Below are 40,793 nucleotides of genomic sequence, written 5' to 3' on the forward strand. Positions count from 1 at the left end.
CATTTAAAATTGAAGGAAGAATGAAAACCGTCTTTTATGTTGCAACAGTTATTAGAAGCTACAGACAAGCGATTGATGCATATTATAATGGAGTTTATAATGAAGAAATTGCTAAAAAATATATGGATGAAATAAAAAAAGCAAGCCATAGACATTTTACAAAAGGATTTTTCTATAATAAAGCAGATTCTTCTTCTCAAATTTATGAAAATTCTTCGTACATTAGAAATTATGATTTTATCGCTGTGGTTTTAGATTATGACAAAGAAAATAAAATTGCAAAATTAGAAGAAAGAAATAGATTTGTTTTGGGAGATGAAGTTGAAATTTTTGGAGATAGTCCAGACTTTATAAAATTTAAAATTGAAAATATGAAAGATTCCAAAGGAAATGATATAGAAGTAGCCAACAGGGCAAAGCAAATAGTTTATATAAAAATTGACCATGAGCTTAAAAAAGGAGATATGGTAAGACGCAAAATTGATGAATAACTTTAAATTTTAAATGATTTTTTAAATCATATAAAATTTATATAAGCACCTTCTGATTATGATTAACAAAACTAATCAGGAGGATTTTTTATTTCAAAGAGAAAATTATTAAATTTTAATTATTTATTAAAATTGGTATAATCAAGATAGTCATTTGAATTAACTAATTTGGAGGATAAATTGTTAAGTGATAAAGGTTTTGATTTGTGGGCTGATGATTATGATAAAAGCGTTGAAATATCTGATAATGGTGGTTCATATCCTTTTGCAGGATATAAAAATATACTTAATGAAATATATAATAGGATATTAAATGAATCTTATAGAAATATTTTAGACATTGGATTTGGTACAGGAACTCTAATATCCAAGTTATACGATCATGGATGTAAAATATATGGACAAGATTTTTCTAAAAGAATGATAGAAATAGCACAAAATAAAATGCCTAATGCGAAGCTTTTTTATGGAGATATTTCTAAGGGCTTGGTTAATCCCTTGTTAGAACATAAATATAATGCAATAATTGCTACATATTCACTTCATCATCTAACTGATGAGAAAAAAGTTATATTTTTGAAAAATTTACTAGAACAATTAGAAGATGGGGGTTGTGTATATATTGGAGATATAGCTTTTCTATCTCGTTCTTTACATGATAAATGTATGAAAGAATCTTATAATCAGTGGGATAATGATGAGATTTATTTTGTTGTGGATGAATTTAGGTCTTATTTTCCTAAATTGAAATTTGAAAAATTTTCTGAATGCTCAGGATTAATTACATTGAAAAAATAGGATATTTTCTAGATAAATTAAATGGTAATAATAAAATTTTAGATAAAATACAAAAAAAGGCTGTAATTATTTTACAGCCTTTAAATTTACTTATCTTTTGATGGATTTTCAGAAAAATCTGATCTTGTTCTTCTTGCTTCTGCTCCAACGTTTGAGTTGGTGTCAGCTTCATCAGTTATACTTCTTAAATTTTCTTGATCTGCAGTATGTTTTTTATCTAGAGATTCACTACCATCAGCTTTATTTTCATCTCTTAATTTTTTATCGAGTTCTTTGTCTCCTCTGTATTGGTTGTCATTGCTTATTCTGTTTTCGTCAGTCATTTTAATCTCCTTTTAAATTTTAAAATTAGAATCTTACTATTACTATACCCAATTGAATAAATTTAACCATTTTATTTTTTTGATATTTCTTTTATAATTTCTACAATTGTATCAGATGCTTTTTTCATATCTTCAATAGGTATCAATTCATAAATGCCATGGAAATTATAACCACCTGTAAATAAATTTGGACATGGAAGATTCATAAATGATAATTTTGAACCATCAGTTCCGCCTCTAATAGGTTGTGTTATTACTTTTATTCCTAAATTTTCCATAGCTTTTTTCGCATAATCAATTATCTCTTTATGATTTTTTAAAACATCACCCATATTATAGTAAGTGTCGCTCATTTCTATTTTTATAATATTGCCATATTTTGAATTTAAGAAATTTACACAATCATTTAGGAATTTTTTCATTTTTTCGAATTTTTCCTTATCAAAATCTCTGATTATATAAACTAAATTTGTATCTTCAATACTTCCATCAATTGAAATCATATGATAGAAGCCCTCATAGCCTTCTGTATGCTCTGGTCTTTGAACTTGACCTAATAAATCATCTAACTCTTTTGCAACGCTTATAGAGTTAATCATTGTGTTTTTAGCAGTACCTGGATGGACGGATTTTCCTTTTATTGAAATTTTTGCTTCTGCTGCATTAAATGATTCATATTCTAATTCTCCAAGTCGTCCTCCATCTAAGGTATAGGCAAAATCTGCATCAAAATAATCAACATCAAAGCTATCGCATCCTGTGCCGATTTCTTCATCTGGTGTAAAAGCAATTTTTATATCTCCATGCTCTATTTGTGGATTATTTATAAGAAATTCTATGGCATCCAGTATTGCAGCAATTCCTGCCTTGTCGTCAGCTCCTAATAACATTTCTCCATTTGTTGTAATTAAAGTTTTTCCTTTTAAATCTTTTAAAAATGGAAAATCTTTTTCTTTTATAAATATATTTTCTTTTAGTTTTATATCCCCACCTTCATATTTAATAATTTGTGGATTTTTTATTCCTCCTGGCATTTCTGGAGAAGTATCCATGTGAGCAATGAATCCTACTTTTGGTAAGTTTTTATCTGTATTTGCTTTTAGACATGAAAAAACAAATCCCTCATCATTTATATAGGCATCAAGACCTAAATCATTCAATTCTTCTTTTAAAATTTTACCTAATTCTAATTGACCTTTGCTTGTTGGTTTTATCAAATTTGCTTTTGATTCGTCACTTCTTGTATCTATTGCAATATATTTTAAAAATCTGTTTTTTATTTTTTCCATTTTATCCTCCTATAAATTAATTATACACCCTTAGAATATTTAATTATACTGGTATTTTTAATTCAAATTTCTTTTGATATATGATAAAATATAAAAGACGATTAGATAGGAGAAATTATGACTAAAAAAATTTTAAAAATAAAAACTAATAATATATTACCAGAATATAAAACTTTTTATTCAGCTGGTATGGACATATATTCTTCAAATGAAGAAGAAATTATAATAAAGCCAGGAGAAGTAGGCAAAGTTCCTACTGATTTAAAAATAGAAATTCCCGAAGGCTTTTTTGTTGCTATTTATCCTAGGTCATCTACAGGTGTTAAAAGACAATTAATGCTTGCTAATTCTACAGGAATTATAGATAGTGATTATAGGGGAGAGATAAAATTATTTTTTTATAATTTTGGGAAGAATGAACAAGTTATCAAAAAAAATGAAAGATTGGCTCAAATGGTAGTTCAACCTTATGAAAAAGTTGAAATTCAAAAAGTAGATGACTTATGTGAAAGTGAAAGAGGAGAAGGTGGATTCGGTTCAACCGGAAAATAATGAGAAATAATAAAAATAACAATATTTCAAAACTTTATAATAAAAATAAATACAATCTTGTTTTACTTGTAATAGTCTTATTGATTTCAATCTTTTTATTTTCAAAACTAGCAAGTTATATTTCTAATAAGTCATTATCAAATTATGATAATGAAATTGTTGTAATTAAAAATAATGATAGCGAAATAGATTCTTTGTCTTTGAAAGATATAAGAAAAATGGGAAAAAACGAAATGAAATTTACCACTCCTAAGGGAGAGGAATTTAAACTTGTGGGTGTATCGATTGAAAAAATCCTAAACAAAGAAGGTATTAATCCTAATTTGAATAATACAGTTGAGTTTTCGGATGGGTATGGACACACTACAAATATGAGTATGGAAACTGCTCTTGAAGTAAATAGAGTTTTATTAGTTTATAAAATCAATAATAAGGCTAATATGGACTATGATAAAAAATTGGGCATATTTTTTATAGTTGACAAGCAAGAAAAAGATTCAAGTAAATGGATAAAAAATATTCAATCAATAAATATTAAATAACTCATGATTTATCATGGGTTATTTCTTTTATATGAATTTTCCTATATGTTATAATAATCAAAGGATGTGATTATATGAATTCAGATTTTAAATATGATAAATTAACCCCTATGTTAAGGCACTATGTGGATGTCAAAAAAAACTTTGAGGATTCTCTATTACTTTATAGAGTTGGAGATTTCTACGAGGCTTTTTTTGATGATGCTATAATTATTAGCAAAAATCTCCAATTAGCTTTGACTGGAAAAGAATGTGGTCATGACAAAAGAGCACCTATGTGTGGAGTTCCTCATCATGTTATTGATACATATATAAATAAATTAGTTCAAAATGGATTTAAAATAGCCTTGTGTGATCAAGTAGAAGATCCAAAAATGGCAAAAGGCCTTGTAAAAAGAGCTATAACAAGAGTTATAAGTCCAGGTACAATAATAGATTTGGAATCTCTTGATAAAAAAGAAAATAATTTTTTACTTTCAATATATGAAAATAAATACGGAATTGGTGCTTGTTTTTCAGACATTTCTACTGGAAAATTAATTGCTTTTGAAATAAGAAATAATCAAAGCATTAGCGCAAATAAATTAATAGATGAGATAGAAAAAATTTCTCCATCAGAAATAATCATAAATTCAAATTTTTCTAATAAAAAAGTTCTAAAATATCTAAGCTTAAATAAAGAAATCCTTATAAATAAAATTGACGATAGCAAGGACTATGAAAGTTTAAGTGAAAATGTATATAAAAATTTGGGAGTAGAAAATTTCAAAAAAATAGAAAATATGAGAATTTCTTTAATAGCTATTTCAAATTTATTGGATTATATTTATAGTTATCACAAGGAAAAATTAGCTCATATAAATGATATTGAAATTTTAGATATTGCATCTTATATGCAATTAGATGCAAATACACGAAGAAATCTTGAACTACATTCAAATATTGACAAAAAAGGTAAGGAAAATTCTTTATTTAAATTAATTGACAAAGCTGATACTGTTATGGGTTCAAGGCTTTTAAATATGTGGCTTGAAAGACCACTAATCGAAAAAGAAAAAATTGAAAAACGTCTAGATTTAGTTGAATTTTTCTTTTTAAACCCTGATTTATCAAATAAAGTTTCATATTTTTTGGATGATATATTTGATTTAGAAAGAATTATTGGAAAAATTTCTTACCAAAGAGCTAATGCAAGAGATTTTATTTCTTTGAAAACATCAATAAGAAATATTCCTGAATTTAAAAAATTTTTGGCAGGACTTGATAATAAAGATATTATTTCTTTTTCAAAAAATCTTCCAGATGTTTCCAATATTTATGATATTTTAGATAAATCTATAGTTGAAGATCCGCCTGTTTTAATTACTGAAGGGGAAATTATCAAAGAAGGTTTCAATGATGATTTGGATAAGTTAAAAAAAGATTCTTTGTCAGCAGAAAATGATTTGATTGCTTATGAAAATGAACAAAAAGAAAAGACAGGCATAAATAAATTAAAAATAAATTACAATAAAAACAACGGGTATTCAATAGAGATAACTAAATCAAATTTAGACTTAGTTCCTGATACTTATATAAGAAAACAAACTTTAATTAATCGAGAAAGATATACTACAGAAAGACTTGAGGAGCTTTCAAATTTGATTTTGGGATCTAGCGATAGGATAAATAATCTTGAGTATGAAATTTTTTGTCAAATAAGAGAATTTATATTGGATAATACTAAAAAACTCCAATACTTATCAAAATTAATTTCAATTATTGATTCTATAAATGCATTGTCAAAACTTGCTAGGGAAAATAACTATTGTAAACCTAAAATTACTACAGATAATATTATAAAAATTAAAAACGGCAGACATCCTGTTATTGAAAAAAAACTTAAAGAAAATGAGTTTATTTCAAATGATACAGACATCGGAGAAAGTAATAATCTAATTCAAATAATTACAGGGCCTAATATGGCAGGAAAATCTACTTATATGCGACAAATGGCTATAATTATAATTCTTGCTCAAATGGGTTCTTTTGTTCCTTGCGAAAAGGCAAGTATTTGTATTTGTGATAAGGTATTTACAAGAATTGGAGCTAGCGATAATATTTCAAAAGGCGAGTCAACCTTTATGCTTGAAATGAATGAAGTAAGTAATATATTAAAAAATTCAACCGACAAGTCCTTCATTATTTTAGATGAAGTAGGGAGGGGGACAAGCTCTGATGATGGTTTATCAATAGCTATGAGCTTGGTTGATTATTTAAGCAAAAAGAAGAAGGCTAAAACAGTTTTTGCTACGCATTTTCATGAATTGACAGTTCTTGAAAATAAATTGGATAATGTCATCAATTTAAAAATAGATATATTAGAAGAAAATGATAGCTTAGTTTTTTTGAGAAAAATTTCTAGAGGAAAATCTGATAGGTCTTACGGAATTGAAGTTGCTAGAATGTCAGGATTACCATTAGATTTAATAGAAAATGCTAAAATATTTATGAATAAGCTTGATGAAAGTGATGATATATTCAAGGACAATAACAAAATAATAAAATCTTCTATTGATGATTTGAATAAAATTAAAATAGATGAATTGAAAAATAAAGTAAATTTGATAAATATAAATGAATTGACTCCATTAGAAGCAATAAATATTCTAAACAAGCTTATTGATAATATAAAGGAGATATGATGAAAATCATAGAACTTGATAAAAAAACAATAGAAAAAATAGCAGCAGGAGAAGTTATAGAATCTCCTGTTTCTATAGTAAAAGAATTAGTAGAAAACTCAATAGATGCAAATGCCAAAAATATAGTTGTAGAAATAAAAAATGGCGGAAAATCTTATATAAGAGTTACAGATGATGGCATAGGAATTGATGAGGATGATTTTAAAAGAGCCTTTAAAAGACATGCAACTTCAAAAATTAAAGACTTCTCAGACTTATATGATTTATTTACTCTTGGTTTTAGGGGTGAAGCCTTATCATCAATTGTTGCTTGTGCAAATATAAAAGCAATTTCAAAAACAAAAAATCAAAATCTAGGCAAAGAATTGATTTTTGAAAATGGAAATATAAAGTCATACAATTCTATAGCTACAAATATGGGGACAAGCATAGAAGTTTATGATTTATTTTCAAATCTTCCTGTAAGACGTAAATTTTTATCATCTGATATAAATGAATCAAATAAAATAGCTAAAATTATGCAAGCATTAGCTCTTGGATATAATGATGTTTCATTTAAATTTATAAAAGATAATAGGTTGATTTTTCATACATTAAAAGACCAAGATATGGATAATAAAATTATTGAATTGTTGGATGAGAATCTAAAAGACAATCTTATCAAGATAGAAATTCAAAATTCTCTTTATAAAATTAAAGGATTTATTTCAAAAGTTAATTATTATAGGGGAAATAGGTCTTTTCAATATATTTTTGTAAACAATAGGCTTATTGAAAATGAGAATATAAGCAAGGCTATAGAAAATGAATATAGAACACTTATTCCAAATCAAAGATTTCCAGCTTTTTTTATCTTTATAGAAACAAATTCTAACAATGTTGATGTAAATATTCATCCTAACAAAAAAGAAATTAAATTCACATATCAAAATGAGTTAATTGATTTATTGGAAGATGAAGTATCTAAAATCTTATATGAAAATATTAATATTAGGGAAGTTAAAGTTTTAGAAAAAAATAAAGAAGAATTGAATTTTTATGATGATTATAGCGAGATTTTAAATTCATACAATAGGGTAAAAGAGGAAGAAAATTCCTATAATTTTGAAAAAAATCCAGATACAAAAGACCAAGCAAAAAAGGAAGAAGATTTCTTTAGAGGTGTAGAATTAAATTTTATTGAAAAAAATGAAAAAATCGAAGATATAGACTACAATAAGAAAAGCCTTGGAACAGTAAAAAAATTAGAAATTGATAAGCTTACTTATAAGTGTTCAATTTTTAATAGGTATGCTTTATTTTCTTATAATGATAAAATTTTAATTCTTGATTATAGACGAGCTGATCAAAGAATTAAATTTGATAAATATATAGAAAATTTTAATAATGGAGAAATTTCCTCTCAACAATTGATTGAATCAAAAACTATTAAAGTAAATCTTCAAGAATATAATAAATATCTTGGAAAAAAAGAAATTTTCAAAAAAATGGGTTTTGATATTGAGGAATTTTCTTATGACAAATTGATAATTAGAGCTGTTCCTTTAATATTTGAAGAACCTGAAAGTAATAATTTTTTCTATGATTTATTAGATATTGATGAGAAAAATGAAAACTTATTTTTAAATAAAATTTCAAAGCTAATAAACAAAAATGTCTTCAGAAAAGGAGATATTATTAATAAATCAGAAGCTATGGCTACAATAGATAAGTTAAATAAGTGTGATAATCCATATAAAACTTACGATGGGAAATCGACTATTATTATGATTGAAGAAGATGAATTGGAGAAATATTTTGATAGATAAAGTTTTGATTGTAACTGGACCTACAGCTTGTGGGAAAAGTGATTTTGCTATAAAACTTGCCAAAAAATTTGATGGAGAAATTATTTCTGCTGATAGCCAACAAATTTATAAAGATATGGATATAGGAACAAACAAAATAAAAGAAAGCGAAATGGATGAAATAAAACATTATGGGCTTGATATAAAATATCCTAATGAAGAATATTCTGTTCAAGAATTTAAGGATATGGCAAGAAATCTAATAAGTGAAATCAATTCGAAAAATAAAATTCCTATTGTGGCTGGTGGTACAGGTTTTTATATTGATTCAATTTTATTTGATATGAATTATGGAACAAATAAAAAAGATGAAAATTTAAGGGATAAGCTTACAAAAGATTTTCAAATGTATGGAAATGAATATATGTATGAAAAATTTTGTGAAATTGATCCAATAGAGGCAAAAAAATATCACCCAAATGAAACTCAAAGAATTATAAGAGCCTTTGAAACTTACAAATTAACTGGAAAAAAACCAAGTGAATTAAGAAAAGGTCTAAAAAATTTAAATAAAAATATAAAGCCTATATTGTTTTTTATAAACTACAAGGATAGGTCAAAACTTTATGAAAAAATCAATCTTAGAGTTGACCAAATGATTAATGACGGCTTAGAAAATGAATTTGATAAGGTAGTTAAAAATTATAAATTAAGTTCATTTTCTAAGTCATTACAAGCTATAGGTTATAAAGAATTTTTTCCTTATAAAGAAAATGAAATTTCTTATGATGAACTAAGAAGTGAAATCAAAAAAAATACAAGACGATATGCCAAAAGGCAAATTACGTGGATGAAAAAATATTTAAAATATGATTTTTCTCATTTAATTTATAGGGATGATAATATGGATGAAAAAAACTTAGAAAATATGGAAAAAATTGTAAAGGAGACTTATGATTTACAATAAATTATATGGAATTGATACAAGGATTGAAAAGTATATTGAAAAAATAGATCTAGATTTAGAAGATAAGTTTAAAAAATTAGATAAAATAAGTGAATACAATCAAATAAAGGTCTTAAAAGCTTTTAGCGATAATAGTCTTTCTGCTATTCATTTTAATTCCGCAACTGGGTATGGATATGCGGATATTGGTAGAGAAGTAGTTGAAAATATTTTTTCTTCAATTTTTAAATCTGAAGATTCTCTTGTAAGACCAAATATAGTATCTGGCACCCATGCTATTTCTTTGGTTTTATTTTCTCTTTTAAATTATGGAGATAAGATTTTATCAATAAATGGAGATCCTTATGATACTTTACAACAGGTTATTGGAATTGAAGGAAATAAAAAAGGAAATTTGCTTTCGAAAGGAATTAAATACGATAAATTAGAATTAAAAAATGAACAAGAAATCCAATATGAAAAAATTAAAGAGAAATTAGATGATAAAACAAAGCTTGTAATGATTCAACGATCAACAGGATATACAAATAGGAGAGCTTTTAGTATTAGTGAAATAGAAAAAGCAATTATTGAAATTCGAAAAATAAATAAAGACGTAATTATTTTTGTAGATAATTGTTATGGGGAATTCACAGAAATCAAAGAACCTATAGAAATAGGTGCAGATATAATTGCTGGCTCTTTAATTAAAAATCTTGGTGGTGGAATTGCAATAACTGGCGGATATATTTCTGGCAAAAAAGATTTGATTGAATACTGTGCAAATACCCTTACAGCACCTGGAATTGGAAAAGATGAAGGATTGAGCTTTGGAACAAATCGAAATGTCTTGCAAGGTTTATATTTTTCAAGCAAAACCACAATTGAGTCTATAAAAGTTGCTCTGCTTTTTGCAAAAGTTTTTGATGATTTAGGGTATGAAATAATACCAAAATTAGATGATCCAAGAAGTGATATAGTCCAAGCTATAAAATTAAATTCTAGTGAGAAATTAGAATTGTTTGCAAAAGCAATCCAAGAATCTTGTAGCGTAGATTCCAATTTAACACCGATAGCTGATCAAATGCCTGGATATGAAGACCCTGTTATAATGTCATCAGGAGGCTTTGTAGAAGGAGCTACTTCTGAATTATCTTGCGATGGGCCTTTGAGAAAGCCATATACAGTTTATTTGCAAGGCGGATTAAATAAATACCACGGAAAACTTGCCTTGATGAAAGTGTTAGAAAAATTTATAGATAATAAAATTCTAGATATAAATTTACTAAAATAAGAAATGAAACTAAAAAATACTCAACCAATAAAAATTAGTTATTGATTGAGTATTTTTTATAAATTCTAGCTTTAAAAATTAATATTAATAGATAAGAATTTTTTTTATATTTTTAAATTTGATAAAGGATTTTTGTTTACTGCCTTTTTCAAATCTTCATCATCCAAGTGGGTGTAAATTTGAGTAGTAGATACACTTTCGTGTCCTAATACATCTTTTAAGGCTCTTATATCCACGTTTCCATACTTATACATCAAAGTTGCTGCTGTATGTCTTAGTTTGTGAGTAGAATAGATTTTTGTATCAAAACCTGCTTTTTCTAAATATTTTTCAACAGTTGATTGAACAGCCCTGTTTGATATTCTTTGTTTTCTAGTAGATATAAACAAAGCGTCAATTTTTTTGTCTTTTAAATATTTTTTCCTAATCTTTATATAATTTTCAATTAAATCTATGCAATTTTTAGTTAGGTATATAGTTCTTTCTTTATTACCTTTACCAATAATTGAAAAATGATCATCTTTAATATCTTTTAGATCCACACTAACAAGTTCGGAAAGACGCATGCCTGTTGTTAAAAAAGTGAAAACTATAGCCATATCTCTATTTTTTAGAAATTCATTTTTTTCTTGACTAACAATTTCAAGTAAGTGTTCTGTTTCGCTCAAAGTGAGGTAGACGGGTTGTCTTTTTTGAATTTTTGGATTTCTTAATTTTTCTGTTATATTATTATCAATAATTTCGATTTCTTGATGTAAATATTTATAAAAAGAACGTAAAGCAGAAATTTTTCTTGACCTAGTAGAAGCGTTATCGTTTAATTCGTTATCCAAATAAGATATATAAGAATACATATCCTGAATATTAATATCATTAATAAAAGTTTGATTGAAAATTTTATTAGAATCAATATTTGATTTTTTTAAATCATAATCAAATTTTTCCATATCATCAAAATAAACCTTTCTTAATATTTGAAAAGAAATAAAATTAATAAGGTCATAATGATATTCATTAATAGTTTTTTCAGATAAGGCTCTAATAGATTTTAAATAAGAAAGATAATCTTTTAAAATTAAAGGGGACTTAATTTTAGTCATAAAAAACTCCTAAACATTTTTTCTAAGCTCATTATAGCAGAAAAAAATAAAAATATCAATTATTGCACAAAATTATTATTTTGTGCAATAATTTCAAAATCAAAAAGCTCCTCCACTAATAACATTTTTAATTAAAATATTTTAGTAAAAAAACTTTTCGGAGATAAAAATATAAATAAAAACAGCGGATTTATAGTTGGCCCATAAAGCATTATAACAAATTTTATAATTATATTAAATTTCTAAAAAATCAGACGTCGTATTTTGCGTTTTAAGCGATTTTATATTTTTGCTAATACAATTATACTCATAAATAAATAATAAAAATCGAATTTTTACATTTTGATTATTGATTTAATTTAAATCGGATTAAACATTTCATTATAGTATAATTTGAAAAATTATATAAATAAAAAAATTGGATAAAGAAAAATTCTTTATCCAAAATTTAAATTTTTATTTTCTTTTCTTAGATGCTATTAGAGCAAAACTTGCTGCAGAAAGTGTGGTTAAAATAGAACTTAGTGAACCTATTCCAGTTTTTACATTTTCTGAACTACTGTTGCTGTAAGTAGTATTTGTTGTTGCACTTACATTATTATCTGTAGTTTGTGATTTCTTTCTATTATTTATTGGGCTAGATTTTTTAGTTTCATTATTTTCTACATTATTATTTGCCTGAATATTTTCAACTGGTTTTTTTACTGCGTTAGCTGTTGAAGCTACAATAATATTTTTGCTATCGCTTGAAAGTTTTTTAGATTTAGTAGATGATGCAAGAATATTTTGTGGATTTGTAGTTGATTTAGTATCGGCAACTTTAACACTTGGTTTTTGTGTAGCTTTAGCAACTCTTTGACTTTGTTTGCTATTTGCGTTTGCTTTTTTATTAGATGTATTAGATACTAAAGTATTAGAGTTTTTCTTTGAGTTATTTGATTTTGCAGTAACAGAATTATTAGCTCTTGTTGTATTTGAATTTAAATATTGATTAGCTAATGCAGATAAATTATTTCTAGTAATTACATTCAAAACAGCATCAACATAATTACTAGCTGTTGCATATCCAGCTTTTTTAATTAATCTTAGTTGTTCTTTATAATCTTTAGCTTTAGTAACACCAAAACTGCTATAATATCTACCACTTAATAAACTTAGATATTGTCTAATACTTTGTTCGTAAGTATCAAATTTTCTAAATTCATCTTTGATTCTTATATTTTTACCATTAATCTCTTCGTTAGTTTGGTAAACGTGACCTTTACCTTTTCCTTTTTCAGAATTAGGAACTTTTACTCCAAATAAATTCTTACTATATTTGGCAAGTGTAGATTCTCCCCATCCTGATTCAAGGATAGCTTGTCCCATCATTACTTCTGGAAAAATATTATATTCTTTAGCAAGATTTGAATGGCTTGCAAGCATGGCAAGAAATTCTTTTCTATTATTGTAATTATTTATATATTTTTCATTATTAGAAGATTTATTTTGGGAAGAAACAGCTTTAGGAGCAGCTTTTAATGCAGGACTTTTTACAGCAACCTTTTTAATTACAGGTGCTACTTGTAAAGCTTCATTAGAATTTTTTTCTTCTTTTTGTTCAATAACAGGCTTTTCTTCTTTTATTAATTCTTTTTCAGAAGTTTCTATTTTATTATCATCAGCCTTATTTTCTTCAGTTTTTTCCTTAATAAGCTCTTCATCCTTTTTATCATTTATAGGGTTTTCAGGTAAATTTTCTTTAACATTATCAATATTTTCTTCTTGAAGATTGTCTTTTTCATCTACTATAAACTTATCTTCATCAGTTTCTTCAGTTTCTTTTTTTACATCTTCAACATTTTCAACTTTTTCATTTTCATTTTGAGAATTTTCTATATTATTTTCTGAAACTTCAGGATTTTTAACTTCATTAAGATTTTCCTCTAAAGTTTCTTTTTCTGATTCTACAGTATTTGTTTGCTCATCTTCTATATTATCTACAAGAGTTTGGATAGTTGAATTTTCCTCAGATTTATCTTCATTTTTATTATTTAAAACTTCTTCAATGTTTTTATCGGTATTTTCAACTTCTTCATTTTTTTCTGATTCTTGTATAGATTCATTTTCCTTGATTTTGTCTTTTTCTTCTAAGTCAAGTTTTTTATCAACTATAACCTTTTCAACATTAGTGGATTCAAGATCTTTAGCAGAAGAATTAGAAAACAATCCACCACTAGCAAGTAATAAAACTAATGCTCCACTTGTAATTTTTGTTATATTCTTGTTACTATTTTGTTTCATTTAAAACTCCTTGTATTGTTATTACTATAATAATATATTGTTTTGTAATAATTGTCAATATTTAGTTTAAAATTCAATATATTTGTAATAATTTTAGAAAAAGTTTTGGATTTAGTATATATATTAAAAAACAAATAAAAAGAGAGGATTTTTCCTCTCTTTTTATTTTATTTAGCATATTCTATTGCTTTTGATTCTCTAATTACATTAACTTTTATTTGACCAGGATATTCTAATTCATTTTCGATTTTTTGTGCAATCTCTCTAGCAATTACAACCATTTGATCGTCTGATATTTTTTCAGGTTTTATCATTACCCTAAGTTCTCTTCCTGCTTGAACAGCGAAAGTTTTTTCTATACCATCAAATGAATTAGCAATTTCTTCTAAGTTTTCTAGTCTTTTAATATAATTTTCTAAGCTTTCTCTCCTTGCTCCAGGTCTTGCTGCTGAAATTGTATCTGATGCTTGTACTAGGATTGCAGCTATGCAATTAGCTTCTACATCTCCGTGATGGGATTCAATACAATTAATTACATTTTTGTTTTCGCCATATTTTTTTGCAGCTTCGACTCCTATTGATATATGAGTTCCTTCTACTTCATGATCTATAGCTTTTCCTAAATCATGTAATAGTCCTCCTCTTTTAGCATCCTTGTCGTCGAGTCCTAGTTCTTGAGCTAACATTCCAGCAATTTTTGCAACTTCTATGGAATGTTTTAAAACATTTTGTCCATAAGAAGTTCTAAATTTAAGTTTTCCTACAAGTCTTACAAGTTGAGGATGAAGATTGTGTATTCCCACTTCTTCAATTGCTTTTTGTCCGTCTTCAATTATTCTTTGTTCAACTTCATCTTCTGCTTTCATTAGCATTTCTTCGATTCTTGAAGGATTTATTCTTCCATCAAGTATTAATCTTTCTAATGCTACTTTAGCTATTTCTCTTCTGATTGGTTCGAATGCAGATATTACTACAGCTTCTGGTGTGTCATCAATTATCATATCTGTTCCTGATAATTGTTCAAAAGCTCTGATATTTCTACCTTCTCTTCCAATTATGCGACCTTTCATTTCATCGTTTGGCAATGATACTACTGTAACTGTGCTTTCTGCTACTTCATCAGCCGCATATCTTTGAATTGTTGTTGCTAGAATTTCTGAAGCTAATTTTTTACTTTCATTTTTTGTTTTTTCTTCAAACTCTTTAATGATTTTAGCTTGTTCATGAACAACATCATTCTTTAAGCTTTGAAGTAAAATATCTTTGGCCTCACTTGTTGTAAGCCCAGCAATATCTTGTAACTTCAACTCTTGTTCTTCGATAAGTTTCTCAATTCTGTCTTCTTTTTGTTTTAACTTTTTTTGGTCACTAGAGATTTCATCAGATTTCTTATCTAATAATAAGGATCTTTTGTCTAGACTCTCTTCCTTTTTTAAAAGATGACCTTCTTTTGTAGCAAGTTCATTATTTTTTTTGTTAATTTCTTGCTCGCTTTCTTTTTTGCGTTTAGAAATCTCATCTTTAGCACTTATTAGCGCATCCTTCTTTAGAGATTCGGCATCTCTATTTGCTTCATCAATAATTCTTGCAGATAATTCTTCTGCAGAAGAAATTTTTGATTCACCTATTTTTTTTCTACAAAGATAGCCTATAAAAAAAGCTAATATTATGAAGGCGACAGATAGAATAATTTGATTAAAATTCATTTTATCACCTCCTGTAATTAGGATTTTCATCCTATAAATAATTATATCATAAATCTATATTTATACGAAAAAGTTTTTCTAAATTTATTTTTCTTTCATTTGCTTTAGATACATTTTTTTGTATTCTCCATTATTTTGGATTAATTGTTCGTGATTACCGCTTTCTAAAATTTTGCCATGTGATAGGACAATAATTTTATCTACATTTTTTATTGTTGATAATCTATGAGCAACTATAAAAGTTGTTCTGTCTTTTTTTAATTCATTTATACCTTCTTGAATTATTTTTTCGGTTTCCGTATCTATATTTGATGTAGCTTCATCTAAAATTAAGATTTTAGGATCTCTTATATAAGCTCTTGCAAAAGATATGAGTTGTTTTTCTCCTTGACTTAAATTAGATCCATTTTCTAAAACTTTGCTGTCAATACCTCGTTTTAATAATTTTTGTCCACCAACCTTTTTTAGTGATTCTATAACTTCTTTATCTGTAAAATCTTCTCCCAAGCTAATATTATCTTTTATGCTAGCCTTAAATAAAAAAGCATCTTGCAAAACAACTGCCATATCTTTTCTCAATAAATCTCTATTTACTTTATTAATATTGGTATTTCCTATATATATTTTTCCTTTTCTTGGGGAATAAAAATTTAAAAGTAGATTTATCAAAGTTGATTTTCCTGAACCTGTTTGCCCAACAAAAGCTATGGAAGTTCCATTTTTAACTTTAAATGAAATTCCTTTTATTACATCTTCATTATCATAAGAAAAATAAATATCATCAAAATTAATGTCATTTTCTAAATTTATTTTTTTATTTTCTAATTTATCCATAGATTTCATTTCTAAAAGTTCAAAAATGTGATTTGCTGAGCTTAGAGCATCCTCGACATCTCCAAATCTCATAATTATTGTATTGATATTGTTGAAAATTTTGGTTGTATAGTCTATTGCCATATATAAAGAACCTATTGTTACAAAATATATATTAGTAATTGAGCCAAGACCAAAATAAATAAGCACGATTATTATAGCTAAAAATTGAATAATATCCATAGCTCTATAACCTGAATAAGATCTTAATTTGGATAATTTAATATTCAAATCATATATTTTTCTATTTATTTTATCAAATTTTTTGAAAATATAATTTTCTCTATTAAAAACTTGAATGATTTCCATATTTTGAATATATTCATTAATTTTTGCATTGACATCTGCTGTATAGATTTTTATATCTTTTGTATATGCATAAGTTTTATTTAAATAAGTTTTAAATATCAAATACACAATGGGCATGAGTATCAAAAGCATTAAAGCTGCTATTGTATCAGTAAATAAAAGTGTTATATATAGACCAATAATTAATATTAAGGAATTTATAATATCAGAAAACAATAGTTGAAACATTGTTTTCAATTTATTTGTATCATTGGTTATTCTTGATGCGATTTTTCCTGATGGAAGATTATCAAAATAGGAAATTGGAAAAGTTGATACCTTATCATAGACATCTTTTTGTACTTTTGATGCAATTTTATTAGCTGCAATTTGAAAATTAACTCTAGACCTGTTTAATAAAATTCCTGACAATACAAAAACGATAAAATATATAAATAATAGTATTGCAATTTTTTTGTAGCTTTGTGGTGTAAGCTTAGATTTTAATACATCATTTATTATAAAAGCAATAATCATAGGTCCGATTATTTCAAGTATAGTTCGCAAAAAAGAAAAAATAAATCCAATAAGCAAAGACTTTTTTTCATCTAATGCGTAAGTTTTTAATTTATTATAATTTTTCTTTTCATTTGCCTTAATCATACATATCACCTAAAATTTGATTTTCATATTGTTTTTTATACCATTTGTCATTTTTCATTAGCTCATAATGGTTTCCTTTTTCAACAATTTTTCCATCTTCTAAAACAATAATTTCATCACAATTTTGCACTTGGCTTATCCTATGAGCTACTATAATTGTTGTTTTATTACTCCTATATTTATTTAAATTCGTAATAATATTTTTTTCGGTATTAGCATCAACAGCGCTCATAGCATCATCTAGAATTAAAATTTCTGGATTTTTTAATACAGCCCTAGCAATAGACAATCTTTGTTTTTGTCCACCTGATAATGAAACTCCTTTTTCGCCAGTAATAGTTTCAAGACCTTCAGGAAAATCAGCTATATCTTTTTTAAAATCTGCTATTTCTATTGCCAAATTCAACTCTTTATCACTTGCATCTTCTTTTGCAAATAATATATTATTTCTTAATGTATCTGAAAAAATCATATTTTCTTGTGGAACATACCCAAGATTTTCCTTAAAACTTTTAAAAGAAATATCTGATGAAATATCATCATTAAAATATATATCAGATTTATCAACCTTATATAAGTCTAAAATTTGTTTAATCAGGGTAGTTTTGCCTGATGAAGTTTTTCCTAAAATTCCCAAAGATTTAGAATTTTTTATAGATAAGTTTATTTCGTTTAATATATTTTCTTTTGAACTTGGATATTTAAAATTATGATTATCAAATTTTATATCCAATGGTAAATTGACGCTTTTTTTATTATCTGTATTTTTTATTTCCTCTTTATAATTTAAAGTTTCATCTATCCTATCCATAGCAGCGCTTGCTTGCTCTTTTAAATTTATAAAATCTCCTAGCGCATACATTGGCCAAACTAGCATATTTAAATAATAGGTAAAAGAAACAATTTGACCTATAGAAATTTTTCCTAAACTCATTAAATATGAGCCAAATCCTATTGCTATAATAAAAGTAAGTGAAGTTATAATTCTTTCTACAGGAGCTAAAAGTGCTTGATATTTTGCAAGAATTATATTGTTTGTAGCTAATTCATCAGCATTTTTATAAAATATTTTCCTCCTATTTTCAACTATATTGAAAACCCTAATAAGCCTTATACCTTCTGCATCTTCCAAAACACTATCATTTAACCTATCAAAGGATTGATTTACTTTTTTTGACTTATCGTAAATCTTATCCCCTATTTTAAAATAGATAATAGCAATAAAAGGTAGTGGTAAAATAGAAAGCAAAGTAAGTCTTAAATCGATAGTAAAAATCATAACCAAAATTATACTAAAAGGAAGAATTGTAGCATCTATTAGTGCTAAAGTTCCATAACCTGCCATTATTGATATTTGGGAAATATCATTGGTAGATTTTCCCATAAGAGATCCTGTAGAATTTTTTTCGAAAAATTCTTGAGATTGGTTTAAAAATTTTCTCATTAACTTATTTCTTGCTAAATATTCTATGCTTCCACTAGCCTTAAAAACATTATAAGACCAACCCATAGCCAAAAAATATTTTAAAATAACCACAAATATAGTAAAGGATATAATTTTAATAAAATTATTTAAATCAATTGAATTGTTGTATATTAAATCAATTAATTTTCCAATAATATATGGCAAAAATAGTGAAACAATATCACTTAATAATAAAAATATAACTCCAATGATATAATATTTCTTATAATACTTGATAAACCATTTAAATTTTTTGTACATACTACCTCTTAAAATTAAAGAGCTGTTAATTTTAAAATATTTGTTAATAATTTAAAATTAAATAACAGCCCTTGTCTTATTTATTATGTTTATGTTTTATAATTTTAGCTGGAGCTCCTACTGCAGTACAATCATCTGGCACATCATCTAAAACTACAGAATTTGCACCAATTTTACAAAAATTACCTATGGTGATATCTCCTAATAAAATTGCACCTGCTCCAATTAAAACATTATTACCAACAGTTGGATGTCTTTTTACTCTTGCATTTTTTAAACCACCTAGGGTAACACCATGATACATTAACACATCATCGCCAACTTCAGCAGTTTCTCCTATTACAACACCAATTCCATGATCTATATAGCATCTTCTTCCAATCTTAGCACCAGGATGGATTTCAATGCCAGTTTCTCTTCTAGCTTCTTGACTAATCTCATTTGCCTTAGAAAATTCTCCTTGTAAATATAATTTGTGTGCCTCAAAATGAGCTAATAAAGCCTTAATTCCTGGAGAAAATCTCAAAGCATCTTCTTCCTTAGTTAAGGCAGGATCTTTTTCTAAAGCCGCTCTAACTAATTCATCTTTATATTCTTCAAAAGTCATATTATTCTATATTATATAATTCTGTTGATAAATATCTTTCGCCTGTATCTGGCAAAACAGTAACAACCTTTTTACCCTCGCCTAGCTTATCAGCAATTTCTATTGCACCACATACATTAGCTCCTGAAGAAATTCCAACAGCTAAGGCTTCTTTTTTAGCTAAGTATCTAGACATTTTTATAGCATCATCGCCTTTAACATCAACAATTCCATCTATTAAATCAAAATCTAAATTTTTAGGAATAAAGTTTCCACCGATTCCTTGGATTTTGTGACCTGATGCCTTACCACCTGATAATAAAGGACTTTCTGCCGGCTCAATCGCAAAAATCTTTACATTTTCATTATTTTCTTTTAGTCTTTTGCCAACTCCTGTTACAGTTCCACCAGTTCCAACTCCTGCAATAAAAGCATCTGGAGATATTTCATTTAAAATTTCAACACCAGTTGTTTCGTAATGAGCTTTTATATTAGCGGGGTTTGAGAATTGGTCTGGCATAAAATATCCGTCTTTTTTTGATAATTCTATAGCCTTATCAACTGATCCTTGAAGACCATTTTCTGTTGTCCTTATTACTTCAGCTCCATAGGCTTGAGCAAGTTTCGATCTTTCTATACTCATTGAGCTTGGCATAGTTAATATACATTTATATCCTTTTGCAGCAGCAATGGCAGCAAGAGCTAGGCCAGTATTTCCACTTGTTGGCTCTAAAATTGTATCGCCTTTTTTTAGTTTTCCATTTTTTTCTGCTTCTTCTATCATATACAAAGCTATTCTATCTTTAATAGAGCCTGCTATATTATTTTTTTCAACTTTTACATAAATATCTGCTCTGCCTTCTTTTTTTAAGGAATTTAATTTTAATAATGGAGTATTTCCAATTATTTCTTTTGCGTTATTATAAATTTTCATTAATTCTCCTTTCAAATTTTTTTATAAAAATTTAAAATTTAAAAATCATTTAATTTTTTCAATTGTTAATATTATATAGTAAAAAAATAATCTTTCAAACGACTAAGAAAAAAAATCATAGTAAATTACTATGGATTCTTTGTAAAAAAAGAAAGCCAAACGGCTTTCTTTATAATTTAATTATTAAGCATTCATTTGGCTTTGAACTTCTTTAGCGAAATCTTCTTCTTTTTTCTCTAAACCTTCTCCAACTTCAAATCTAGCAAATCTTCTGATTTTGATGTTTTCTCCTACATTATTTGCAGTATCTCTTAGATATTGTTCTATTGTAAGATCTGGATTTTTGATATATTGTTGATCCATTAAGCATACATCTTTGAAATATTTTTTAAGTCTACCTTCAACTTTTTTGTGAGCAATCATCTCTTTTTTGTCTTCAGGCATATTTGGATTAGCTTCATTCATAGCTTGTTTAATTAATATTTCTTTTTGTTCTGCTACATCTTTTTCATCAGCGTCTTCTTCTGAAATGTATAGTGGATTTAAAGCAGCTATATGCATAGCTATATTTTTTGCAAATTCTTTAACTGTGTCTGTATTTGCTGAAAAATCTGTTTCAGTATTGATTTCAACGATTACACCAATTTTATCGTTGTGAATGTATGAACCAATAATTCCTTCAGCAGCAATTCTATCAGCTTTTTTATCTAAAGTAGCTTGTCCTTTTTCTTTTAATAGTTTTATAGCATCATCTATATTACCATCAGTTTCAGTTAAAGCTTTTTTACAATCCATCATTCCTGCGCCAGTTTTTTCTCTTAATTCTTTTACTAATTTTGCACTTACTGCCATGATATCCTCCTAATTATTCCTCAATAGATTCTTCTTCATCGTTTTCTTCTAAATCTTCTGATTCTGTTTCTTCTTCATCACTTTCTTCAAAGTCTTCTTCGCTTACTGCGAATTCACTACCTTGATTTCCTTCTATTACAGCATCAGCCATTAAAGAAGTAATAAGTTTTACAGCTCTTATAGCATCGTCATTTCCAGGAATAGCAATATCTACTACATCTGGATCACAGTTTGTATCTACAATTGAAATAACTGGAATACCTAAGATTCTAGCTTCGTGAACTGCTATTTGTTCATTTGATGGATCTACAACAAATAATACATCTGGTAAATCTTCCATATCTTTGATTCCACCAAGATTTTTTTCTAATTTATCCATTTCTTTGTTGTATTGTAGAACTTCTTTTTTTGGTAAAAGATCAAATGTTCCATCTTCTTCCATTGTTTCATATTTTTTAAGTTTATTTACACTATTTCTAATTGTGTTAAAGTTTGTCAACATACCACCTAACCACCTGTTAGATACATAGTATTGACCACATCTTTTAGCTTCTTGTTCAATTGAATCTTGAGCTTGTTTTTTTGTTCCTACAAATAAAACTGTTCCACCTTCACTAGCAATATCTCTAATTGTTTCGTAAGCTTTTTCAATTTGATTTGCAGTTTTTGCTAAATCTATAATATAGATTCCATTTCTTTCTGTGAAGATGAATTTTTTCATTTTTGGGTTCCATCTTCTTGTTTGGTGACCAAAATGTACACCAGCCTCTAATAATTTTTTCATTGATACTATTGACATATATCTTACCTCCGTTTATTTTCTTCCATCTTTTTCTACTAGATTTTAAACTAACTAAATTAGCAACGCAAACCTATCCAAAGATGTGCATAGTACTTATGTAATATACCATAAATTATAATATATTACAAGTTTATTCGAACATTGCTTCAACAAATGATTTAGAATCAAATTTTTCTAAATTATTTATTCCTTCTCCTACACCAATATACTTAACAGGAACTTCAAGTTCAACTTGTAATGGGAAAATCACACCACCTTTTGCAGTTCCATCTAGTTTTGTTAAAATCAATCCTGTAATATCGCAAACATTTTTAAATTCTCTAAGTTGACTTATTGCATTTTGCCCTGTAGTTGCATCTAAAACTAATAAATTTTCTCTATTTGCATTATTGGCATGAGTTGAAATTGTTCTGTTTATTTTTTCTAATTCATTCATTAGATTTTTTTTGTTATGAAGTCTTCCTGCTGTATCACAAATCAAGACATCAGACTTATTTGCTTTTGCTGCTTGGATTGCATCAAAAATTACTGCTGATGGATCTGAGCCTTCTTTGTGAGCAATCATTTGTGTATTTGATTGTTTTGCCCATGAATCGAGTTGCTCAATTGCTGCCGCCCTAAATGTATCGGCAGCTGCTAAAGTTACTTTATATCCATCTTTTTTCAAGTTATTGGCAAGTTTTCCTATAGTAGTTGTTTTACCAACTCCATTAACCCCTATAACTAAAATTACTGTTAACTTATCTTTTGAAATATTTAATTTATTTTCAAGATTTTTTTCATCTAATTTTTTTTCCATAATTTCTTTTAGCAAAGGAAAAATTTCATCAGCATTTTTAACTGATTTTTCTTTAATTTCATCTTTTAATTGGTCAACTATTTCAATAGTTGATTTCATACCAATATCTGCTGATATTAAAATTTCTTCTAATTCATCGTATAAGTCATCATCAATTTTTACATTTGCAGTAAATAAATTTTTAAGTTTTGAGGAAAATTGCTCTCTTGTTTTTGATAAACCTTTTGATAATTTAGTAAAAAATCCTAATTCTTCATCGGTATCATCATTTTGTAATTGTTTAAAATTTTCATTTTGAAAATTTTCTTCTATAGTTTCTTCAAAACCACTTTCTTGTATTTTTTCATTTTCTTCGCTTATTTCTAAGTTATTTTCATCTGATAGATTTTTTTTGATATTTTCTTCTTCATCAGTCTTTTTTTTCTTAAAAAAATCAAACATTTTTTCTCCTTAATTTATATCACTTGGATTTAATGCAATCAGTATGCTTGTGTCTTTGCTTTTACTTATAAAGTAATTTTTAAGTCTTGTAAGAAAATCAGATATTTTTTCTAATTTTTCCTCATTCGTTTTAATAATTATATTATATCTATATTTATTATTTATACGAGAAATTTTGCATGGATTTGGTCCTATTATTTTAACATCCAAATCTTTTTCATATTCTAAATCAAGATAATATTTTATTTTTTTTGATATGTCTATGCATTTTATTCTCGACTTGTTTAATACTTTAATAGTAATCAAATTTACAAATGGTGGATAATCGAAAGCTTTTCTTGCTTCTATCTCATATTTATAAAATCTTTCGTAATCATTTTTACTTGCTGCATTTATTACAAAATTATCTGGCCTATAGGTTTGTATTATCACTTCGCCTTTTTTATCTGCCCTTCCTGCTCTTCCTGAAACTTGGGTTAATAGCTCAAAACTTGTTTCGTACGCTGTGTAATCATTAATATTTAAAGATAAATCAGCACTAATAATTCCAACTAAGGTTACATTTTCAAAATCAAGACCTTTTGCTATCATTTGTGTCCCGATAAGAATATCAACTTTATTTTCTTTCATATTCTTATACATTTTTTCATAAGTTTTTTTATTTTTTGCTGTCATTGAATCCATTCTTATAATATTTGCTTTTGGAAATAATGCTTTAATTTCTTCTTCCAATTTTTCAGTTCCAGCACCAAATTCTTTTATTTTATTGGAGCCACAGGAAGGACAAATATGAGGTTGGTTTTTTGTTCTTCCACAATAATGACATACTAATTTGGATACATTTTTGTGGTAGGTCATAGAAACATCACATGCTTCACACTTTATTACGTATCCACACTGCCTGCAAAAAGTAAAAGAATTATGTCCTATTTTATTCAAAAATAAAATTGTTTGCTCTTTATTTTTTAGTTTTTCTTTAATTTTTTCATATAGTAAAGAGCTTATCATTGAATAATTTGAACTTTTCAATTCTTCTCTCATATCAACAATATTTACTTTTGGAAGTTTTCCATTTACTCTATTTTTTAATTCAAGTAATTTATAGTCTCCATCTAGAGCTTTAGTCATAGTTTTAATAGATGGAGTAGCTGATGCAAATATTAAAGTTGCCTTGTTGTATTTTTTTCTAAATAAGGCCAACTCATCAGTATGAAATTTTGGATCTTGGGAAGATATATAACTTTTATCGTGTTCTTCATCAATTATAATTAGACCAAGATTTTTAAATGGAGCAAAAATTGCACTCCTTGCACCTACAACAATTTTAACTTCTCCATTTTTAATCATTCTCCACTGTTGAAATCTTTCTTTTTGACTTAGCCTTGAGTGCATTATAGCAATTTTTTGTTTAAATCTTCCTTGAAATCTCTCTATAGTTTGGGGAGTTAATGATATTTCTGGAACAAGAATTATTGAATCTTTTCCTTTTTTTAGATTTTCTTCTACAATTTGTAAAAAAACTTCAGTTTTTCCACTGCCAGTAACCCCTTTTAATAAATAAGAATCATTAGGATTTTTTATAATTTTATTAAAGGCTTGACCTTGCTCGTTATTTAATGAAAATTTGCCATAATTTTTTATTTCTTTAACCAAAGATTCATTTACTTCTATTTTTTCAATTTTTACAATATTTTTTTTAACAAGAGAATCTAAAGAACTTTTACTTGAGTTTGTCTTACTTAATACATCTTTATAATCTGAATTTTTATTATTTTTGAGATAATTAATAATTTCTATTTGTTTTTTGGCATTTTTTGGAATTTTGATTTTCTTATAATTTTCAGATAGACTAAGTAAGTATTTATAATTAATATTTTGATTTGAATTAATGTCAAAATAAGAATCTATTAGTTTATCTTTTTTATATTTTCTTAAAGTATCTATATCTAACCCATAATTATTAATTAAATCTTCCAAAGATTTTTTTTCTTTTAAAATTTTATATAGCTTATCCTTTTTATCTAAATTTTTTGTTTTATAAAAATATTCTTTGATTTCTTTAATATTTCCAGGTGGTAAGACTTGTTTTATACAAGCTCTTAAAGGAGAAAGATACCTTTTTTTCATAAAAAAAGCTAAATTAATTAATTCATCATCTACGAGATTTTTTGAATCAATAATATCTACAATATCTTTTATTTCAAAGTTTTCATTCAAATTTTCCACTATATCGTAAACAAAGGCAATAGTATTCTTATTGCCTTTGCCAAATGGGACAATAACCCTCATCCCTTTTTTTATTTTATTTTTAAATTTATCAGGTATGTGATAAGTAAAAGATTTATCCAAAAATCTACTTTTACTATCAAGTATTACATAACAAAACAAATTATCACCTAAACCAAAAGATCCAAAATTTTATTAGCTAATTCTTTTTTTGTCATTATATCAAGTTTTTCAACCTTATCCTTTGAAAGAATTGATGCAATATTTGTATCTACATCAAAACCTGCACCCTTCTTTTTCAAATCATTGGCTATAATATAATCTGCCTTTTTTGATTCTAATTTTATTTTTGCATTTTTTATAAGGTCATCTGTTTCTGCAGCAAAACCAATCAAAACTTGTTTATCTTTTTTATTTCCAAAATATTTTAATATATCAACATTTTCAATCAATTCTAGATTTAAATTATCGCCATTTTTTTTGATTTTTTTATCGCTTACTTCTCTAACTTTATAATCTGTAGGAGCAGCTGACATAATTAAGGCATCGCAATCATCAAATTCTTTATCAATTACTTCTTTTAATTCTAAATTAGTTCTAATATTTATTTTATCAATTCCATTTGTCTTAATAGGATTTACAGGACCAGATACTAATTTAACATCAGCACCTCTTTTGAAAGCTTCTATGGCTATATTATATCCCATTTTGCCACTGGATTTATTTGTTATAAATCTTACATAATCAATTGGCTCTACAGTTGGTCCAGCAGAAACAATAATTTTTTTCCCCTTTAAATCTTTTTTTGTAAAATAATAATCAAGGTATCTTACAATATTTTCAGGTTCTTCCATTCTTCCATCTCCTCTTGTATCGCAAGCAAGAAGTCCTGAATTTGGATTAATTATATGTACTCCTATTTCTTTAATTGTTTTAAGATTATTTTGAGTTGCCTTATTATTTAACATATTTGTATTCATAGTAGGAGCTACAATTATGTCTTTATCACAAGCTAAAAGTGAGGCTGTAAGCATATTATCTGCAATGCCATAAGTCATTTTAGCAAGCGTATTTGCACTTAATGGTGCAACCAAAAAAACATCTGCCCATTTTGGAAGCTCAATGTGATGAACCTTCTCATGACTTCCTTCAAACATATCAGAATAGACAAGACATTTTCCCATAGTTTCAAAAGACAAAGGACTAACAAATTCACAAGCAGCCTTTGTCATAATAATTTTTAAGTTAGCTCCTTCTTTTTTTAATCTTGAGCAAAGATCTAAAACTTTATAAGCGGCTATTCCCCCACTAACACCTAGGAGAATATTTTTACCCTTAATCATTTTTTTCTACTTTTCCTTCCATTATTTCATGTAAAGCTTGAGTTACAGGTTTATCTTCTACTTCTTTAGTCAATAAATCTGAACCATTTACAATTCTTCTTGCTCTTTTTGCAGCCATCATGCAAATTTCGTACCTACTTGAACTTATTTCTGATAATTCTTTAAAAGATGGATTATTCATATTTACTCCTTTTCAAAATCTATTTCTTCTCTAAAAACTTTATGTTTTTCTGCATTAATAATTTCATTTACTAAATTTATAGCAGAATTCAAATGATCATTTACAACCAAGTAATCATAATCTTTTATATAAGATAATTCTTTTCTTGCATTATGCATTCTTAGATTGATGTCACTTTCTGTTTCAGTTCCCCTATTAACAATTCTATTTTTTAGTTCGCTAAGGCTAGGAGGCGCCAGAAAAATATAAACTCCATTATCAATATTTTTCTTAACATTTAATGCTCCTTGAACATCTATTTCTAAAATTACTATCTTACCTTCATTGATTTTTTCTTCGACAAAGTCTTTAGGTGTACCGTAATAATTATCGTGAACTTTAGCATATTCCAAAAATTTATCTTCTTCAATCATTTTTTCAAATTCTTCATGACTCTTAAAAAAATAGCTTACTCCTTCTATTTCCCCAGGTCTTTGTTTCCTAGTAGTCACAGAAACTGAATAAACTAAGTTTTTTTGCGTATTCATAAGGTCATGCAATACCGTTCCTTTACCTACACCTGAAGGTCCAGATATTACTAATAAAAATCCTTTTTTCATCGTGCCTCCTTATTACTACTATTTTACATTATGCAAAAATTTAGTTCAAGTATATTATTCTGATATAATATAAATATAAAAATTAAAGAGGTGATTTAATGAGTTACGATGGTTTAGTAACAAAAGCCATAACTTTTGAGATAAAAAAATTATTGCTTGGAGGAAAAATCCAAAAAATTAGCCAACCTTCCAAAAATGATATTGTTTTAAATATATATTCTGTTGGAAAAAGCTACAAGTTATTATTAAGTGCAAATAATAATGAGGCCAGAGTTCATATTACAGAAAAAAAATATGAAAATCCTATAAGCCCTCCTAATTTTTGCATGGTTTTAAGAAAATATTTAAATCAAAGTAAAATTGTTGATATTGAACAATATAAAATGGATAGGGTTATTATTTTTCATATATCTTCAGTTGATGAAATGGGTTTTGATATTTCAAATAAATTAATAGTAGAAATAATGGGAAAATATTCCAATATAATACTAACAGATGAAAATTATAAAATAATAGATTCCATTAAAAGAGTAAATTTTAAAATGTCATCAGTTAGAGAAATCTTGCCAGGTCTAGAATATAAATTTATAGAAAGCAATAAAATTAACATTTTAGAATCAGATTTTTCGCTTGATATTTTAAAATTAGATAAAAACATAGCAGATAATCAAAATCCAGAAAAACTTTTATATGAAAATTATTTAGGATTTTCCCCTACAATTGCCAAAGAGCTAATATACAAATCAAATATTGATCCTAGAATAAATTGGGGACTTGTAAGTGAAGATGAAAAACAATTGCTTAATGATAATTTATATGAACTTAGAAATTCATTAATTAATAATACGTACAGTCCAGTTTTATATAAGAATAGTAGAAATTATAAGGAATTTTATTCCTTTGATTTATCTAGTCTTGGATTTGAAAAAATATTATGCAAATCTATGAGTAATGCTATTGAAAATTTTTATGAATCAAACAAATCCAATGATAGACTTAGACAAATTAAAAATAATCTATTAAGAAAAATAAATACTCAAATAAAATTAGTTAATAAAAAAATAGAAATTTTAAATAAAAATCTAAGCAAAGAAAAAAATATGGACTCTATAAGAATGAAAGGCGATTTACTAGCTGCAAATGTAAATAAATTAAACAAAGGCGATAAAGAAATAATTTTAAAAGATTTTTATAATAACAATAAAGATATAAAAATAAGCCTAGACTCTAGAAAAAATCCATGGGAGAATGTTGATAGTTACTATAAAAGATACAAAAAAATTAAAAATTCCATAGATTTTGCAAAAGATGATCTTCCAAATCAAAAAGACCTATTAGCCTATTTAAATCAAGTATGTGATTTTGTTGAAAGAAGTGAAAGCATAAGTGATTTAGATGAGATAAAAGAAGAATTAATTGAAAATAAAATAATTAAAAATACAAGTAGGAATAAGAAAAAAACTAAAGCCAAATCAAAACCTATGCAGTTTAAAACTGTAGATAATAGCAATATATATGTTGGAAAAAATTCAAGACAAAATGACTATATAACTTTAAAACTTGCAAATAAAAATGATTATTTTTTCCACGTAAGAAATGCCCCAGGAAGTCACGTTATTTTAAAAACTAATTTATTAAATGAAAATGATATAAAAATAGCCTCCTACCTTGCTGCATCAAACTCATCACAAGCCAAATCAAATAAAGTTGATGTTGACTACACAGAAAAAAAGAATGTGAATAAGGCAAAGGGAGCTAAACTTGGTATGGTTTATTATGAAAATTTCAAAACGGTAACCGTAAATATGGATGAAAATCCAAAAAACTTATATGAAAAAATAAAATAAATTAAAAAGCCCAGAAAAAAATCTGGGCTTTTAACATATAAAATTGAATTATTATTTATTGTTAACTGCTTCTTTAAGAGTTTTACCAGCTTTAAATACTGGAGCTTTTGAAGCTGGAATTTTGATAACTTCATCAGGTTTTCTAGGATTTCTTCCTTCTCTAGCTTTTCTGTCTCTAGTTTCAAAAGTACCAAATCCTACAAGTTGAACTTTTTCTTCTTTTTTAAGAGATTCTGTTACAGTTTCGATGAAAGCATTTAATGCTCTTTCAGCTTCTACTTTTTTAAGTCCACTTTTTTCTGAGATATTAACTAATAATTCTGATTTATTCATATATCCTCCTTATAAATCAATCTTAATCTATTCTGCTTAACTCTAAGTAAGATTATACATATATATTTTATTTATTTCAAGCGTTTTTCAAATAAAAAGCTTGATATTTGAATTTTTTATAAGATTTTTCAAATAATTATTATATTCGTTTCTTAAATATAATTCTTTTGCATCAAGTAAAAGACTTTTTTTGTTATTATTTATTGAATTAACCATTAAAATTATGTATGAATCTTTGTATTTGAATACATTACTTATTTCGTTTGCCTTGGTTAGTGATGATTCTTTAAGCAAATTATCATCATTATAAACAAATTCAGACCTATAAATATCATAATTTCTGACTTTATTTTTAAGATGATTTTTAAAATCATCAGAATTTTTAATATTAGACCTTATTTTTATAGCTTCTTTTTTATCATCAAAAATCAAGCAATCATACTTATATTTTTTATGGAGATTTTCATTATCTTCATAATATTTTAAAATTTTAGAATCTTTAACCTTATTATTGTTTAAAAAATAATCATAGTGTTTTTTTCTAATTGAATCTTGATATGAAATTTCTTCAAATTCATCTTCTGTAACACCAAATGACTTTACATTTTCAATTAGTGAATCCTTTGATGAAATTTCTTGGCTTATTTTATCGATTATTTCTTGAGAATCATTTTTTGTTACTTTGATTCCGTTTTTTTTCAAATCATCAAGCATAGCTTGATCCATAATTAAAGAATCTAAAAGTTCAGATTCTAATTTTTTATAATTAGAATCTCCCTTTTTAGATTTAGAATCTAAGAATTTATCTCCATATTTTTTTAAATAAAATTTTTGATAATAACTTAATTCTTTTTCAAATAATTCTTTGCTTATTCCTTCATCGTTAACAACAGCTACATACTTGTTCTTATCAAATTTTTTTGAACAAGAACTTAGTAAAATTAAAGAAATACTAATTATTGCTATTGGAATTTTCTTTATTATTTTCATCTTTTTTATTATCAGATGTTTTTGATTCTTTTTTTGTTTCCTTCTTTTGAGGACCATCTTCTGTTACTACTTTTGCTTTGTTAAATAGGTCTGTTAGGTAATCAGAATATTTTTTATCATTTAAAGTTTTAGAAATTTCATCTTTTAATGCTTCTGGAGAATCTTTTTTATCTGTAACTTTTATTATATGGTATCCATAAGAAGTTTTAACAGGATCAGAAACTTCATCTTTTTTCATAGAAAAAGCTTTATCTGCAAATTCTTTAACCATTTTATCTTTAGTAAAGTATCCTAAATCTCCACCTTTTTCTGCATTAGCTGTATCTTTTGAATATTCTTTTGCAAGTTTTGCAAAATCTTCTCCATTATCTAGTTTTTCTTTTACTTGTTTTGCTGTTGCTTCATCAGCTACTAAAATATGGCTTGCTTTAACTTGAGCTAGAGTATCTTTATTTTCTTCATAATATTTTTTAATTTGTTTTTCATCTACTGGATTTTTTTCTTCAAACCAAGCTCTGTGTTTTTGATAAATTTCATCTTTTTTAATTGTTTCTTTAAATTTATCACTACTCATATTATAATCTTCAAGCATTTTATCAAATTTTTCTTGTCCACCAAATTGTTGAACATATTGTAAAAATTTGTCATCAAGAGCTTTATCATCAACTTTTACATTATTTTTTTTCATATCATCTGCTATAAGTTTATCTTGAACTAGCATTTGAACAATTGAAGGTTTTAATTGTTGTCTGCTTGCAAGCATTGCAGAATAAAAACTCATTTCATCTTTATAAGAATCTTTTGTGATTTTTTCGCCACCAACTAATGCTACTGCATCATCTGGTAATTTTTCTCCTTTTGCACTTTCTGAAGTTTGAGTTTCATTTGATCCGTTGTCTTTTTTGTCTTTTGCTCCATCATTAGCACAAGCACTTAATGCAAAACTTGTTGCTAAAACTAAGGCTATAAGTCTTTTGTTCATTTTTTCTCCTTAACATTTTTAATAACTTTTAATAATTCGTAACAGTCTAACAGTTTTGTATTTTTATTTGGTAATTTAAAAGCTGGATTTTGTGAAAGGTCAAATGAAAGTTCTCCGTGATAATTTTCATTAATTTGAGATAATTGCTCAAAAGTAAATTTATTTCTATCGTCATAAGATATTATTATTTCATTTTTCACTTCTCTAATTTCATCAAAACCTAATTTATCAGCAAGGGATTTTACCAATGATACGTACATTATATTGTCAACCATTAATGGAATATCTCCATATCTATCAATCAAATCTTCAACAAGAAAACTATAGTCTTCCAAAGTTTCAATTCTTGATATTCTAGTGTACATTTCTATTTTTTGTCCTTGATCTTCTATATAAGATTCTGGAATATAAGCATCCACTTTCAAGTCAATATATACGTCATTTAAATCGCTAGATTTAAATTCTTTTCCGCTTGCTTTATTAACAGCTTGTTGCAAGAATTTAACATATAAGTCATATCCAATAGCTTCTACTTGCCCACTTTGGCTTTCACCTAAAATATTTCCTGCGCCCCTAAGTTCTAAATCTCTCATAGCAATTTTATAACCACTACCAAAGTCAGAAAAATCTTTAATTGATTTTAATCTTTTTTCACCTATTTCAGTTAAAACTTTTCCTTTGGCATAAGTAAAATAAGCATAAGAAGACCTAGATGATCGACCTATTCGTCCTTTCAATTGATAAAGTTGACTAAGTCCCATCATGTCAGAATCATAAACTATAATTGTGTTTACATTTTGTATATCCATACCAGTTTCAATGATTGTTGTGGCAAGAAGTATATCAATATCCCCATTCACAAAATCTTCCATTATTTTTTCAAGATTTTTTGCAGACATTTGCCCATGAGCGATAGCAATATTTGCATCTGGTATTAATTCAACAAGTTCATTGTAAATTTTTTCGATATTATAAACTCTATTATAGACAAAATATACTTGCCCATCCCTATCAAGCTCTTTTTCGATAGCTCTTTTTATAATTGATGAATCATATTCTAATACGTAAGTATTTACAGGAAGTCTTCTTTCTGGAGGTTCATCCAAAGTTGACATATCCCTTATCCCAGTCAATGATAATTGTAAGGTTCTTGGAATTGGCGTAGCAGACAAAGTTAAAACATCAATATTTTCTTTTAATTTTTTTAGTTTGTCTTTATGTCTTACACCAAATCTTTGCTCTTCATCTATAATTAACAAGCCAAGATTTTTAAATTTTATATCATTTGATAGTAACCTATGAGTTCCTACAATAATATCAATTTTACCTGATTTTAAATTTTTTATATTTTTATCTTGTTCTTTTTTACTTACAAATCTAGATAATAAAGCACACTCGACAGGATAATCTTTAAACCTTTCTTTCATTGTAGAATAATGTTGACTTGCAAGAATTGTAGTTGGTACTAAAAAACAAACTTGATAGCCGTCCATTATTGCTTTAAATGCAGCTCTTAAAGCTACTTCAGTTTTTCCATAACCAACATCTCCACAAAGAAGTCTATCCATTGGTTTGATATTTTCCATATCATCTTTAATTTCATTAATAGATCTTACTTGGCTATCCGTTTCTTCATAAATAAAAGAATCTTCAAATTCTTTTTGCCAAGTTGTATCTTCACTAAAAGCATGTCCCTTGGCTTTTGATCTTTTTGCGTAAAGTTCTACCAAATCATCTGCTATTTCATCAACTGCTTTTTTTGCTCTTTGCTTAGCTTTTTTCCATTGATTACTTCCAAGTGATGAAATTTTTGGCTTATCTCCCTTATTACCAATATATTTACTAACTAAATCCATTTGGTCAACAGGAACAAATACCTTATCATTTCCCTTGTATTCAATTACAAAATAATCTTTTTTTGTATTATTTACTTCAATTTTAGATATGCCTTTATATATACCAATACCATTATTTTCATGAACTACATAATCGCCAATTTCTATATCGGAATAATTTATTATATCTTTAGCACTTACTGGTTTCTTTCTTGTTTTTTTATTTTTTAATTTATCTTTACCAAAAATATCCCTATGAGAATATAAATTTATTTTATTATCAGTGAAAATATAACCTCTTGATAAAGAATTTTCAGTTAAGATTATATTGGTATTACTTAAATCAGAATCTAGACCAATAGAAAAATTGTCAATATTATTTTCATTAAAAATTTCTTTTATACTTTCTAGAGATTTTTTATCAGATGCAAAAATAATAGCTTTTTCATTATTTTTAATTAAAGAATTAATATTAAAAATGAAGTTTTCAATATTTTTATTAAAATTTTCTTGCTCAATAGATTTTAATTCAATAATTTTTTTGGCTTTGATTATATTATTGTTTTTTAATAAACTTGAAGAATTTATTATAGGATATGATTTGATATTAGTAAAAATTTTATTTATATCTATTTTAATATTTTTAAATGATGGAAATATTTCCCCATTTTCTAACTGATTTGTAAAATCCAGATCCGATTTTTCCATATCTTGTGAAAAATTGTCAATTGACCTATTTAAATCTTGAAAAAGAAATATTGAATCTTTATCTAAATAAGCAAAAAATTCATCAAAATTTTCATTTCTATAGGGAGTAATTAAATCCTCATTTGCAATATATAAACTATCATTGAGATAAGAAATTATTTGATTATATTTATCTTTTAATTTTCTAGAATTACCTGAATCTGATATGTTTTTTATATCTTTTTTTATTAATTCAATTATTTTCTGATAATCATTTTTATCATAAATTAACTCTTTTGTTGGTCTAATTATTATTTCATCAATATTTTCAAGAGATCTTTGAGTGTCTTTATCAAAAAATCTTATTGAATCTATTTCTGTATCAAATAATTCTATTCTTATAGGATTATCATATTCTATAGGCCAAAAATCTATTATTGAGCCTCTAATAGAAAATTCTCCTTTTGACTCAACTAATTTTGTAAAATCATAATTTAATTCTATAAATGATTTTTTTACATCTCTTAAATCTAATTCACTATCAATATCAATTTTAAATGACTTATCTTTAAAAATTTTTCTTGGAGTTAATTTATTTCTTAAGGCATCTAAAGTAGTAGTAATTATAAATTTATCCTCATTAATAAGCCTTGTTAAAACTTCAATTCGATTTATTTCATTATTATTTTCTAAATTTTTAATATTATAGTAGTTGATTTCAGTTGATGGAAAATACATACAAGAATCATCTTGCAAAGAATTAATATCATCACGCATTAGCTTTGCTTTTTTTTCATTCTCGCAAATAATAATTAATGTTTTCCCAGTATAAGTAAATAGAGTTTGAAAAATATGAGCTTTGCTCTCATCAGTTAGTCCATGTAAAAATATTGGAGATAATTTTTTATAATTTTCAATTATTTCCTTAACTTGACTAATATTATAAATTTCATTAATAAGGCTATTCATTATCTTCAACTAGCCTTTTTGAATTAAACATACTCATGGTTTTTTCTATACCTTCTTCTAAAATCATCTCGATAGCATCACTTGCAAGCTTTACTTCATCTTCAATGATTTTAACTTCTTGTTTTGAAAATCCACTTAATACAAAATTAGCCAAATCCATATATGAAGGCTTCTTTCCAACTGCAACTTTTATTCTTGGAAAATCATCAAATTCTAGATTGTAAATAATTGACTTCATTCCATTATGAGTTCCAGCTGAACCTTTTTTTCTTATTCTAATACTTCCAAAATCAATATCTATATCATCATAAATAACTATGAGTTTATCATGGTCAAAATCAAAATATTTATATATTTCTCTAATAGCTTCTCCTGAATTATTCATATAAGTTTGAGGCTTTACAAGCATAACTTTATGGCCAGAAATTACTCCCTGGCCAATTAAAGATTTAAATTTAATTTTTCTTACATCAATACTATATTTTCTAGCTAAATAATCAATAGCTATAAAGCCAGCGTTATGTCTTGTGTTCTCATACTGTATACCAGGATTACCCAAGCCTACAATATAATACATTTTTATTTACCGTCCTCAAAAAGACCACTTATTGATTCGTAAGTGTTAATTCTATTTATAGCTTCAGCTAATAAAGGAGCTATTGAGATTTGTTTGATTTTTTGAATTTTCTTTTCTTCAGGTAATTTTATTGTATCTGTAATAACTACTTCTTTTACGCAAGAATTTTCTAAATTTTCACAAGCATTTCCACTTAAAACACCGTGAGTTGCTGCAATTGAAACTTCTTTTGCGCCATGTTCTTTTAGATAATTTGCTGCATTGCAAATAGTTCCAGCTGTATCAATAATATCATCAACTAAAATACAATGTTTACCTTCAAAATCTCCAATTACATTCATAACTTCTGAAACATTTGGTCTTGGGCGTCTTTTTTCAATTATTGCTATTGTTAATTTCAAATAATCTGCAAAGCTTCTAGCTCTAGTTACTCCTCCTAAATCAGGACTTACTACTACATATTCATCTGGATTATCAAATGCTTTTTCTTTAAAATATGATGACAATAATCTAATAGCAGTAAAGTGATCAAGAGGTATATCAAAATATCCTTGAATTTGACCAGCATGAAGATCCATTGTTATAACCCTATCAGCTCCAGAAACAGTCATAAGATTTGCTACAAGTTTAGCACTAATTGGTTCTCTTCCTCTAGTTTTTCTATCTTGTCTTGCATAGCCATAATATGGAACTACTAAATTTACATAACCTGCAGATGCTCTTTTGCATGCATCTGTCATTATTAATAATTCCATTAGATTGTCGTTTGTTGGATAAGAAGTAGGTTGAATGATATATACATCCTTGCCTCTTACAGCTTCGTTAATTTTTACATTAATTTCACTATCTGCAAATTTTTTAACTTCAACTTCTCCTAATTTAATGCCCAATGATTTTGCAACAGCTTCTGCTAAATCAGGATTAGAGTTTCCTGCCAATACAACTAAATCGCCTCTTTTGATATGTGATGAACTTGAACATTCACTCATTTTTAATTTTGCTCCTTTAACTTTTCCAAATCTCTTTTTTTCTTTTTTTCAACGTAACCAGATATATTTTTTTGTTCAGCTCTTTCTATTGAAAGCTCTCCTTGGTCAACATCTTTTGTTATTGTTGAGCCTGCAGCAATATACCCCTCTTTTTTCACATGAACAGGTGCTACAATATTAGAATTTGATCCTATAAATGCTCCATCTTCAATAATTGACCTATGTTTAAATTTACCATCATAATTTACAAAAATTACACCACAACCAATATTTATATCTTTACCTAAATCACAATCTCCGATATAAGCAAGGTGTCCTGCTTTTGTATTATCATCAACATCAGAATTTTTAACTTCCACAAAATTTCCAATATGGACATTTTTTCCAAGTTTAGCCATAGGTCTTAAATGTGAAAACGGACCAATATCTGTTCCTTGATCAACAAAAGATTTTTCTATTACAGAATTGTCAATTTTAACCTTATCTTTTATTATTGAATCTTCAATTCTAGATGAGCCTTCAATAATACAATCTTCGCCAATTTCTGTATTTCCTAAAATTTTACATGGACCAGATATTACAGTATCTTTTCCAATTTTTACGCCCATTTCAATATTTACTATACTAGGATTATCAATAATTACACCATTTAACATGTGATAATCATTAATTCTTTGTCTTAAAAGTTTTGTAGCATTTGCTAGCTCTTTTTTATTATTTATTCCATAAAATTGGTCTGGATTGTCAGCCATATAAGCCTCTACTTTTTTTCCTTCATTATTTAAAATTTCGATACAATCTGTTAAATAATATTCGTTAGATTTGTTATCAGTGTTAATCTTTTTTAAAGAATTTTTTAAATCAATTCCTTTTAAAGCATAGATTCCAACGTTGATTTCATTTACTTCTTGTTCTTTTTCGCTTGCATCTTTTTCTTCTACAATTTTTTGGAATTTATTATTTTCTCGTATTATTCTTCCATATCCTTTTGGATTGTCAACTTTTGTTGACATAACAGTTAGACTATTGTTATTTTCTTTATGAAAATCAATAAAATCTTCAAGAGATTTTTTTGTAATTAGTGGAATATCTCCATTTAAAATAAGGCAATCATCATCGTCATTTATTAAATCAATAGCCATACTTACAGCATAAGCTGTTCCGTAAGGGAATTCTTTTCCAATTTTTTGTTCTTTTATTTCAATATTTGGAAATTTTTCTTTTAATAAATCCTTATTTTTTCCACCAATTATTATAGTGTTTGAATTTTCAAATGAGCAAGCATCAACTATATAAGTTATAAGCTCTCTATTTAAAATTTTAGTCATAACTTTTGAGGTATTAGATTTCATTCTAGTACCTTCTCCAGCAGCAAGTATTATATTTTTTAACATCTAATCTCCTTATTCTGGTGCAATTTCCAAAGCAAGTGTCATCATTTGTGTATAAGCACTTTGTCTATTTTCTGCACTATCAGATTCGTTAGATACTAAGGAATCACTAATTGTAAAAACTCCTAAGGCTCTTTTTCCATATTTTCTTGCTACAGTAAAAAGACCATAAGATTCCATCTCTACGCATAAAACTCCATATTTTTGTAAATTTTCAAAAACTTTTGCATCCATTTCACTATAAAATTGGTCTGATGAATGAACTTGACCACAGTGAGTTGTGTATCCTAATTCTTGACTTTTTTTGTATGCTTCAAGTAATAAATCAAAATCAGGTGTTGGAGAATAATGAATATTTCCAAATAAATTATCGTTAATTGATGATTCGCTACAAGCACTTGTTGCAAGAACTATATCGTGTAATTTTATATTTTCTTGCATACTTCCAGCACTTCCAATTCTAATTATTGTATCGACATCATAAAAATTAAATAATTCATTAAAATAAATCATTGATGAAGGAATTCCCATTCCACTTCCCATTACTGAAACTCTTTTTCCTTTATAATAACCAGTATATCCGTACATTCCTCTTGTATTTGTAAATTCTTTTGCATCTTCAAGAAAATTTTCTGCTATATATTTAGCTCTTAAAGGATCTCCTGGCATCAAAACTGTATTTGCTATTTCATCTTTACTTTTTGCTGAAATATGCGGTGTTGGTATTGTCATAATTACTCCTTATTTTTATATTTCTAGTAATATAATATCACTTTTTAAAATATTTTTAAAATAAAAAGGGCTGTTGCAAAATTATAAATAAATAATTCTGCAACAGTCCCCTACAAATTAATTATATTTTTCTATATATTTTTTAGCTATCTCTTCTTTAGTAAATCCTAATTCTTTTTGTACATCTTTAAAATTACCTGATATTCCAAATCTATCAATAGAAATATTTATTCCCTTATCTCCTGTAAATTCACTCCATCCAAATGAACTTGCCATTTCAATTGAAACTCTATTTTTAACATTTGCTGGAAGAATTTTTTCCTTATAAGCTTGGTCTTGTTTTCTAAATAATTCCATTGATGGCATTGATACAACTCTCACATCAATCTTAGATTTTTTCAATTCATCTCTTGTTTGTAAAGCTAATTCTACTTCACTACCTGTGGCAATTAAAATTCCATCTGGAACTTCTTTATCAGAATCTTTAATTATATAAGCTCCATTTGAAATATCATCAATATTTTGTGTAGCTTCAAGATTACTTACATTTTGACGTGTTAGAGCTATAACTACTGGGCAATTTTTACTTTCAAGGGCAATTTTCCAAGAAAGTCTAACTTCATTTGCATCTGCTGGTCTTAGCATTATTACATTTGGTATTGTTCTAATCATGGCTAATTGTTCTATTGGTTGATGGGTTGGTCCATCTTCTCCAACAGCAACAGAATCATGAGTGAAAACATAAGTTACAGGAATTTGTGAAAGAGCTGAAATTCTTAAACCTGCTTTTAAATAATCTGAAAATACAAAAAATGTAGAAACGTGATGGAAAGTTCCGCCGTGTGCTACAATGGCATTTGCTATTACACTCATAGCAAATTCTCTAACTCCATACCAAACATTTTTTCCCTCAGGATTTGTGTCTGAAAATCTTTCAGCATTTTTTATATTTGTTTTGTTAGATGAAAATAAATCTGCGCTTCCACCCCAGAAATTTTTTGTAACTTTTGCTAAATCTTGGATTATTTCTCCACTAGATGCTCTTGTTGCAAGACTCTCATCAGATGGAGAATATTTTTTTACTTCTTCCATCCAATTTTCTGGTAATTTTCTTTCAAATCCATTAATGTATTCTTTATAATCTACAGGATATTTTTCCTTATATTCTTCTAAAAGTTTATTCCACTTTTCGTATGATTTTTTACCATTTTCTATAATATTTTCTTTGAATGTATCATAAATATCTTCTGAAATTTCAAAATCTTCATATTCCCAATTGTAGAATTTTTTTGCTTCTATAAAATCGTCATTTCCAATTGGTGCACCATGAACTTTATTTGTTCCTTGATTTTT

At 26.6% G+C, this 40,793-nt stretch carries 34 protein-coding genes (1 of these 34 only partly in view); 9 read left to right on the top strand and 25 right to left on the bottom strand.

The window, feature by feature from the left end:
• Together HMPREF2782_RS01785 and HMPREF2782_RS01790 are read left to right on the top strand one after the other, a co-directional pair.
• Window positions 1–491, top strand: the final stretch of a protein-coding gene (locus HMPREF2782_RS01785) for a peptidase U32 family protein (protein ID WP_070640461.1). It extends 739 nt beyond the left edge of the window; 491 of the gene's 1,230 nt are visible here — the last part of the coding sequence; its start codon lies off the left edge, out of view; it ends in the stop codon at window positions 489–491.
• 180 nt (window positions 492–671) lie between these two features.
• Complete coding sequence (locus HMPREF2782_RS01790) at window positions 672–1,289, top strand: class I SAM-dependent DNA methyltransferase (RefSeq protein ID WP_070640463.1); 618 nt, start codon at window positions 672–674, stop codon at window positions 1,287–1,289.
• A gap of 86 nt (window positions 1,290–1,375) precedes the next feature.
• Here HMPREF2782_RS01790 and HMPREF2782_RS01795 read toward each other — a convergent pair whose 3' ends face one another.
• Window positions 1,376–1,612 (bottom strand): elastin-binding protein EbpS, encoded by a 237-nt coding sequence (locus tag HMPREF2782_RS01795; RefSeq protein ID WP_070605524.1) that lies wholly within the window; start codon window positions 1,610–1,612, stop codon window positions 1,376–1,378.
• Window positions 1,613–1,683: 71 nt separating this feature from the next.
• Window positions 1,684–2,901, bottom strand: coding sequence for a peptidase T (pepT, locus tag HMPREF2782_RS01800; protein ID WP_070640466.1), 1,218 nt, complete (start codon window positions 2,899–2,901; stop codon window positions 1,684–1,686).
• A 117-nt stretch (window positions 2,902–3,018) separates the two neighbouring features.
• Here pepT and dut point away from each other — a divergent pair, with 117 nt between their 5' ends.
• The 6 genes from dut (at window position 3,019) to HMPREF2782_RS01830 (ending at window position 10,706) form a co-directional block, all read left to right on the top strand.
• Window positions 3,019–3,453, top strand: coding sequence for a dUTP diphosphatase (gene dut / locus HMPREF2782_RS01805; RefSeq protein ID WP_019117671.1), 435 nt, complete (start codon window positions 3,019–3,021; stop codon window positions 3,451–3,453).
• Window positions 3,453–3,995 (top strand): oxidoreductase, encoded by a 543-nt coding sequence (locus HMPREF2782_RS01810; protein ID WP_070640468.1) that lies wholly within the window; start codon window positions 3,453–3,455, stop codon window positions 3,993–3,995. Before dut ends, HMPREF2782_RS01810 begins: the two co-directional genes overlap by 1 nt.
• A gap of 74 nt (window positions 3,996–4,069) precedes the next feature.
• Window positions 4,070–6,679, top strand: a complete 2,610-nt coding sequence (gene mutS / locus HMPREF2782_RS01815) for a DNA mismatch repair protein MutS (protein WP_070640469.1) — start codon at window positions 4,070–4,072, stop codon at window positions 6,677–6,679.
• Entirely contained in the window at window positions 6,676–8,487 is a 1,812-nt protein-coding gene (gene mutL, locus HMPREF2782_RS01820) for a DNA mismatch repair endonuclease MutL (RefSeq protein WP_070640472.1), read from the top strand. The genes mutS and mutL overlap by 4 nt, the downstream gene beginning before the upstream one ends.
• Complete coding sequence (gene miaA / locus HMPREF2782_RS01825; protein ID WP_186821643.1) at window positions 8,477–9,433, top strand: tRNA (adenosine(37)-N6)-dimethylallyltransferase MiaA; 957 nt, start codon at window positions 8,477–8,479, stop codon at window positions 9,431–9,433. Before mutL ends, miaA begins: the two co-directional genes overlap by 11 nt.
• On the top strand, window positions 9,420–10,706 hold the full coding sequence (locus HMPREF2782_RS01830; RefSeq protein ID WP_070640476.1) for a methionine gamma-lyase family protein: 1,287 nt from the start codon (window positions 9,420–9,422) through the stop codon (window positions 10,704–10,706). Before miaA ends, HMPREF2782_RS01830 begins: the two co-directional genes overlap by 14 nt.
• Before the next feature lie 104 nt (window positions 10,707–10,810).
• Here the strand turns inward: HMPREF2782_RS01830 and HMPREF2782_RS01835 are convergent, their stop codons facing one another.
• From HMPREF2782_RS01835 to gmk, 14 genes are all read right to left on the bottom strand, one after another.
• Window positions 10,811–11,806, bottom strand: coding sequence for a tyrosine recombinase XerC (locus HMPREF2782_RS01835; RefSeq protein WP_070640478.1), 996 nt, complete (start codon window positions 11,804–11,806; stop codon window positions 10,811–10,813).
• Window positions 11,807–12,262: 456 nt separating this feature from the next.
• A complete protein-coding gene (locus HMPREF2782_RS01840) occupies window positions 12,263–14,089 on the bottom strand; it encodes a glycoside hydrolase family 73 protein (protein ID WP_070640480.1) in 1,827 nt (608 codons plus the stop codon).
• Between the two features lie 167 nt (window positions 14,090–14,256).
• The gene (gene rny, locus HMPREF2782_RS01845) at window positions 14,257–15,795 is read right to left on the bottom strand and encodes a ribonuclease Y (protein WP_070640486.1); all 1,539 of its coding nucleotides are present in this window, start codon (window positions 15,793–15,795) and stop codon (window positions 14,257–14,259) included.
• Between the two features lie 84 nt (window positions 15,796–15,879).
• On the bottom strand, window positions 15,880–17,619 hold the full coding sequence (locus HMPREF2782_RS01850; RefSeq protein ID WP_070640488.1) for an ABC transporter ATP-binding protein: 1,740 nt from the start codon (window positions 17,617–17,619) through the stop codon (window positions 15,880–15,882).
• Entirely contained in the window at window positions 17,612–19,345 is a 1,734-nt protein-coding gene (locus HMPREF2782_RS01855; RefSeq protein WP_070640490.1) for an ABC transporter ATP-binding protein, read from the bottom strand. The genes HMPREF2782_RS01850 and HMPREF2782_RS01855 overlap by 8 nt, the downstream gene beginning before the upstream one ends.
• A gap of 76 nt (window positions 19,346–19,421) precedes the next feature.
• On the bottom strand, window positions 19,422–19,952 hold the full coding sequence (epsC, locus tag HMPREF2782_RS01860; RefSeq protein ID WP_070640492.1) for a serine O-acetyltransferase EpsC: 531 nt from the start codon (window positions 19,950–19,952) through the stop codon (window positions 19,422–19,424).
• Between the two features lies 1 nt (window position 19,953).
• Entirely contained in the window at window positions 19,954–20,865 is a 912-nt protein-coding gene (cysK, locus tag HMPREF2782_RS01865; protein WP_070640494.1) for a cysteine synthase A, read from the bottom strand.
• 183 nt (window positions 20,866–21,048) lie between these two features.
• Entirely contained in the window at window positions 21,049–21,720 is a 672-nt protein-coding gene (gene tsf / locus HMPREF2782_RS01870) for a translation elongation factor Ts (RefSeq protein WP_180362997.1), read from the bottom strand.
• A 10-nt stretch (window positions 21,721–21,730) separates the two neighbouring features.
• Window positions 21,731–22,516 carry a 30S ribosomal protein S2 gene (gene rpsB / locus HMPREF2782_RS01875; protein WP_070640496.1) on the bottom strand — a complete coding sequence of 262 codons (786 nt, stop codon included), beginning with the start codon at window positions 22,514–22,516 and terminating at the stop codon, window positions 21,731–21,733.
• Between the two features lie 133 nt (window positions 22,517–22,649).
• Window positions 22,650–23,759, bottom strand: a complete 1,110-nt coding sequence (gene ftsY, locus HMPREF2782_RS01880; protein ID WP_070640498.1) for a signal recognition particle-docking protein FtsY — start codon at window positions 23,757–23,759, stop codon at window positions 22,650–22,652.
• Window positions 23,760–23,768: 9 nt separating this feature from the next.
• Window positions 23,769–26,147 (bottom strand): primosomal protein N', encoded by a 2,379-nt coding sequence (gene priA, locus HMPREF2782_RS01885; protein WP_070640500.1) that lies wholly within the window; start codon window positions 26,145–26,147, stop codon window positions 23,769–23,771.
• Window positions 26,148–26,155: 8 nt separating this feature from the next.
• Window positions 26,156–27,328 (bottom strand): bifunctional phosphopantothenoylcysteine decarboxylase/phosphopantothenate--cysteine ligase CoaBC, encoded by a 1,173-nt coding sequence (gene coaBC / locus HMPREF2782_RS01890; protein ID WP_070640502.1) that lies wholly within the window; start codon window positions 27,326–27,328, stop codon window positions 26,156–26,158.
• Entirely contained in the window at window positions 27,321–27,509 is a 189-nt protein-coding gene (rpoZ, locus tag HMPREF2782_RS01895; protein ID WP_004838826.1) for a DNA-directed RNA polymerase subunit omega, read from the bottom strand. The genes coaBC and rpoZ overlap by 8 nt, the downstream gene beginning before the upstream one ends.
• Before the next feature lie 2 nt (window positions 27,510–27,511).
• Window positions 27,512–28,108 carry a guanylate kinase gene (gene gmk / locus HMPREF2782_RS01900; protein ID WP_004838827.1) on the bottom strand — a complete coding sequence of 199 codons (597 nt, stop codon included), beginning with the start codon at window positions 28,106–28,108 and terminating at the stop codon, window positions 27,512–27,514.
• Window positions 28,109–28,206: 98 nt separating this feature from the next.
• Between gmk and HMPREF2782_RS01905 the strand changes: the two genes are divergently transcribed.
• On the top strand, window positions 28,207–29,955 hold the full coding sequence (locus HMPREF2782_RS01905; protein WP_070640504.1) for an Rqc2 family fibronectin-binding protein: 1,749 nt from the start codon (window positions 28,207–28,209) through the stop codon (window positions 29,953–29,955).
• A gap of 51 nt (window positions 29,956–30,006) precedes the next feature.
• Here HMPREF2782_RS01905 and HMPREF2782_RS01910 read toward each other — a convergent pair whose 3' ends face one another.
• The 9 genes from HMPREF2782_RS01910 to HMPREF2782_RS01950 all read right to left on the bottom strand — a co-directional run.
• Window positions 30,007–30,288: an HU family DNA-binding protein gene (locus HMPREF2782_RS01910; protein ID WP_004838829.1), complete on the bottom strand. Its 282-nt coding sequence runs from the start codon at window positions 30,286–30,288 to the stop codon at window positions 30,007–30,009.
• Between the two features lie 87 nt (window positions 30,289–30,375).
• A complete protein-coding gene (locus HMPREF2782_RS01915) occupies window positions 30,376–31,278 on the bottom strand; it encodes a SurA N-terminal domain-containing protein (protein WP_070640506.1) in 903 nt (300 codons plus the stop codon).
• Window positions 31,241–32,260, bottom strand: a complete 1,020-nt coding sequence (locus HMPREF2782_RS01920; RefSeq protein ID WP_070606719.1) for a foldase protein PrsA — start codon at window positions 32,258–32,260, stop codon at window positions 31,241–31,243. The genes HMPREF2782_RS01915 and HMPREF2782_RS01920 overlap by 38 nt, the downstream gene beginning before the upstream one ends.
• Entirely contained in the window at window positions 32,257–35,751 is a 3,495-nt protein-coding gene (gene mfd, locus HMPREF2782_RS01925) for a transcription-repair coupling factor (protein ID WP_070640509.1), read from the bottom strand. Before mfd ends, HMPREF2782_RS01920 begins: the two co-directional genes overlap by 4 nt.
• Entirely contained in the window at window positions 35,744–36,328 is a 585-nt protein-coding gene (gene pth / locus HMPREF2782_RS01930) for an aminoacyl-tRNA hydrolase (protein ID WP_070640511.1), read from the bottom strand. Before pth ends, mfd begins: the two co-directional genes overlap by 8 nt.
• A 2-nt stretch (window positions 36,329–36,330) precedes the next feature.
• On the bottom strand, window positions 36,331–37,317 hold the full coding sequence (locus HMPREF2782_RS01935; protein WP_026074028.1) for a ribose-phosphate diphosphokinase: 987 nt from the start codon (window positions 37,315–37,317) through the stop codon (window positions 36,331–36,333).
• Window positions 37,318–37,319: 2 nt separating this feature from the next.
• A complete protein-coding gene (gene glmU, locus HMPREF2782_RS01940) occupies window positions 37,320–38,711 on the bottom strand; it encodes a bifunctional UDP-N-acetylglucosamine diphosphorylase/glucosamine-1-phosphate N-acetyltransferase GlmU (RefSeq protein WP_070640513.1) in 1,392 nt (463 codons plus the stop codon).
• A gap of 9 nt (window positions 38,712–38,720) precedes the next feature.
• Window positions 38,721–39,440 carry a purine-nucleoside phosphorylase gene (gene deoD / locus HMPREF2782_RS01945; protein ID WP_070640515.1) on the bottom strand — a complete coding sequence of 240 codons (720 nt, stop codon included), beginning with the start codon at window positions 39,438–39,440 and terminating at the stop codon, window positions 38,721–38,723.
• A gap of 117 nt (window positions 39,441–39,557) precedes the next feature.
• On the bottom strand, window positions 39,558–40,793 hold a 1,236-nt coding region (locus HMPREF2782_RS01950), incomplete at its 5' end, for a transketolase-like TK C-terminal-containing protein (RefSeq protein WP_315940664.1).

Source organism: Anaerococcus sp. HMSC068A02, assembly GCF_001811125.1.
GTDB classification, from domain to species: domain Bacteria; phylum Bacillota; class Clostridia; order Tissierellales; family Peptoniphilaceae; genus Anaerococcus; species Anaerococcus vaginalis_C.

What these genes read in the sequence shown, in the direction of transcription:
- deoD (WP_070640515.1), bottom strand. Translation starts at nt 39,440, where the DNA reads ATGACAATACCAACACCGCATATTTCAGCAAAAAGTAAAGATGAAATA.
- epsC (WP_070640492.1), bottom strand. Translation starts at nt 19,952, where the DNA reads ATGACTTTTGAAGAATATAAAGATGAATTAGTTAGAGCGGCTTTAGAA.
- mutL (WP_070640472.1), top strand. Translation starts at nt 6,676, where the DNA reads ATGATGAAAATCATAGAACTTGATAAAAAAACAATAGAAAAAATAGCA.
- HMPREF2782_RS01910 (WP_004838829.1), bottom strand. Translation starts at nt 30,288, where the DNA reads ATGAATAAATCAGAATTATTAGTTAATATCTCAGAAAAAAGTGGACTT.
- rny (WP_070640486.1), bottom strand. Translation starts at nt 15,795, where the DNA reads ATGAATTTTAATCAAATTATTCTATCTGTCGCCTTCATAATATTAGCT.
- HMPREF2782_RS01810 (WP_070640468.1), top strand. Translation starts at nt 3,453, where the DNA reads ATGAGAAATAATAAAAATAACAATATTTCAAAACTTTATAATAAAAAT.
- dut (WP_019117671.1), top strand. Translation starts at nt 3,019, where the DNA reads ATGACTAAAAAAATTTTAAAAATAAAAACTAATAATATATTACCAGAA.
- HMPREF2782_RS01830 (WP_070640476.1), top strand. Translation starts at nt 9,420, where the DNA reads ATGATTTACAATAAATTATATGGAATTGATACAAGGATTGAAAAGTAT.
- HMPREF2782_RS01850 (WP_070640488.1), bottom strand. Translation starts at nt 17,619, where the DNA reads ATGATTAAGGCAAATGAAAAGAAAAATTATAATAAATTAAAAACTTAC.
- HMPREF2782_RS01835 (WP_070640478.1), bottom strand. Translation starts at nt 11,806, where the DNA reads ATGACTAAAATTAAGTCCCCTTTAATTTTAAAAGATTATCTTTCTTAT.
- mfd (WP_070640509.1), bottom strand. Translation starts at nt 35,751, where the DNA reads ATGAATAGCCTTATTAATGAAATTTATAATATTAGTCAAGTTAAGGAA.
- ftsY (WP_070640498.1), bottom strand. Translation starts at nt 23,759, where the DNA reads ATGTTTGATTTTTTTAAGAAAAAAAAGACTGATGAAGAAGAAAATATC.
- pth (WP_070640511.1), bottom strand. Translation starts at nt 36,328, where the DNA reads ATGTATTATATTGTAGGCTTGGGTAATCCTGGTATACAGTATGAGAAC.
- HMPREF2782_RS01915 (WP_070640506.1), bottom strand. Translation starts at nt 31,278, where the DNA reads ATGAAAATAATAAAGAAAATTCCAATAGCAATAATTAGTATTTCTTTA.
- HMPREF2782_RS01840 (WP_070640480.1), bottom strand. Translation starts at nt 14,089, where the DNA reads ATGAAACAAAATAGTAACAAGAATATAACAAAAATTACAAGTGGAGCA.
- gmk (WP_004838827.1), bottom strand. Translation starts at nt 28,108, where the DNA reads ATGAAAAAAGGATTTTTATTAGTAATATCTGGACCTTCAGGTGTAGGT.
- HMPREF2782_RS01905 (WP_070640504.1), top strand. Translation starts at nt 28,207, where the DNA reads ATGAGTTACGATGGTTTAGTAACAAAAGCCATAACTTTTGAGATAAAA.
- rpoZ (WP_004838826.1), bottom strand. Translation starts at nt 27,509, where the DNA reads ATGAATAATCCATCTTTTAAAGAATTATCAGAAATAAGTTCAAGTAGG.
- mutS (WP_070640469.1), top strand. Translation starts at nt 4,070, where the DNA reads ATGAATTCAGATTTTAAATATGATAAATTAACCCCTATGTTAAGGCAC.
- HMPREF2782_RS01795 (WP_070605524.1), bottom strand. Translation starts at nt 1,612, where the DNA reads ATGACTGACGAAAACAGAATAAGCAATGACAACCAATACAGAGGAGAC.
- HMPREF2782_RS01935 (WP_026074028.1), bottom strand. Translation starts at nt 37,317, where the DNA reads ATGAGTGAATGTTCAAGTTCATCACATATCAAAAGAGGCGATTTAGTT.
- glmU (WP_070640513.1), bottom strand. Translation starts at nt 38,711, where the DNA reads ATGTTAAAAAATATAATACTTGCTGCTGGAGAAGGTACTAGAATGAAA.
- cysK (WP_070640494.1), bottom strand. Translation starts at nt 20,865, where the DNA reads ATGAAAATTTATAATAACGCAAAAGAAATAATTGGAAATACTCCATTA.
- pepT (WP_070640466.1), bottom strand. Translation starts at nt 2,901, where the DNA reads ATGGAAAAAATAAAAAACAGATTTTTAAAATATATTGCAATAGATACA.
- HMPREF2782_RS01920 (WP_070606719.1), bottom strand. Translation starts at nt 32,260, where the DNA reads ATGAACAAAAGACTTATAGCCTTAGTTTTAGCAACAAGTTTTGCATTA.
- coaBC (WP_070640502.1), bottom strand. Translation starts at nt 27,328, where the DNA reads ATGATTAAGGGTAAAAATATTCTCCTAGGTGTTAGTGGGGGAATAGCC.
- rpsB (WP_070640496.1), bottom strand. Translation starts at nt 22,516, where the DNA reads ATGTCAATAGTATCAATGAAAAAATTATTAGAGGCTGGTGTACATTTT.
- HMPREF2782_RS01855 (WP_070640490.1), bottom strand. Translation starts at nt 19,345, where the DNA reads ATGTACAAAAAATTTAAATGGTTTATCAAGTATTATAAGAAATATTAT.